The following is a 56,394-nucleotide window of genomic DNA, read 5'->3' on the forward strand; positions in this document are numbered from 1 at the left end:
GTGCGCGCGCTGGTCCTGTGGTGGTGGCGAGTTGACCGAAAGTGCCATGGAAGTGCATCAATCAATTCGCACAATGGTGTGGTTGATACGCATTAGTGCGCAGGGGCCTTGCGTGTTGCAACCTGAGGGGAGATCCGGTGCCGAGAGGGGACGAGGCAAGGCGGGGCAAGCCTCGGCTGGGGCGGCCGGAGCGGCCGGTGGATCCCGAGGCGGGGCCGGTGCAGCGGCTGGCATGGGAGCTGCGGCAGCTGCGTGAGCGGGCGGGCGTGACGAGCTACCGCGCTCTGGCGAAGGCAGCCAACTACTCCCCCAGCACATTGTCGGAGGCCGCGAAGGGCGAACGACTGCCGCAGCTGGGGGTCGTGCTCGCTTACGCGCAGGCGTGCGGCGGGGACCGCGGCGAGTGGGAAGCGCGCTGGCGGGCGGCGGCCAAGGCCTGCGCGCAACGCCGGAGGCGGCCGCGCCGTGTCCGTACCCCGGGCTGGCCGCCTTTGACGAGACGGAAGCCGGATGGTTCTTCGGGCGCGGCGACCTGGTCAAAACGCTGTCGCGGTGCGTGGAGTGCGAGCCGTTGACCGTAGTGGTCGGGGCATCGGGCAGTGGCAAGTCCTCGCTGTTGCGGGCCGGGCTTCTGCCAAAGCTCGGGCAGCGGTGGCGGGCGGTGCTGCTGACACCAGGCGCCAGGCCCCTGTCGGAGCTGGCCGCCGCCGTATCCGCTCTGGGCGACACCGGTACCGGCGCCCAGGGCCTGCGGCAGCAGCTGGCCGGTGACCCGGCAGCGTTGGAGCTTGCCCTGAGTGCCTGGCTGGCCGGGCAGTACGAGGATACCCGGGTACTGCTCGCAATCGACCAGTTCGAGGAGGCCTTCACCCTGTGTTCGGACGCTGCCGAACGCTCTGCGTTTCTCGATGCGGTGGCCGAGGCGGCGCGGACGGCCCGACCGGGCGTAAGAGTGGCAATCGGTGTCCGGGCCGATTTCACCGCGCGGTGCTTCGCGCACAGCGGGCTGCTCGCCGCCTTTCAGGCCGGTGTGCAAGTCCCGGTAGGGCCGCCGACCAGAGATGAGTTACGGGAGATCATTGCCGAGCCCGCGGCCCGCGTGGGGGTGGCCGTGGACGCGGATCTGATCGAGGCAGTGCTGGGCGAGGCGGCCGATCAGCCCGGCGCGCTGCCGCTGGTCGCCCATGCCATGAGGGAGACCTGGGGCCGGCGCCCGGGGGCCGCCTTGAGGCTGGAGGACTATCGCGCCACCGGCGGTATGCGGAGCGCTGTTGCGCAGACCGCCGAGCGCGTGTACGGCGCGGCAGACCGCGCCCAACAGGACGTCATCCGAGCGGTGTTCCTGCGACTGACCGCGCTCGGCGAAGGCACCGAAGACACCCGCCGCCGCCTCGCCCGTGCGGAACTGGACGGGCTCGCGGAACCACAAGCCGTCGACGTAGTGCTGCGGCGACTCACTGCGGCCCGGCTGGTCGTGCTCTCCCACGGCACTGTCGAGGTGGCTCACGAGGCCGTGATCCGGGCCTGGCCGCGGCTGCAGCGCTGGCTCCACGACGACCGCGATGCGCTGCGCACCCACCACCGGCTCACCACTGCTGCCCGCACGTGGCACGAGCTGGGATGTGCTGCGGGTGCGCTGTACCGCGGTATGCAGCTGGCGGCGGCCCGGGAATGGGCTGAAGGCCACCCGGAGGCACTCAACAGCCAAGAGGCGGAGTTCCTGAGCACCAGCACCGCGGCTGCGCATCGGAGCACTCGCCACACCCATCAGCTCGTGACAGCCCTCAGCATCCTGCTGATCCTGGCCCTGGCTGCGACAGCCATAGCCGTTCAGAAGACGGCCGCTGCCGACACTCAGCGCCGCCTGGCCGTGTCCCGCGAACTCGCCGCCCGCGCCGACCGGCTGAGCGAACAGCGCCCTGAGGCGGCCATGATTCTCGCTCTCAAGGCATACCGGCACGCCGCCACCGCCGAAGCGCGCGGCAGTCTTCTGAGCGCTCACGCTCGCTTTTACGCCAACCAGTTCACCGGACACGCCAAGCCGGTGACCGACGCGGCCTTTGCACAGGACGGCCGCACCCTGGCCACGGCAAGCTTCGACCACAGCGTCAAGCTCTGGGACACGCACTCCCATCGCCTCCTGGCGACCCTGACCGGCCACACCGATATCGTCAACACGGTCGCGTTCTCCCCAGACGGCCGCACCCTGGCCACCGCTGGCAACGACCGCAGCATCAAACTGTGGGACGCCCCTTCCCATCGCCTCCTCGCCACCCTCACCGGCCACACGAACATGGCCGAAAGCGTCGCGTTCTCCCCCGATGGCCGCACCCTGGCCAGCGCCGGCAGCGATCGCACGGTGCGCCTGTGGGACGTCCGCACGCGCCGGGAACGCGCCACCATGACCGGCCACACCGATGCAGTGGTGCGCCTGTCGTTCTCGCCGGACGGCCGCACGCTGGCCAGCGCGGACAACGGACGCACAACCCGCCTGTGGGACGTCTCCACCCACAAGACCCTCGCCGTCCTGGCCGGCAGCACCGGTGCTGTCAAAACGGTGGCGTTCTCCCCCGACGGCGGCACCCTGGCCACTGCAGGTGGCGACGGGGGCGTGAAGCTGTGGGACGTAGGTTCCCGTCGCCTGCTCACCACGCTGGCCGGCCACACCCGCGACGTGCGGGACGTGGCGTTCTCGCCCGACGGCCGCACCCTGGCAAGCGCGAGCATCGACGGCACCGTTCGTCTGTGGAGCCCGCAGGAGCGCGAGGCTCTGGCCACACTGACCGTGAAGGAGCCCGTCTACGCAGTCGCGTTCTCCCCCGACGGCCGCACCCTCACCTCCACGGGCAAAGACTCCACCGCCGCCCTGTGGGACGTGGCCTCACGCCGCCCGGAAGCCGCACTGACCGGACGCACCGGCACCATTACGCCACAGGCGTCCTTCGCAGACCCGCATACCTTCTTCACAGTCGACTACGACAACCTGGTGACTCGCTGGTCCACGACGGCGCAGCGTACGCGCCCGGCACCCATCGATCCCCCGAAGCGCGTCACCGCGTCGGTGGCCAGCGGTGACGGCCAGGTACTGGCCACGACCGGTCACGACGACGCCATACGCGTATGGAACCTCGGGACGGGCGGGCCAGCCGCTGTCCTTCGAGGAACCACCGGCACCGCGCGGCAGCTGGCGATCACTCATGACGGGAGCACCGTGGCTGTCTGCAGCAACGACGGCACCATCCGTGTGTGGGACGTCGCCACCGGCCATACCACCGCCGTCCTGCGCGAAGCACACACGGTGACCGGACTGGCTCTGAGGCCCGACGGCCGCGTTCTGGCCTCCGCCAGCACCGACGGCGTTGTCCGGCTGTGGGCCATCGGCCCGGGACGGACGGGCACACCCCTGCCCGGCCCCGAAGACGCCAACATGGCCCTGTCCTTCAGTCCCGACGGCCGCACCCTGGCCATCGGCAACACCGGCAACAGCCTCCGTCTGTGGGACATCGCCACCCGCCGTACCACCGCAACGCTCACCGCCAACTCCGGCTTCGTCCGCGCGATCGCCTTCAGCCCCGACGGCCGCACTTTGGCTTCCGCCGGCACCGACGGCAGCGTCAGGCTGTGGAGCACCAGCACCACTAGCCTGCTCGCCACACTCACCGGTCCCATCATAGAGGGCATACCCACCCTCGGCTTCTCCCCTGACGGCAAGGCCCTGGCAGCCTTCGGCCCCCGCATCGCCCCCCGCGTCTGGAGCACCGACGCCAACTACGCCGGCGCCTGGAGCAGCGGCGCCGACTACGTGGCCCGCCTCTGGAGCACCAATGCCGACTACACCGCGACGCATGTCTGCCGGCTCAGCACGGACCATCAATGGGCGCAGCTCCTCCCGGATCAGCCGGTGAAGGAGCTGTGCCGGTGATGAGCGGCCGCCGGGTCCGACGATTGCCGGCCCCGGCTCTGGTGAGGCCGTGGAGAGGCCCCTCTTCACAGGGTCCGGGCCCCGCGCCCCAGCTCCGCCACCGGATCTGCCCCGCGGATGGTGCGCCCAGATCCAGCGCCATGCCCACACACCGTTGTCCGGATTGATTGACGTCTTCGAGCTGCGCTTTCGGTCAACTCACCTCCATCGCAGAGTCGTTTGCGCCCGGCCTACGGGGGAGCCGGGCCTCAGCCGAACGACGACAAGGACGGATCACATGAAGCGCAAGCTCGCCCTCACCATTGGGGCCACGGCGATCGCCGGTGGCAGCATCCTCGGCTTCACGCCCGCCGCCGGTGCCACCTCTGCCGCCGCCCAGTCACCCAGCAGCACCGCCGTCGTCACCTCCGCCTCCACGGAAGCACCTCGGGCTGCTTGCAAGGCCCAGGCCAAGGAACAGGTCCTCATACGCGCGAAGGCCACGACGGATTCGGGGATCAACGGCACGATCCCCCAGGGCAAGACGGTCTCGTGCGGCGAGACGAAGAAGGGCGGCAGTTACGACGCATGCCACAAGAGGGACAACCACTGGCTCTACGTCACGTACAACGGGCACAAGGGCTGGTCCCCCAAGGCATGCATGGTCAAGCGGTGACCGCGTAGTCGACGCGTACACCACGCCACCGGCCACGGCTCCGGAAGAGCCGTGGCCGGTGGCGTGACTCTCGGGCATCCCGGTCGGTCAGGCCGCCGAGCGAACCGGCGACCGGCCGGGATGCGTGGTCTTCGTCGACTCGGGGGACATGGATCGACCGTCGTCGCTCCTGCTCGCCGGCATCGCAAGACCGGAACCTGTATTCCGCGCCGTCTACTCCACTGGGCCTACGTGTTCTCCTCCCCGCGGGGGAGGTGCAGATCGTACTTGCGGCCATCGAAGTGCTCAATCGACGCCCGTAAGTTACAGGTGACAACAGAACCCAGGAGAACAAGGTGTCCATGAGTACCGCTAGAAACTCGCGCAAGTCGACTGCCCTTCTCACAGCAACGTTCTGCGGAACGCTTCTTCTGGCCGGTTCCCTGCCTGCCAGCGCGGCCGACCGCGTTTCACAGACCGAATCGGCAGAGTCCACCGCGTCCAACCCCTGCAAGCGGCAGAACTACCGCAAGGTCGTCTACACCTTCTACCGCGGGCCGGAGAGGGTACTGCTCCGTTGCGGCACCGACAGTTGGGGCTACAACCACATCGTCGGCCACGGGCGCTGGAGCAAAAGCTTCAAGAACAAGATCGAGGACACTCTGTTCAAGGGGGTCCAGACGTCGACCGGGGTCTATCACCGATACCCGAAACCTACAGGATGTCACCGGCCGATCAAGAACTTCAAAGTGGTCTTCAACCAGGGGCCGTACAGTGGTGACCACGGCAGTACAAGCCCCCAGGGAATCATCACCGCCGTAGAAGAGTACACGTTCGCGGCGTCGGCGGAGACAGGCGGTACAGCGAAGTGCTGAGGTGGGCGCATGGCCACGTCCGAGCAGGTGACCCGCAAGCTGAGCCAAGGGATTCTGGGAATTCAGCGGCAGGGACCGGGCATCCCTATCGAAGTCCTGGAACTACGCGTACCCGCCGTTCATCCGAAGCTGCTCGTCGAACTTGACGTGCGCGTTTCGGGAGAACTCTGGCGAGTTTCGCTGCAATACGGCGGTCCCGACGCAGGTCTTGTCAGTGGCAATCTGCACGAAGTCTCCATGCGCACCCTGGAGCTTCTCGTGCGGACTAATCTGTTCGAGTGGTGGCACACGAAAGACAGGGAAGCGGCGTCGGCACGCATGGGGAAGCGGCTGGCATGAGACATCCGTGAGGATGCAGAAATTGCAAAACCGCCGGCCTGCGGAGCAGTTCTACGACCGGCTCCATGCAACACCTTCGGGTCCTTGCGGCGCCCGGAATTTCCCGGCGCCGCAAGGACCCGTCCGCCGTCGGTGGCACCAGACGAACCCATGGTCGAGTCGGTGGTCAACCGGTAGCCGCCTTCACCATACGGTCGGTGACCGGTGCCGACGGGACCGTGCCGCCGGGGCCGGATCCGTCCGCCCGTACCGCCACCCCCAGCAGGCGGTCGTCCGCCGTGCGCAGGAGGGCCACGGACCACGACTCCTTGTCTGTTCGGGTCGCCAGTTGCCCGGACGCCAGCGCCGAATGTAGCTGAGCCGCCGTCTCCTACTTGAGCACCTGCCGGCCTGCCGCCGCGTGGGCATTCGGCTTCTCGACGCTGCCGTCACCGTGCACTATCCGGTCCATCAGCCGCGGGCCGATCTGCTTGCCGCCGTTTCCGATGACCGCCATCACCCTCGCCATCTGCAGCGGCGTCGCCTCCGCTTCCCCGTCGCCGAAGGTGCTTTCCACGGCCCGCACCGGCACGTCCAGCTGCTTCTAGTTGAAGCCGAACGCCTCCGCCGTCGACCGCACGGCGTCCCGGCCGACCTCCGCCGCGACGGTGACCGGTCGCCCCGCCACCAGGATGCCGACCAGGCCTTCCTCCGCCTTCCGCTGCGGGGACGCTTGCGCCTTCGGCGCCTCCTCCGACGCCCCTTCACCGGACGCGCACCCTGCCGCACCCGCACCGAACAGCGTCATCAAGGCCGCCGCGGCCACGGCGACCCGGCGTCGGTTTGTCGTAGACATGATCAACATCGTACGGGGGTCGCCACTCTCCGAGTGCAGCCCGGCAGGAACGCACAGAGCACCCCCCAGCACTCCCCACCCGGCCCGGAATGCGGCTCCCGGCCCTCACGCACGCCGAAGTCTTTGACCGGCAGGCAAGGCGAGCAAGGCCGGATTTGATCGTTTATTACATGATCCGTACAGGACAGTCTCCTCTCGCAAGATCCGAATCCTCTGTCGAATAGGGAAGGCTCTCCCATGAAGCTCCTCGTACGGACCGGGCTCGCCGCAGCAGTTGCGGCCGGAGCCATCGCCACCGCCGTTGCCCCCGCTTCCGCCGCCGTCGGCGTCGTCGACGCTCATGTCGTGGCCGGCGCACATGCAGTGGCACCGAATCCGAAGACGGTCAAGGCGGCGGCGTACAACCAGGCCCGCAGCACCCTGGCCAACGCCGGCAGCCAGACGGCGGCCAAGTCGCACCCCATCCACGGAAAGGACGACGTGCCCGTCAGCTACGGCACCAGCCTGCTGGCCGCCGCCCGCGACGAATTCCGGCAGACCGACCGCAAGCTGCCGCCGAAGGACAAGAAGTCCGACATGTCGATCCCGCACTACAACGCGATTCACAGTGCGGCGAAGACCATGGGCATCGACAAGTGGTGAGGCAGTAGAAAGACGCCCCGGGCCGGTCTTCGACCGGCACGGGCGTCACGCGCAGACAGCACACCCACCTTCCCGTCGAATGCCTTGCCCGCCAAGGACCTTGGCGCGTTCGCATCGCCTGCGCGGCATTAGAGTGAGACGGTGACTTCTCTGCCGGAAGACCCACCGCCACGGTTCGGCGAAGGCGACCGCGACACTGCCGTGCAGCGCGTGCAGCCGGCGTACGCCGAAGGGCACATCTCGCACGAGGAGATGGACGAGCGCCTCCATCAGGCGCTCACCGCGAAGACGCACAGCGAGCTTGCGCCCGTTCTGGCCTCGCTTCCGGAGGAGCGTACAGGCTCATCGTCCACGATTGCCGCCGCCGGCGGACGGATCAAGCGGCGCGGCGTATGGCGGGTACCTCGGGCCCTCAAGGTCACATCCGCATTCGGAAGGGTGCACCTGGATCTGTCCCGGGCGGTCATCGAGCATCCGGTGGTTGACATCGGAATCCGCCACGCGCGGCGTTGAGGCCCCGCCCGGCATCAGGACCACCTGTCTTCCGCCGGAGAACGAGCCTGTCTTCCGCCGGAGAACGAGCTAGCCCGATTCGGGGTAGTAGCCCCGCTGGTACGGCGACAGCAGAGATATCGCGAGCTGCGCCGCGCCCCGGCAGATCAGGCAGACGCGGTCACGGTGGCATGCGGAGCAGTTCTTCCGCCCGCGGACCTCGTCGTGCACCCAGCCGCGTCCCCCGCATCCGGGGCACCACCCCAGACCGTCGCACTCGTAGCACAGCACGTATCCGGGCGTGACGGTCGCGGCTGTGCGCGCCGGCTCCGGCCATCGAAACTCCTCCGTCTCGTACAAGGCCATCGCCGGTGTCCGGCCGCCGAAGTACACGATGGATCCGTGGTCGCCCACGCGGATCTCGATGCTGCAGCCGTCACGGCGGCCGGTGACCACGGACCGGTTCCTGCCACCGGCGTCCTCCTGAGCTGTGGTGGTCTCCCAGCCCGCCGAGCCGAGGAGGGCTGCCGCGCGCGATGCGATGCCGGCGGCACTGGCATGCGCGGGACGCTCGCCGCTGAAGGAGCCGGTCCAGTACTGGTAGCGGAGCGGTTCATGCCAGTCGACGACCCCCGGCTCGTCGAGAAACAGCAGGCGCAGGTCGCTGCCGGGGGTCAGGTCGTTGATCAGCTCGACCAGTTGCGTGCGCAGGGCTCGTCCCAGCCGGTCCAGCTCCTCGCGTGCACCCGGTATGTCGCCCATACCACCGCCCCCTTCTCGCCGAGCCCGTTCACCACCCGGCCAACGGCACCCTATGCGCCGTTCGCATCGAGTCGGCCTGCTTCGTCGTGGCACAGCCTGTCAGGCTCTTCCGGATACGAGGCCCCGGCCCGGAGCGGCGCGCTATGACCTCCACGGCTCAAGGGCGTACGCCGGGGGCGCATACTGCCCCCACTACGCCAATTACCTTTCCCAGGGCGTTACTTGACCGGTCCATTACCTACAGCCGTCAGGTAATCTCTTGGCAAAGGGGTGGCCGAAAACGTCTGAGAAAGCCCAGCTGTTGGCGCGTCTGCCCTGAGGCGGCGCTACGCACACGGCAAGGAGGGGCCACCCGCCGCCGTGCTCCTGCGTCCGCCCCTCTCACGGGCTGCCCCGGCCCCGCTTTCCGTCGCGCGAGGAGCCTCATCATGCTGCCCACTCCCCAAGACCCTGTAGGCCTGAGGCGTGACGTCCTGGCTTCGCTCGTCGTGTTCCTGGTGGCCCTGCCCTTGTGCGTGGGCATAGCCGTCGCCTCGGGCGTGCCGGCCGAACTCGGGCTGATCACGGGCATCGTCGGCGGCCTTGTCGTCGGCGCCATGCCCGGCAGCAGCCTCCAAGTCAGCGGCCCCGCCGCCGGGCTGACCGTCCTGGTCTTCGAAGCCGTCCAGGAATTCGGCCTCGGCGTCCTCGGAGCGATCGTCCTGGCCACCGGCCTGGCCCAGATAGCCCTGGGCGCCGTGCGCTTCGGCCGCTGGTTCCGGGCGATCTCCGTGGCCGTCGTGCAGGGCATGCTCGCCGGCATCGGACTCGTCCTCGTCTTCGGCCAGCTCTACACCATGGCGGGCATCAAGCAACCCCGCTCCGGCGTCGACAAGATCGTCGGCATCCCTGGCCTGATCGCGGACATCGCCACGGACCGCACCGCCCTGACCGCCTTCGCGGTCGGCGCGGGCACCATGGTCGTCCTGGTTCTGTGGAAGAAGGCCCCGGCGAAGGCCCGGGTGCTCCCCGGCCCGCTGGTGGCCGTAGCCCTGGCCACGGCGGTCACGGCCCTGGGCGGCCTCGACATCGCCAACGTGGAAGTAAAGGGCCTGATCGACGCCATCCAGCCACCGGCCCTGAACGACCTCACCGCTCTCGGCGGCATCGGCGTCCTCGGCACGGTCCTGGCCTTCACCCTCATCGCCTCGGCGGAATCCCTCTTCAGCGCCGCCGCGGTCGACCGCATGCACGACGGCCCGCGCACCCACTACGACAAAGAACTCATGGCGCAAGGCGTCGGCAACACCGTCTGCGGCATCCTGGGCGCGTTGCCCATGACCGCCGTCATCGTCCGCAGCTCGGCCAACGTCCAGGCCGGCGCCAAGACCAAGCGCTCCCGCATCCTGCACGGCGCGTGGCTGCTGCTCTTCGCCGTGCTGCTGCCGGCGGCGGTCGGGATCATCCCACTGGCGGCGCTGGCGGGCGTCCTGGTCCACGCCGGCTGCAAGCTGGTGCCGTTCAAGGAACTCGTCCCGCTGTGGCGCGAGCACCGCGGCGAGGCCGTCGTTCTGGGCATCACAGCCATCGCCATCGTCACCACCAGCATGTTCGAAGGCGTGGTGCTGGGCTTGTTCCTCGCCGTCGCCAAGTCGGCCTGGGACACCTCGGCCCTCCATCTCGACATCCGGGAGCCGGCCAATGGAGGCATCGTCGTCGCCGTCGCGGGCCACGCCACCTTCCTGCGCCTGCCCCGCCTCCTGGAGACCCTGGAAGCCCTGCCCCAGGACCGACCGATCGAACTCGACCTCTCACAGGTCCGCCACCTCGACCATGCCTGCCGCACCGCCCTGGAAACCTGGGCGGCGCGCCACAACGAACAGGGAACGGAAGCGGTGCGGGTCAGGCACCCGGAGGCGGTGACCGCAGCGTGAGCAGAAAGATCCGCAATGTGTTCGCCCGCGTGCCGGTGAGGCCCAGATCCGCGTTCCCGGGTCGCCCAGTGGAGCAAAATACCGCAAACTCCTTATAAGGTCCGCGCGCGAGTGCGGGCCACCAGGGAAGTGACCAGCGTGCTTGAGGTTCCGTTCTGGCTCTGGGGGGCGTTCGCCGCGACGGTGGTCGTGTCGCTGGCGGTGGACCTCCTGGCCCACCGTTCGGCGCACGTCATCGGCTTCAAGGAAGCCGCGGCCTGGAGCGGCCTGTGGGTGGGCCTCGCCCTGGCCTTCGGCGCCGTCGTCTTCCTCGTCCTCGGCACGACAGCCGGGACGGAGTACACCACCGCGTGGCTGCTGGAGAAGAGCCTGTCGGTGGACAACCTGTTCGTCTTCGCCGTGATCTTCGCCTACTTCAAGGTGCCCCGCGCCTATCAGCACCGCGTGCTGTTCTTCGGCGTCATCGGCGCGCTGGTCTTCCGCGCGGTCTTCCTGTCCCTCGGCGTCGCCGTGGTCAGCCGCTTCACCGCGGTGCTGTACGTCTTCGCCGCCATCCTCTTCTACAGCACCTACAAACTCCTCAAGGACGAGGAGGAGAGCTTCGACCCGGGCAAGAGCTTCGCCGTGCGGCTGCTCCGCAAAATCATGCCGGTCAGGGACGAGTACGCCGGCATGAAGTTCTTCGTCAAGGAAGCCGGCAAGCACATGGCCACCCCGCTGCTCGCGGTGGTCGCCGCGATCGAGGCCGCCGACCTGATCTTCGCCGTCGACAGCGTCCCCGCCGTCCTCGCCGTCAGCGACGACGCCTTCATCGTCTACACCAGCAACGCCTTCGCCATCCTCGGCCTGCGGGCCCTGTACTTCATGCTCGCCGGCCTCCTGGACCGCTTCCACTACCTGAGCAAAGGCCTGGCGATCATCCTCGCCTTCATCGGCGTCAAGCTCATCCTCCAGGCATCCCACAAGATGATCAGCCCCGACATCCCGGAGATCCCCTCCCCCATCAGCCTGGCGGTCATCGTCGTCGTCCTGGCCGGATCCGTCGTCCTCAGCCTGCGCCGCCCCGCCACGCCCCACGCGACCACGGCGCCGGACGAGGAGGCGGCCTCCCCGCCCGATGCGACTCCCCCCGATGCTCCCTGGTCCGACGACAGCGCACGCGTACGGCAGGACCAAGGTCCGGGCGATCCACCCCGCCCGGCACCCTGACTCGGTGCCTGCCGCTCTCACGGCCTGCCCCTGCCCTGCTCCGACCACAGGATCCATGGTTGAAGAATGAGTAAAGTCCAGCACGAGACCGGCCCTCAGGGAGAAATCCTCTGCCCGGTCTGCAAACAGCCCCTGACCATGCGGATCAAAAGGCGGCACAAGACCTTCGGCATCTTCGTACCCGTGTGGACTCCCCGCCGCTGCCACAACCCCGATTGCCGCGAATCCCTGGAGGCCCCGGAACCGAAGGGCCCGGAGGACGACCAGCCCCAGTCCCCGGACCACTGACACACCCCGCCCCGGGACGGGACAGGACGGGCCCCTCCGCGACGGAGCGCGAGCCCGTCCGGTGGCGGCTGCAGCGCACCGTGCCGGACGTGGGCGGAGCCCCTGCCGTCGTCGAACAGGTGCACCCTCGGGGCCTCAGCGGACGGACACGCGGTACGTGACGGTGCGCGGCAGACCGGCCGAGTAGCAGCCGCGAGCCGGGTCCGTCCCACAATCGTTGGCCAGCACAATCGTGGCGGTCCCGGGGCCGGCCGCTTCGAAGGTGAAGTACTTGGTGTATCCGGCACCGACGGCTTCCTTCTCCTTCGCCGTCTGATGAGTGCTCGTCCCCTTGGACCGTACGACAGCCTCGTCCGGGCCCGAGCCGGAGACGTTCCAGTTCTGCCGGGCCGAGATGTTCTCACGCATCGCTATCGAGAAGCGCTCGCCGCGACGGACTTCGAGGGGGCCCTCGATGCGGTCCACCGGGTTCGGGCGCCCGGGTTCGTAGGCTGGGGGACGGTCCTGGTGAACGGTGCCCAGCGGCGACTCGTCCGTCCCGCCACCACAGCCGGCCGCCAAAGGCACGAGGACAGCCAGCCCGGCAATGCGGGCCAGGGCAAGGCCGGTTTTCTTCTTGACTCGGATCACGAGGCCATATTCTGCGATGCCGTGCCCCGGGGGTCGGACCCGGCCCCGGCCTCCAGCCCGAACCCGACTATGCGGTAATCCGTTCGGGTGGCAATAGCTCCCGACCCTTCAAGAATTGGTCGGAATATACGACTCTTGTGGTGATCGGGGGATCCGTACCAGCAGGCAACCATGGGGGAACTGTCATGCAGTCACTGAGGAACGTCGTCCGGACGGCCGTGACCATCGGCGCCGCTCTCGCACTGTTCACCGGATTGTCCACCAGCGCCCAGGCCGCCTCCGGGGACTTCACCTACGTCAATGTGAACGGGGACAGTTTCGTTCTGCACAACCCCCAGAACGGCGAGTGCTTCCTGTTGATCAGTGGGGCCAAGAGCGCCGCCAACCGCACGAACGCCAAGGCGACAGTGTTCGCCGAGCACGGCTGTGAGGGATCGCGCCTGACGATGCAGCCGAACACATCGATGACTTTCGCCGGCGCCGATCCGCACAGCGTGATGTTCGGCTGAGCGACCGGCCGTCCCGCCGGCGCGTACGGCACAAGGCTGGTGCGCGGGCGTCCGCCGCCTCCTCACCCGGGAAGAGAGCCTGGGAAGAGAGCCCCGGGGGCCGCCGCCGAGCGTGGCCGCGATCAGCCGGTGACACTGTCACGTCGGAGGTGCCGTGGGGCACGCTCAAGGGCTCGGCCGATTCAGCCGGCTCGGCCGGCTCAGCTGCTCCGGGATGGTGATCCCGGAATTGCCGCATCCCGTTTCCACCTGCACGGTGTGATCACCGGCGGTGTTCACACTGAGCCTGTACTGGCCGATGCGGGGGCGCCCGAGCGTCTGCCAGTGGGTGTATCCGGCGGTGATCTCGTCCCAGAGCAGCCTCGGGCCCGCCTGGATCACCGTGAACCGGTCGGCGCTGCGGCCGTCGTAGTCCACAGCCGCCCAGGACGGTCCTTCGTCGTCGGCGATGTGCAGGCGGGCAGGAACGTGCTCGCCGCTGGTGTCCCAGGCGAAGGACGCACCGGGGACGGCAAGGCCGAGGTGGAACTCGGCGTCGAGATCTCCGCCCGCGACCAGCCAGGGTGACAGGCTCGTCACTCCCTTGTGCTGGGCGGGTGCTGTTGCAGGGCACGCCGTGTCCTGGCAGGGGCGCCTCATGGGCATGAAGGAGGCGAAGGCGTGGAACCGGCCGTGCGCGGTGCCGTCCCGGCCGGCCGTCAGCGCAAGGGTCCCGTAGCGGCACCAAGCCGAGGTCCACGGCGTGACGATGCGTCCGCCGGGCACGGTCTGCTCCACCCAGGCCGGCGGGACCCGGTCGACGGAGAACGTCGCAACCACGCGCTCGTACGGCGCTCCGGGGGGCCACCCGGCGGCCGCGTCACCGCAGGAGACCGCCGGTGCGAAGCCTGCGGCTTCCAGGTTCCGCTCTCCCCGTGCGGCGAGCACCGGGTCCAGTTCGACCGTGCTGACCGCGTCGTCGCCCAGAATCGCGCACAGGAGGGCGGCGTTGAAACCCGTTCCGGTGCCCAGTTCCAGCACCCTCGGCGGCCGGGCTTCACTTCCGGCGTCGCCGATTCCGGCCAGCAGCAGAGTGCGCAGCACCATGGAGGGCATGGATGCCGACGACGAGGGGAGTCCGTCGGTGAACCGGGTGACCAGCGGGGTGTCGGTGTAGGCCGCGGTGAGCCACCCGTCCGGGTCCGCCGAACGGTCGCAGGGCCGGTAGCCGCCTTCGCCGTCGCGCAGCCACAGGCGATCGGGCAGGAACAGGTGCCGCGGGACCGTACGCAGCGCGCGCTCGTACTCGGGCGGCAGCTGACGTCCCAGGAGCCGGGTGACGTCGGCCAGCAGCCGGTCGACGTGAGCGGCGGGCGCAGCCGGCGAGGTCTTCACGACCAGTGGTTACTTCTTCTCCGGGGCCGGCGGAGGTGGCGGGGGCGGAGGGACGGGCCGGTTGGGCTGATGCCCGTCATCTCCGATGGGCGAGCGGTGCTTGGCCTGCACGACGTCCACGTCTGCCTCCCGGGTCTCCCGCCCACCGTAGAGGAGTACGACGGGCCCTTGCAGAGATTCCGACCCACCGCAGAGTCCGGATTCCGGCCAGGTCGGCATCGCCCAGGGGCCGGCACCCACAGACGGCCACGGCTCACCGGCCCTCTTGCAAGCCGTCACCACGATCCGGGCGAAGGGCCAGGGGCGGCCGTCCGTCCGCTACGCGACACACGTCGCGGGCGGCCAGCCCTGGCCCTTCTCTGCCTCCGGAATCAGCCGAAGAGGCCCTGATCAGTCATGGAAGCCGGGGTTGGTCCACCGGGTCGGGTTGGCCTGGATGTCGTTCCACATCTCGTTCCACCACTGCCGGCCGCCCTTGCCCGTGATCATGGTCAGCACGCGGTCGCCGTCGGCGCCGAAGCCCTGCCGCCGCACCTCGTTGTTGATCCTCTGGATGACGTTCTCGCCCGCCGGGTGCTTGTGGGCGATGTAGTTCAGCAGGAAGGCGGTGGAGTCGTAGCCGCGGCTGTAGTCCGTGCCGCGGATCCGGTCGACGCCCGGCTTCTCCTTCACGTTGAAGACGTACTTGCGGTAGTAGTCCGCCTGGCCCTCGTTCAGCCAGCTCCCGTTGGCGGCGTCCTGCACCTGGTGGGTGAGTTCATGGATGAGCGATCCGGTGTCGCCCGGGTTCTTCATCACGTAGTCGGGGCGGAGAATGATCGACTTCTCGTTGTTGTACTTGGGCTGCGCGTTCGGCTCGAAGACAGCCGCGACGCCGGGGCCCTGGAAGCTGGGGTGCCCGGCGTCGAAGACGACGTTGATGCCGGGCTTCACCTCGTACGCGCCGCCGGTCATGAATTGCTTGATCTTCCCGTACTGGTCCTGGAGGAGACCTCTGCTCCTGTCGAACCAGGAGCGCAGGGCGTTCGGGTCGTAGCCGCCGGAGTCGACCATCTGCAGCGTGACGGGGACGGCAGGCGTGGGCGGTTGGGCGGTGACCTTGTCGAGGTTCCACTGCTGGGCCTTGTCGCCGGCGTTGCAGGGGCGGGCCGCGGTGCCCAGGTCGGGGAGACGGGTCAGGCAGGTGTCGCCGCCGGTGCGGTCGCCGCTGTGCAGCAGCCAGGCGCGGCTGTCGGGGAGATTCTGCAGCCACCATCGCTGGTTGGGTCTGCCGATGTCGTTCCAGGCGGCGACGGAGTTGTTGCCCAGGTCGCGGTCGACGGCGTAGGTGGTACGGGGGATTCTGACGCTCCAGCTGCCGGTGCCGTCGTCGGTGACGGTCCAGGTCTGTTCGGTCAGGCCCTCGTTCCAGTCCTTGACGCGCACGCCCGCGCCGTTGCGGGGGCCGTCCCACTGCAGGGCCCCGCCTGCGTGGCTGGATATCCGGTAGGTGCCGCCGGATTCCGGCAGGGGTTCGGCGGCGGCGTGGGCCGCCGTGGCGGTGAGGCCACCGGTGAGACCGGCGGCGGACGCCAGCACGGCGGCCGCGATCGAGAGGTTGCGAATGCGCATGAACGGGCCTTTCGGTGAGGATGGCGAGCATGAGGAGGATGAGGAGAGAACGCCGCTGCAGACGAACGGCGTTGGCGTAAGCGGGGGTCCGGGCGCTACCGGACCCGTACGTGTGCGGCCAAGGGAGTAGCGCTCCGCTACTGGAGCTTCCACTGCTGGGAGTCGAGGCCGTCCGCGGTGGCGCAGGAGGCGACCGTCAGCGGGCCCTCGCCTGCGGGGGCGTCCAGGCACTGGTCGCCCTGCTTGCTGCGGATCGTGTACCAGCCGGGGCGGCCGGTGGTGGCGCGGAACCGCCAGAGCTGGTTGTCGGAGCCGCCGTTGCTGTTCACCCGGTGGGACCAGGCGGTGCCGTTGGAGAAGTTGTAGTCGAGGACGCGGGCTTCGGGCCCGGTGAGGCCCTGTTGCTCGGTGTAGCGGTTCTCGATGAGGAAGTAGCCGTTGCCCTTGTCCCACAGGCGCCACTGCTGGTTCTGGCCACCGGTGGCGTGGTAGGCGTGGACGGGTGCGCCGCTGTTCGTGCGGTAGGCGTAGAGATCGGCCAGGTTGTTGTTCGTGTTCGTCAAGGTCGTGACCTTGTCGTGGCCCGGCCGGCCGCCGTCCGTGCCCTGCACGGAGCGGAAGACGGCGAGGGCCGCCTCGCGCCAGACCGCGGAAGCCGCGTCGCCCCAGGAGACGCTGCCGGAGAAGTCGCCGATCTGGACGGGGCCGCTGTCGAAGGTGTCACCGTCGAGGAGGGGGCCGCCGCTCGCGCCTGCGGAGAGCTCGGTCTCACCAGTGCAGGGTCCGCCACGGCCCAGGATCTGCGGTGGGTTGTCCGGACCCCAGTACGGCTGCCTCACGCAGGTGTGAAACTGGTTGGAATTGGCGGGTATCCCCGCGATCACCACCCGGTTCGGCAGGGAGGTGATCCCGAACCGGTGGCCGGAGGCACCGACCTTGTCCTGGACGTGGGTGCCGTTCTGAGTGTTGAGCGCCAGGAACGCGGTGTCGCTGGACTGCTGGTTGGTGCTGTCGCTGACGACACCGACGGAGCGGAAGGTCCACTTGCCGTACGGGGCGTGCTCGGTGCCGTCGGCGTCCTTGGAGTAGCCCGGGGTGAACTCGTACTGCGCCTCGGAGATGATCCGGCCCTGCTTGTCGTGGGGGATGCAGTGGCGCGCCGTGGCGACGACGTCCTTGCTGTCGCTGGCGATCACGTTGCCCGTGCAGGAGCCGCTCCACCTGACCCCTTCGTCGTCGGTCCAGGCCATCCGGATGCGGCCGGTGGTGGCACGCAGCGCGGTCTCGCCCGGGGAGCCGGCCGCGAGCCGGCTCTTCCCCTTCTGCTGTGGCGCGACAGCGGGCGCCTGCACGATCCGCCCGGCGTCCGGCCCCTTCGCCCGCGGCGGCTCGGCCTTCGGCTCCCAGTCCGTCAGCTTCCCCGTGAACTGGCGTAAGGTGCCGTTCTTTTCGTGCTCGGTCCAGAAGGCACGCTGCTGGGCGTCGGTGGCGGTGGCCCGGGCGTAGGCACCGCTGTCCGCCGTGCCCGGCACGGATGCGGCGGGACTGCCGGTCGGGGTGGCGGCGGACGCCTGGGCCGTGGGGAGAGCAGCGGCCAGGCCGGCTGTGGCGAGCGCCAGCGTGACGACATGTCTGCGCAACGGATTCTCCGTCCATCTACGGGTGCGGGTGGTGGTGCCCGGACCGTAGGTGGATCGGTTCAACACTCGATGGACAGCCCGCCGGCGTAGAGGAACGACGTCCCGATGGCCCCGATCGCCCCGGCACGCCCACGCCCCCTATCCCACGAGGCGCTTGCGCCAGTCCAAGGGCGTGACGGTGAGGGCTTGCCCCGGGTCGCCGTCCCACTCCACCGGGAGTCCGGCCGCGGTCAGCGCAGCGGAGACCTCGCGGCCGATCGCCGCCGTGGTCTCCGCGGAGTCGTCGAATCCGCCGTACAGAAGCGTCAGTCCATGACCGGCGGCCGCCGCATCCGTGCACTGGGTGTGAAAATAGACGAAACCGCGGGCGTCCGGCGCTCCCTCCCCGCCGATTTCCGTGTTCCCGCAGGTGCTGCAGCAGGTGAAGTCCTCGCGGGCTGTGATGCCTGCGGCCGCCAGCGCCGTGAAGGCCCGGCTGAGGCGCTCCGGGTCGGTCTCGCCCTGCCAGGAGGACTGCTCTTCCACTCGCTCGACCCACATGCGGTCGGCGAGCTGCCGGGCCTGCGCGCGTGAGACGGGCCGGTCGTCTCCGTCGGTCAGGTAGTCCTCGGCGGTCTCGGTCAGCTCGGCCCGGGTGGTATAGCCGCCGACCAGGATTTCGCGGAGCCGTCCCTCCAGCAGGGCGCGGTCCTCGTCAGCGAGTTCCAGCGGGGGAACGGGCGGCTGTGCGTCGAAGGCCAGGGGAATCCACTCCAGGCCGGCGTCCCAACCGTCCTCTCGGCGAGCCCAGCCGGTCATGGCGGCGATGACGGTCTCCGGAGCATCGAGCGTCGCCCGGAAGTGCCGGTCGGGTGCGCCGTCACGGTGTTCCAGGGTGTAGACGCCACCGGCCTCGTGCCATACCTGGATGAACACGTCGGGCAGGTCGGGAACCCGCTGGACGACGAGGAACCTGTCGCCGTCCCCGCCGATGCGGCGTACGAGCCCGTCGAGTTCCCGGTCGGTCGCCCTCAGGTGCCGCTGCCCGGTTTCCGTATCCACTGCGATCTCAAGCATGACGGCACCTTCGCACGGCCCACTGACAACGCCCCGGAGGCCGGAAGTGTCAGTGCTCTCTGGAAAGGTCGTCACGCGCGGCACATGCCGTTCGATCGCATGGGAGGGGAACACCATGGCAGCTCAGGTGCACGATGGGGAAACCGCGGGGCAGGGTCAGGACCGGCGGCACGAGGAGAGCTGCCCGTGCCGGGACGAGGACAAGGACAAGGACAAGGACAAGGAAGCTGTCGCCGGTAGCAGGATCCGGCCCGCGATGACGACGTCCGGCACACCGCCGCTCGACGACGCAGCGATGCCCGTGTTCCTGATCGAGGAGTACGAATCAGAGGACGACTTGCCGCCCCTGTGGGAGGTCCTCATGGATGATCAGCCGGAGTTCGTGGAAGAGCTCGTAGCTGCGGGTGAGGACCCTTGGGAGCCCGTACTCGGGGGCTGGTCGCCGGGACGGCTCAGCCTGGCCGGCCCCACGCCCGGCCTGTTCGTGGCGCCCGAGGGCGAGCCTGGGCTGAGCCCCGCTGAACGCGCGCTCGTGCTCGAGGCCGAGCAGCTCCGCGCCGCCCTGGCAGACTGCCGCCACCCCATCGGCCTGGGCCTGGCCTGTGTGGCCGGCATCGACGTCCAAGAAGCCGTACGCCGCCTGAACGCCACTCCCCTGCAGGGCAGCAGACTGCACGCGCTGCAAGAGAACCATCTGGCTGGCTGCACCCTCGATCGCGACATGCGGATCGTCGGCGTCACCACCGTACCCGGCGGCTGCCTCATCACCCAGCCCTGGGGCTTCACGCCGGACACCCCCGAACTGCAGAAACGGCTATCCGCCGGCACGGCCTTCTACGGCCTGTACGCCAACGCCAAGAACGGCAACCAGGGCAGCATCGTCCGCGACGGCGTCGTCGAAGGAGGGGACCTCCACCCAGGCGGCGGTCCGAACCCCTACGACACCCTCACATCCGAAGAAGTCCTGCTCGCCTACCTCTACCGCGGCCACCCCGTCGCCCACGCCTGTGCATGGGTGGGGCTGCGCCCCACCGACGCACGCGCCTTCACCGGACAGCCGGACGTCTGGGTGGAATTGCCGGGGCGCAGCTACTGAAGGGCACGCGCGCCCCTCCGGCCGGCCACAGCCTTCCGATCGCCCGGCCGATTGCGCAGGCCCCCAGCAGGAGCACGGCGAACAGTGCAAAGCAGTACCCAGACAGGGTGCCCAGGCGGAGCTGGGCGTGAAGAAGCGCAAAACGGGGTGGCACGAGGCCCGCGGCGGGTGGTAGGCGGGGCCTGGAGCCGGCGGGGTGCCGGTGAGCCAGGGCCTCGCTCACGCCGTCGGCCCCACCGTCTTCGCGAGGGCAAGCCCGCGGGCGGCCGCGGCCGCCGTTACTGCCAGCTGCACGCGGCTGTGGCGCGGCGTCTCGATCTCGTCCAGCACGGCGATCGCGAGATCTGCGTGCGAGATCCGGCCCGGACCGTCCAGTACCGTTCCGACCGCCGTCCGGTAGCTGCCGGTGGATTCGGCGTCCGCGTTCAGGTCCAGCGGGGGCACGACCATCAGCCAGTCCAGATCCGGGCCGGCCGTGGAGAGAAGTTCGTATTCCGCCACATGTCCCTGTGCAAAGGCCCGCCATGCCTCGGGGAAATCCGGCCCGTCCATGACCCGTACGCCCGGGGCCGTCTCCAGTGTGGTTGCGATGCCCATGGTCAGGAGCCTCCGTACCCCTGCCTCCGCCAATCCCGCGATCAGTGCGCTCGCCGCCGCGGTGAAGTACTCCTCCGAACCGATGTCGAGGCGCACCGATGCGTTGAGCGCCGCGCCATGGCCTGCGGCGAGGGCCGCCACCGACCGCGGATCGGTCACGTCTCCCTGTACGACGGCGACGCGGTCGCCTCTCAGGTCCTGATACTTCGCGGGGTCACGGACCACCGCTGTCACCCGGTGACCGCGGGCCACCGACTCCGCCACGGCCGCCCGGCCGACCCGTCCGCCTGCTCCGAAAATGATGATGTCGTTGCTCATGACGGTGACCGTAGGACGGGGGTGCCTGGTTACTGCAAAGGTACTGGGCTAGCGTCGGGCCTGTGAGCACGCCATTGAACGCAGAGATGTTCGACGACCCCGATTGCTCGGACCGGGCGCAGCCGTTCCGTGTCGGCGACAAGTGGACCGGGGTGGTGTTGCGCTGTCTGGAGGGTGGCCCGCGCCGGTTCTCCGAGCTGCGTGTCCCGCTGCACTGGATCACCCCCAAGGTGCTCACCGAGACCCTCCGCTCGATGGAACGCAACGGCTTCCTGACCCGGACCGTCCACGACGAGAACCCGCCGCGCGTGGAGTACGAACTGACCGCGCTCGGCCGCTCGCTGCTGGGGCCGCTGGATGCCGCATGCGACTGGGCCCGCATGCACCTGCCTGAGATCGTCGAGGCCAGAACCGCATACGGGACGGGTTGAGGGCGGGCAGCCGCCACCGGCGTTCTCTTCCGGGGGGGGCGAGGAACCGGCGGACCGGGCCATGCTCTTGCGCTTGGCGGTCAGGAAGACTGGACCTCGTCGAAGAGGGCGAGGGCTTCGGAGGGGTCCGGGCTCACGAGGCGTTCCAGACCGGCCGTCGTGATGTTCGCCCACCTGCCGGCCCGTGCCCACATCTGTTCCTCGAAGGCGCGGACGGCCTCGTCCAGGTCTCCGGGGCCGGGGGCTGCGGCGATGGATTCGGCGAGTTCGGCGCCTTCCAGCATCGCAAGGTTCGCGCCCACCCCCAAGGGGGGCATCAGGTGCGCGGCGTCGCCCAGCAGCGTCACCCCGGAGACGTGGGCCCAGGTGTGGGACACGGGAAGGGCGTAGAGGGGGCGGTGGACGAAAGCTGTGCCGCGGCGGAGGAGGTCGAGGACGGGAGCGGCCCAGCCGTCGAACAGAGCCAGCAGGCTTGCTCGCACGGCCTCGGCGTCGGCCAGGTCCAGGCCCGCGCGCCGGTCCGGGTTCGTGTACCGGTCCGGGTTCGTGTGCCAGTCGAGCGGCACGCGGAACTGGGCGTATATCTTGACGTGGCCGCCGCTGTTGCGCTGGGCGACGAGCGCGCGGTTCACGCCGTACGCAGCCACGGAACCGTCGCCGACCAGCCGGGCGAGGTCGGGGTGGCGGGTGTCGACGTCGTCCAGGGAGGTCTCGACCATGGTGACGCCGGTGTACTGCGGCGTCGCGGACGAGACCGCCGGGCGGACCCGGGACCAGGCGCCGTCCGCGCCGATCACGAGGTCGAACGTCTCCTGCCGCCCGTCCGCGAAATGGACCAGCACGCCATCCCGGCTCTCCGGCACCACCTCCGTCACGGCCCGCCCCCACTGGACGTCCAGAGGCCCGAGCAACAGGTCACGGAGCTGCCCGCGGTCGATCTCGGGATTGGCTTGGTCACCCGGACGAGGTTGCCAATCGCGGAGGACGGTCCCGTCCGTGTCCAGGATGCGCATGGCCTGCCCCTCGGGACGGGACAGCTCCTGGAACTCCGCCATCACCCCCGCCTTCTCCAGCGCCAGCTGGCCCAGCCCCTCGTGCAGGTCCAGCGTGCCGCCCGCGGGTCGGGCGTCGCGGGCGGGATCGCGTTCGAGGACGGTGACGGGGTGACCATGACGGTGGAGGACGCGGGCGAAGGCAAGGCCGGCGGGGCCACTGCCTATGACGGCGATACGAGGTCTCATGTCGATACAACGTACGGCCCCTCACCAAGCCGGTCCCGCCCTGTCACCGAACTGAAACGACGGCATCCGTACCGCTGAGATGTGCGACCGGTGTCGTCGCGAAGGAGGAACGCTGTTCCACCGTGCGGCGGAGGGGAAGCCGTCCAAGAGATGACGCGCTTGAGGTGCGGGAGGCGGCAGCCTGGAGGTGAGCGGTCGGGAGGACCCGCCGGACGCGGGGCCGCACGGACCCGGCCGCTCCCCTTACCCACCAGGAGGACCAATGCCCCGGATACGCCGCCGTTCCCTCGCCACCGTTGCCGTCCCCCTGGGCGTGTGCGCTGCCGTCGTGGCCGGCGTCGCGACGACCAGCGGGACGGCCGCAGCGCAAACCAAGGACGAGCCCTCCGTCGTCGGCTCCGCCAAGCTGCAGCGGAAGCCCGGTGACGACGTTCACTTCGCCATCGACGCGCACGGGTTCGCGGACAAGGCCCGGGGCACCTTCGACGTCAGCCACCGGTTCGGCAAGGAATTCGACGTGCGGTTCAAGGGGCGCATCGATTGCCTGCTCACGGGCGGACCGGTCGCCGTGGCGACAGGGATCGTCACCGACGCCCAGGTCAAGGTCGCGCCGGGCATACCGATGCCCTCTGCTGCCGAGTTGAAGGGCAAGCGATTCGGCTTCACCGTCCTCGACGGCGGCAAGGGCGGGAAGAAGGACCGGCTCGGCTACAGCTGGGCCATGGACGGCCTCCCGGTCAACAGCGTCGGCAAGTGCGTGAGCAGCGCACCCTTCGAAACCCTGGAAAAGGGCGACTTCACCGCCCAGCACTGGATGCCGCCCCGCACCGGCGCATAGGACACCCCATGAGGGCAGGGTGCCGCACGGGGGTCGGCACCTACCCGCCCCGGTCACCTGAGGAAAGCCCGCTGGGCGGCGGCGCCGAGGGGCGCCGGCAGTGCCGGGAGCGCGGGCACGCGTCATGAGCTGCGGCCCGGACGCCCGGCAGGCCCCCGGGCCGCGCGCAGCCTGCCCGTGTTACTTGCTGATGGCGAAGCGCATCAGGGCGTGCTCGTCGCCCTGCTTGATCTTCCCCGTCACGTTGATCACCTCAAGCTTCCAGCTGCCGCCGGCACGCACCGCCTTGGCCACGGCGCAGCCGTTGTCGCTGCTGAGCAGGCTCGGCCAGATGTCGGCGACCTGCTGGGAGCTGCCGCCGCTCGCGTCGTACACCTTGAAGCTGATGTTGCGCGCCTTCTGGAAGGAACTGCCCTTCTTGTACGCGGCGGCGACGAAAACGATCGACGTGATGTTCTCCGGGACGCGGGCGAACTCGACCGTCACCGTCTCGTCGTCCCCGTCACCGCGCCCGGTCTGGTTGTCGCCGCTGTGCACCACGGAGCCGTTGCCCATCGGATCGAGGGAGTCCAGGCCCGCGAGGCGCACCGGGTCCGCACCCTGCATCGCGATGGCTATCAGGTCGAGGTCGGTGCCGGTCTTGCGGCGGAGCACGCCCATCACGCCGCCGCTGCTTCCGCCGGTGGGGTCCCAGGACACCCCGATGGACAGGTGCGTCACTCCGTCCAGGTCCGCCGGGCCGTCTTCCTTCTTGAGCGTAATCATGCGTGGAACATCCTCTTGGTGTACGACACTGCAACACCAAGAGTGTGCCTGGCGCCTCCGACGCCCCTCACACCCGGTCCGCTAAAGTCCCTTTCATCCCATATTGCTTTACGTGGAGCGGCCGACGGCCGCCCTCGCAGCCGAGCCTGACGGCCCTGCGTGCCGCCTGACCGGACAGCGCCCGCCACACACGCGTGCCCCGGACGCTCACGTCCTCGGTCGTTTGCTGCCGGGGCACCGGTCCGGTCCTGTGCTTCCGTCAGTCCAGCGGCTTCATGAAGTGGAAGGCGGCGATGGCCATCCGCTCCCGCAGGTAGAAGCGGTGGGCGTCGGTGCGGTGCGTGGCCGAGTCCAGCACGAAGTGGTGGCAACCGGCTTCGCGAGCGCGCTCCTGCAGGTGGGCGAGGAGCTCGCGGCCGACGCCGGTCGAACGTTCGGTGGCGGCGGTCACCAGGTCGTCGACATACAGCGAGCGCAGCGTGCTCGTATTGACCACGGTGCGCCAGCCGGCCGCGCCGACGCACCTGCCCTCGTCGGTGTACGCGGCCGAGAAGCGCAGGCCCTGGCCGTACCCCTCCCCGTACACCTCCCGGAAGGTCTCCTCAGTGAGGTGTGGACGCAGTTCCTGGAGGACGGGGAGCAGATCGGATATGAGTCGCGGGTCGCCCGGCTCCAGCTCGATGATCTTCATACGGGGCACTTTAAGCCAGCGTCGGCCGGAGAGGGGTGTGACGTTCACACCAGGTTCTGCGGCACGCAGGGCAGGGCGGGCCGTGCGGCGTCGGCCGCACGGCGCCTGCGTCACGCGGGCGGTCAGCTCTGCCAGTTGGTCCAGCTGCCGCTGTTCAGGCGGTGGCGGTACCAGCGGTTGCCGTCCTCACCGACGGCCGAGATGGTCGGAGTCCAGGTGTTGTTCCCCTCGACACGGACAGCGCTGCGGAGCTTGCCGCCGAAGGAGGTCCACTCGCTCCAGCTGCCGCCCGCGTACTGCCAGCGGGTCCAGACCGCGAAGTCGGTGCCAATGATGAACACCTGCCGGTTGCCCGCCGGGTAGGTCAGCCAGGCCTCGCCGTACTCACAAATGTAGTCACCGCCGAGGCCCGACACGTGGCAGTAGCTCGCCGCTGCCTTGGGCGCCGCGGCATGCGCGGGGGTGGCCGACGCAACGCCGCTGAAAGTGGCACCGGCCAGGACGAGGGTCGTGGCCGCGAGGGCCGATCTACGGAGGAGCGGGACGGTCATGGAGAGACTCCTGATTCCGACTCGATGTCAGGGCGAGCATCGGCTGGCCATTGGCCTGCTGCTTCGCCCGTCCTGTGAAGTGGGGGACGGACGCTGCCGCGCACACCGCTTGGCACGGAAGAGACTCGCAGCGACCGCAAACGGAGCCCTAACGGACGGCTAACGGTGCTCCGGCGACCGGGGGCCGGCCGGTCGTCCGAGCAATCGGTTACGGAGGAAGGCGATACGGAGACAGTACGGTCCGAGGCCCGGCGACGTCGCAGGTGAGCCAGGGGCCGAATGGCCGGGTAATGCGGCCGTCACCGTCGAGCGGCTGACCGAGGCGTTGTGGAACGACGATCCGCCCCGCCACTCCCGTACGGTGCTACAGGGCCACGTGTCCCGGCTGCGAGCGCTGCTTGCCGATCACGGGGCACCGGACCACGGTGTCGAACTCGTCACGCAGGGGCAGGCGTACGCGCTGCGGCTCCCCGAGACGCTGGTGGACGCGCACCGTTTCGAGGAGTTGCTCCGGCTCTCCCGCGAACAGTGCGAACCGGCCGCGGCCGTGTCCGTGCTCCGTGAGGCGCTCGCACTGTGGGAGGGGCCCGCGCTCACCGGGACCGTACGCAGTCCGCTGCTGGAAGCGGCCGCGCACACGCTGGACGAGCTGCGCCTGACCGCCGTGGAGGAACTGGCCGCCGCCCACGGACGCCTCGGTGAGCACGGAACGGCGGCGGCCGTCCTGCGTGCCGAAGCCGTCACGAATCCGCTGAGGGAGCCGCTGATAGCGGCACTGATACTGGCTCTGGGCAAGGCGGGCCTGCAGTCGGACGCACTGGGGTGGTTCCACCGCACCCGGCAGCTGCTCGCCGATCAGCTCGGCGTCGACCCCGGAGCGGTACTCGCCGATGCGTACGCCACTGTCCTGAGGTCCGGCGCTCGCCGGCCCGCACCGGCCCCGGTGGCCGCCGGCCCGGTGCCGGCACCGGCACCGGCACCGGCACCGGTCACACCTGCCAGGCCCAAGGGGCCGGAGCAAGGAATCGCGCCCTCCACGCAGCCCCACCCCGCCGCTCCACACCTCACCATCCCTCAGACCGCCATCCCTCACCCCGGCGCAGTCGAGCCGCAGCTCCTGCCCCGCAGACCCCGGGGCTTTACAGGACGCGACAACGAGCTGAAGTCCCTCGACACGGCCGTGCACGGCACCCCCGATGCCCTAGTCGTGATCACGGGCAGCGCCGGAGTGGGGAAGACGGCCCTCGCCGTGCACTGGGCGCACCTGCAGCCCACCGACTTCCCCGACTGCCGGCTGTTCGCCGACCTCCACGGATACAGCCCCACGCCGGCCCCCGACACCACCGCCGTACTCCGGGAGTTCCTGCTCGCCCTCGGTGTCCGAACCGATCGGATGCCGGGGTCGCCCGAGGCACTGGGCGCCTGCTACCGCGAGCTGACCTCCGGGCGCAGACTGCTGATCGTGCTGGACAACGCCCGCGACTCCCAGCAGGTCCGCCCCCTGCTGCCGGGCGGAGAGAGCTGTGTCACCCTCGTCACCAGCCGCGACCGGCTCGGCGGTCTTGTGGCCTCGGACGCCGCTCGTCCCGTGGCGATCGGCCAACTCCCCGCCGCGCAGTCCACCGCGCTGCTCGCCGCCGTCCTGGGCCCGGACCCGGTCGCGGCCGAGCCGGAGGCGGCCGTGCGGCTCGCCGACCTGTGCGACGGTCTGCCCCTGGCCCTGCGCGTCGCGGCCGCCCGTCTCGCCACCCGCCCCCACCACGGCCTGGCCGCCTTCGCCGACGAACTCGCCGACGAGCAGAACAGGCTGGACCTGCTGAACGCCGGGGACACCGGCGTCGCCGCCGCCCTGGGACTGAGTGTGCAGCACCTGCCCGAAGCAGCCCGGCAGATGTTCCACGGCCTGGCGCCGCACACCGGAGCCACCCTCGACATCTGCACGGCCGCCGCGCTGGCCGGCTGCCTGCCCAGCCAGGCGGCCGACGCCCTGGACCAGCTGGCCGCCGCCCAACTGGTCGTCGAGGTGAGCCCGCGCTCCTACGTGCTGCACGACCTGGTGCGGCTCTACGCCCGCAGCCTGTCCCCGGGGTACGACCCCGAGGCGCTGCTGCGGCTGCTCGACCACTGGCTGCACACGCTCCACGCGGCGTGCGCCGCCGCAGAACCCGGCAACGAACCGTGCTGCGCCCTGCCCACCGGAGCCCGGCGACCGGTCGCGATCCGTACGTTCGCCGACCGCGGGAATGCACTCGCCTGGTACTCCGCCGAACGGGAGACGATGCGCGGCGCCGTCGAGGCCGCCGTCTCGGCGGGGATGCACGACCGCGCCTGGTGCCTGGTCCTCCTGCAGTGGCCCCTGATCCTGTGGCAGGTCCGCGACGGCTGGATACCGCTGCTCGAACAGGGTCTGGCCTCCGCCGAACTCGACGACGACCCCGGCGCCCAGTCGCGGACCCGGGCACTGCTGGGCTGGGTGCTGGCCGAAGAGAACAGACCCGAAGAAGCCCTCGTACAGCTGGAGCGCGCCCCCGAACTCGCCTCTCGCGCCGGAGACACGGCCGGAGAGGCGATCGCCCGGATCAACCTCGCCGTCGCACTCATGCGCCACGGCGACCGGGAACGCCCCCGGGGCCTTCTCGTCCAGGCCCTCACCCTGGCCGAACAGGCCAGCCGCACCGACACGGCCGCCCTCGCCCATCAGCACCTCACGCAGCACCTCCTCGCCGTCGGCATCCCCGACGCGGCCGTCGACCACGCAGCCCGGGGCCTGGCCCTCGCCGCACCACCTCTCGCGGCCCCCCGGCGCGTGCTGCTGCGCACGCTGTACGGCGAGGCCCTTGCGGCGACGGGCCGTACCCGCGAGGCCGAACGCCAGCTCGGCGATGCCCTTCACGAGGCGCAGGCCCACGCGTACGAGGAGGGCGAAGCCGCGGCGCGCGCCGCGCTGGCAGCGCTGACGGAGCGCTGGAGGGCAGGGTGAGCAGGTGCACACCGAGCGCCCGTTCGCATGCGGAGACGGAGAGGCGCCTCCGGGACGGTCACGCGTCGCGGTCACGCGTCGCAGCCATACATCGCAGCCATACATCGCGGCCATACGTCGCGGTGCGAGACCATACGAGCGGGCCTAGGCTGACCAAGGACTTGTCCTCGTCCGCCAGGAGGCCTGACATGAGGTGCCTGCACACGCGGTGGCGCAGAACGTGCGCGGGTCTGACCGCCGCCGGGGTGCTGGCGGTACTCGGCCTGCCGGTGACCGCGCCGGACGCGATCGCCGCCGATTCCTCCTTCCCGCCCGTCTCCGCCGCCGCCTCCGCGTCCCTCACTTCCCTCGCTTCCCCATCGGACACCCCCACCCGGTTCCCGAAGCTCGGCCCCGCTGTCGCCGCACGTCTGGACACGGCGATCCGGCAGGTGATGCGCGAGACCTCCGTGCCCGGGGTCATCGTGGGCCTTTCTGCCCCCGGCAAAGGGAATTACGTACGGGCCTTCGGCGTCGCCGACAAGGCGGACAGAACCCCTATGAGCCCCGGTCTGCACATGCGGATCGGCAGCGAGACCAAGACCTTCACCGTGACCGCCCTGCTCGAACTCGTCGACGACGGCAAGGTGAGGCTGGACGACCCGATCGGCCGGTACATCAAGGGTGTTCCCAATGGCCACCGCATCACCTTGCGCGACCTCGCCGACATGCGCAGCGGCCTGTTCAACTACTCGGAGGACGCAGGCTTCTTCAAGGCCCTCACCTCCGACCCGTACCGGCCCTTCTCTCCTCAGGAGTTGCTCGGCTACTCCTTCAAGCATCCGGTGCGATTCCAGCCCGGTGAGAAGTTCGAGTACTCCAACACCAATCTGATCCTGCTGGGTCTCGTCGTGGAGAAGGCCGACGGCCGTCCGCTCGGCAAATTCATCCATGAGAGGGTCCTGAAGCCCGCGGGCCTGCGCCACACCCTGTTCCCGAAGGGCGCCGAGTTCCCCAGGCCCCACGCCCACGGATACACCGACCAGACGGCCTCGGGCGCGGTCGAGGACGCCACGGACTGGAATCCGTCCTGGGGCTGGGCCGCCGGAGCGATGAGCTCCAACCTGCGGGACCTCCGGACCTGGGCGCGTGTCGTCGCAACCGGCTCCCTGCTGCGTCCCAAGACGCAGGCAGAGCGCCTGAAGACCCTTCCGACACCCATTTCCGGCGTCGGGTACGGCCTGGGAATCTTCAATGTCCAGGGCTGGATCGGTCACAACGGCTCGCTTCCCGGATACGAGTCGCTGACGATCTACCTGCCCGAGGAGCGGGCGACGCTGGTCGTCCTCCTCAACACGGACATCCTGCACGGCGGGACGGAGCCCAGCACCCTCTTCGGCCAGGCGATCACCAAGATCGTCACCCCGGGGCATGTGTTCAACCTGCCCGTCCCCCAGGGAGTACGGCCGGCGTCCGGCGGCAGCTCCTCCGGCTGATCGATCGGCCCCGGCATCAGGTGACTGGCGGGGGGCCGGACGGCCCGGCCTCCGGTGGCGAACGCGTCCGCACCGGAAGCCGGGCCGAGGCCGCGGCCGGAGCCGGGATACGGGGGTACGGGGGTACGGGGATACGGGGATCGTGGCCGCATCCCGGAACACTGCCGGCCGTCCGAAACTCCTAGAACGCGACCCAGGTGGCGGTGACGGCCACTGTGGTGACCCCGGGGCCGAAGGCGATGACCAGCCCCGCTCCCCCGTCGCGCGGTGGGGCGTCGAAGGTCTGCTCCAGGACGTCGAAGACGACGGCGCTCGCGGTGTTGCCGCGCAGGGCCAAGGAGTTCTCGCTGAGCTTGAACATGGCCGGCGGTATGCCCAGCCCCTTGCTGACCTCGTACATGATGCGCGGCCCGCCCGTGTGGCTGATGAGGAAGTCCGGCTGCGGCGCGAGCACGGGCGTCTCCTCCTCGAGCCAGCGCCTGAGTCCCGGCATCGCGTCCGCGACCACGCGGGATATCCGGGGGTTGGTGTCGAAGTGGAAGCCGAGCTCGTCGACGTCGTAGGAGATGTGCCCGAGGGTGTCCGGTGCGAGGTCCTCGTACGCGGCGTCGAGGCGCAGACCGGGCCGGTCGTCCCGGACGACGCAGGCGGCGGCCGCGTCGCCGAAAAGCGCGGTCGAGACGAACGAGGCGATCCTGTCGTCGCCGGGCTGGTACGACAGTGAGCACAGTTCGACCGCGACGATCAGGGTGACGGCCCCGGGGCGGACGGCGGACAGCTCGCGGGCGCGTGCCAGCGCGTAGGCGCCGCCGGCGCAGCCCACCTGGCCGAATGACAGCCTGCGCACGTCCCTGCGCAGGCCCAGGCGGCCCCCGATGTGCGCGTCGAGCCCCGGCAGCAGGTACCCGGTGCACGAGACCAGCACCAGGTGGTCCACCTCCTGCACGGTGGTGTCGGCGGCCGCCAGAGCGCCCTCCGCGGCGCGTGCCCCTAAAGCGGTACCGGCTTCGGCGTAGCGGCGCATGCGCTCGCCGAAGGTCCGGAACCGCGTGACCTCCGCGAAGGGGTCGACGAGCGATCTGGTGCCCACCGAGGTGTTGCGCATCAAGCGCAGGGCCGTGCCGATCCTCGGATGGCTTGCGTGCAGCTCCCCCATGTGGGAGACGGCTTCGTCGAGGGTCACGGTGTGATCAGGCAGGCAGAGCACGGGACGGCATGCTGTGGACACGGCGCTCCTTGAGGAAAGCATGACAGAACGGCGAGATGATCTTTAGACATCTCCGTGGCTCGTGTCGAGGCCCGAAGCGCTCGAACCCGGGCCTCGGTGCCGAGGCCCGGGGCGCCGCCCGCCGACGGTGGGACAGAGCGGCGAAGGGCGGTGGCACCCCGGTGCGGGGTGCCACCGCCCTTCGCGGTGTCAACGGTGCCGACTGCGACGGTCGTCAGCCGATCAGTAGGCGGAGTTGACGTTGTCCATCGAGCCGTACTTGTCAGCGGCGTAGTTGCAGGCAGCGGTGATGTTGGCGACCGGGTCGTAGATGTCCCAGGACGTGCCCTCGACGTGATACGCCTTGAACGTCGGGTCGATCATCTGCAGCAGACCCTTCGACGGAACACCGTTCACCGCGTTGATGTCCCAGTCGTTGATCGCACGCGGGTTACCGGTCGACTCACGCAGCACATTCCGCTTGATGCCGTCATACGAAGCCGGAATACCCTTCGCCCGCAGAATCTCCAGGGACTCATTGATCCAGCCCTCAAGATTGTCGGCGTACGCCTTCTTCGCCGGAGCAGCCGGGGCAGCAGGCTTCGCCGGGGCAGCGGGCTTGGCGGCAATCGCCTTGCGCTCAGTGGAACGGTTGGCAGCCTGCTCGGCAGCACGCTCCTCGGCGACCTTCACCTTCGCAGCAGCGTCCGCGCCGGCCTTGGCAGCAGCCTTGGCAGCAGCGTCGGCCTGCTTCTCCAGCTCACCCTGCTGCGTCTCACCGAAAGCCTCAGCACTCCACGCCACCGGCTTCACCACAGCAGCAGCCGGAGCGGCATCAGCGGCGAAAGCATGCGGCGCGACAGCCACCGCAACGACAGCAGCACCGGTCGCGGCAATACCGGCGACGGAGAACTTGTGAACCTTCGGCAGACGGGCATAAGCGGAGACGGTGGAGCGCATAACTGAGCTGAACCTTCCAATCGCGGATGTCGCCCGGCCCTGAAGCGGCGCAGAAATCAAGCGCCGTTTCTCGGTCGACGGCGCCCAGCGACCCCGTAATTGTTAGCGGCGGCGAAAACGCCTGACAAGGACTGTGACCTACTACGCTCCTTCATTGCCGGCGCGCGATTATCCGCTCTGTCCCCGTATTCATTCGCGGCTGTTCACTACCGGGATTCGTAAGTGATCCGGGCCTCATGGGCGGCCTCACACGCGCAGCCCCGGAATGTCACCCACCGCAAGCATGCGGATACGCATATGAGGTGCCGGCCGGTTTCGCGGGCCAAGGTGCCGTTCAGTCCGCCGCGGGCGGCCAGGCGGCCGGAGAGAGCAGGCCGAGCACATAGGCGCGGGCCACCAGAGCGGTGCGGTTCGAGGCGTCCAGGCGGCGGCACAGACGGGCGAGGTGGTAATTGACTCCGTCGCCGCTGAGCCCGACGGTGCGGGCGACCACGGCCGTGGTGCGGCCCTCGGCGACCAGGGCGAGGATGCGGGACTCCAGTGCGGTGAGCGCGACCGGGCCGGCGGCGTCTTCCCGGCCGTCCGCGGCGGGGCGCGGCTCGTCCGCACGGAGGATGGCCAGCAGGGGCGGGGGCTCGCCCGCCGGGTCGCTCACGGGCTCGACGGTCAGCTCCCCCTCGTAGGACGATCCGGCGGCGGTCCAGCGGACGCGGAAGGGGTAGCGCGAGCGCCGTCCCCCGCGCATGGCGCTGTCGAACTTGCTCAGCCTGCGGGGGTCGGCGGGGGTGAACAGGTCGAGCAGGTGACGGCCCGCCAGGCGGCCCGGGGTGAGGTTCCACAGTGCCGCCAGCGCCGGGTTCGCACCGGTGATCACGCCTTCGGCGGTGCTGACCGCCGTCGGGACCGGCGTGCGGTCGAGCAGGTTGAGGAAACGGGTGCGCCACACCGCCGGGTCCGACTCCGGGTCGTACACGGTCACGGTCACGCGCTCCTCTGCTGTCGGTTCCCTGCCCGTCCGGCCTCCGCCTTGTCCGGCCTCCGGACCCCGAACCACGGACCACAAACCACAAACCACGGACCACGGACCACGGACCACGAGCAGGCGTGCCGAGTAGCACAGTCGTGCCACAGCGCGCACGCCGCGGCACGACCAAGACGCTACAAGAAATCGTAGTTCCGGCGACCGGCAGGCCCGCGCGCGGCGGAATCGTGGACGCACCGGTCGGGACCATCGCCCACCGGAGGCCGGACTATCGCCGCCAGAGGAGAGAGCCCATGGAGCCCCTGCGTGACCTGCCCGTCGTCGACGTGTCGGATACGGGTCTGACCGACAGGCCCGTCCAACAAGCCATGGCCTTCGCCCGTGAGTTCGGGCCCGCCTTCCGGCGCCGTTTCCACAGCCGCGAGACGGTGCTGATCTCCTCGTACGAACTCGTGGACGAGCTCTCGGACGAGACGCGGTTCGCCAAGGTGATCGGCCCCGCGCTGGAGAACGTCCGCGAGGTCGCCGCCGACGGCCTGTTCACCGCTTACAACGACGAGCCCAACTGGGCCAAGGCCCACGACATCCTGCTGCCCGCCTTCGCCATGGGCTCGATGCGCACCTACCACCCGGTCATGCTGAAGGTGGCGCGGCGGATGATCACCGCCTGGGACGCGCACCTCGCCCGGAACGCACCTGTGGACGTGTCGGCGGACATGACCCGGATGACGCTCGACACCATCGGCCTCGCGGGCTTCGGCTACGACTTCCAGTCCTTCGCCCGCGCCGAGCCCCACCCCTTCGTCCAGGCGCTCGTACGGGCACTGAGCCACAGCCAGGCCGCTCTGGGGAGGACTCCGGGCCAGGACACCACGGAGGAGGACCGGGCCTTCCGTGCGGACACCGCCTATCTCGCACAGGTCGTCGACGAAGTGATAGCCGAACGGCGGACCGCCGGGGAGGCCGGCGGCGCCGACGACCTGCTGGGGCTGATGCTGAACTCACGTCACCCCGGCGACGGCGAACCCCTCGACGAGGCCAACGTCCGCAACCAGGTCATCACCTTCCTGATCGCGGGCCACGAGACCACGTCGGGCACCCTCTCGTTCGCCCTCTACCACTTGATGAAGAACCCGGTCGCCCTGCGTCTGGCGCAGGCCGAGGTCGACGCCCTGTGGGGCGACGACGCGGATCCGCAGCCCGCGTTCGAGGACATCGGCCGGCTGCGCTACGTACGGCAGGTCCTCAGCGAGACCCTGCGGCTGTGGCCGACCGCCGCGGCCTTCGAGCGCGCGCCCGTGGCCGACACCGTCATCGGCGGCAGGTACCCGGTCCCGGCCGGCCGGCGGCTGACCGTGCTCACCCCGATGCTGCACCGCGATCCGGTGTGGGGCGACAACGTCGAGGAGTTCGACCCGGACCGCTTCGCGCCCGCCGCCGAGGCCGCCCGCCCCGCGAACGCGTTCAAGCCCTTCGGCACCGGCGAGCGTGCCTGCATCGGGCGGCAGTTCGCCATGCACGAGGCCACCATGCTGCTGGCCCTGCTCGTCCACCGCTACCGCTTCCTCGACCACGCCGGCTACACCCTCGACGTCAAGGAGACCCTCACCCTCAAGCCCGACGGCTTCACCCTGGCCCTGGCGCACCGCACCGCCGAAGACCGGGACCGGGTCCGCGACGCCCTCGGCGGGCTCGCAGGCGGCGCCGCGCGCACGGACCGGGCCGAGGAGCGGCCGGATGACGGCGCCCTGCCCGCCAGGGCCGCGGCGGGCACCGCGCTGACCGTCGCGTACGGCTCCAACTTCGGCACCTGCCGCGAGTTCGCCGAAGACCTCGCCGGCACATTCGGCGACCTCGGCTTCGCGGCCGAGGCCGTACCCCTCGACAAGATCGCGGGGGCCCTGCCCGCAGGCACCCCCCTCGTCATCGTGGCCGCCTCCTACAACGGGCAGCCGACCGACGACGCCAGAGCCTTCACCTCCTGGCTGGCCCGCGCGGAACCCGGAGCCGCGCAGGCCGTGCCCTACGCCGTTCTGGGCGTCGGCGACCGCAACTGGGCCGCCACCTACCAGCACGTGCCCACCGCCATCGACGACCGTCTGGCCGGACTGGGCGCGACCAGGCTCCTGGAGCGGCACGCAGCCGACGCCTCGGGCGACCTCGCCGGATCGTTCGCGCGTTTCACCGCCGCCTTGCGCCGCGCCCTGCTCACGGCGTACGGAGACCCGGAAGCCGTCGCAGGACCCGGGGATTCCCACGAGGACCCGCCCGGGCACACCTACGACGTCACCGAGATCACCGGCGATCCCCTCGACGCGCTTGCCTCCCGCCACGGCCTGGTCCCGATGACCGTGACCGCGACGGGGGACCTCGCCGACCTGGCCCATCCCCTCGGTCGCTCCAAGAAATTCGTGCGCCTCGCCCTGCCCCAGGGTGTCGCCTACCGCACCGCCGACCACCTGGCCGTCATGCCCGAAAACGACCCTGCCCTGGTCGAACGCGCCATCGCCGCTCTCGGCCTCGCCTCCGACGCGGTGCTCGGCATCCGCGCCCGGCGCACCGGCCGTTCCGGCAGCGCAGGCTCCGGCCGTTCCAGTCGCTCCGGCCTGCACCTGGACCGCCCGGTCACCGTCCGCGAGCTGCTCACCCACCACGTGGAACTGCAGCACCCGCTCACCACCGAGCAGGTCGCCCGCCTCGCCGACCTCAACCCCTGCCCGCCCGAGCAGGCAGCCCTGCGGCAGCTGGCCACCGCCCCCGAGCAGCCGTCAGCCCCCAGAGGCCCCCGAGACCCCCGAGACCCCCGAGTCCTCCGCTACCGGCTGATCGACCTCGCCGAGCAATACCCGGCGCTGCGCGGCCGCATGAGCTGGCCACTGCTCCTCGACCTGCTGCCTCCGATGCGCACCCGCCACTACTCCGTCTCCTCCTCCCCCGCCACCGGCGCGGGTCACGCGGACCTGATGGTCTCGCAGCTCCGCGCCCCCGCACGCTCCGGCAGCGGCGTCTTCGAAGGCACCGGCTCGTCATACCTGCACCGGGTGCGGAGCGGCGACACGGTGTACGCACGCGTCCAGCCGTGCCGGGACGCCTTCCGCATCCGCCACGACGCGCAGACCCCCGTCATCATGGTCGCCGCCGGTACGGGCCTGGCCCCCTTCCGCGGTGCCATCGCCGACCGCCTGGCACTGGCCCGCCAGGGCACGCCGCTCGCCCCCGCCCTGTGCTACTTCGGCTGCGACCACCCGGACGTGGACTACCTCCACCGCGCCGAACTGGAGGCCGCCGAAGAGGCCGGGGCGGTCTCCATGCACCCCGTCTTCTCCAAGGCGCCCGAGGAGGGACGGCGGTTCGTCCAGCACCGGATCGCAGCGGAGAGTGCGGAGGTGTGGCGGCTGCTGCAGGCCGGCGCGGCGGTGTACGTATGCGGCGACGGCAGCCGGATGGCCCCCGGCGTGCGGGACGCCTTCCAGCAGCTCCACGTACGGCACACGGGCGGCGATGCCGCTGCTGCACAGGAGTGGTGGCGTACCGCGGTCGCCGAGGGCCGCTACGTCGAGGACGTCTACGCGAGCAGCTGAGGGGCCGGTGGGCCGACGGCACGGCTTGCCGGAGCGGGCGGGCCTTGCCGCCGACCGACTGTGCAGCGGTCCGGTCCCCGGCAATCGGTCACCGGTTGCCGGTGACCGGTGACCGGTTGCCGGTACGGGCTCAGTCGCGGTCGACGTGTTCGCGCTTGACGCTGCCGTCGGCCGCGTCCACGTCGTACGTCGTCTTGTTCCAGTCATTCATCGTCACGACGTCCACCGACCACACCAGGGTTCCGTCGTCCATGTCGTCCAGGCCGAGGGACGTGATCGTGCCCTTCGTCCGGCCCAGCGCGGTCGAGGCGGCGTCCTGCCAGGAGACCTTGGCCTTGCCCAGCCGGTCGGCCGTCTCCCGCCTGTCCCCGGCATCCTGGTCCGCCTCCGGGCTGGACGAGGTCACCTCACCCGAGACCGCGTCGACGACGACGTCGCTCTCCGTACCGTCGGCGGCGGCGACCTTCACGTGCCATTCGGGGGCGCCCGCGGCCGAGCGTTTGAGGTCGCTGTCCACCAGCTTGCTGCCGGGCACCTTGCCGGTCGCCGACCTGGCCGCCTGGTCGTACCCGACCTTCGCCGCGGGTACGAGCGCCTTGCGCTCGGCCTGGTCGTCCGTCATCCCCGCGGTACCACCCGGGGAAGGCGAAGTCGGCGGGGAGGGGGAGGCCGTCGGCGAAGACGGAGGCGCCGCCGACACGGTGGTCGCCGCACCGTCGCCCCCTCCCCCACCACCGTCGTCACCACACGCACTCACCATCGCCGCCGTGACCGCCACCGCACACACCACGCGCACCGTCCGACCGCGGCGAAGCGCCTGCGTTCCGTTCCTTTTCTTCATGACCGCACCTCATGCCCGTAAAATCCCCAGGCATACGCGCCGACGCCGGGATCACCCCTCCCGCCCGCGCCACTGACCCATCCGGAGCAGATCCCGAACCGGACGACGTTCTCCCTTGCGATCGTCGTCCGCCGCGCAATGACGCGGCGCCACATACCGACCGGCCGCAGACATTGCTCGATTCCCGGCGCCCTGATCCCCGAGAGCGCGTTTACCGGCGCCCGTACGAGGAAGGCGCGAGAGTGTCCGAATGCCGAGCACATCTTGGAGGCATCGATGAGTGCCGAGAAGAAGGCGAAGCACGCAGCCGAGAAGATCAAGGGCAAGGCCGAGGAGACCGCCGGCTCCGCCACAGGCAACGACGCCAAGCGGGCCCGGGGCAAGGCGGAGCAGGCCAAGGCGGACGCGAAGCTGGCTGGTGAGCACGCGAGGAACGCTCTGCGGCACTGACCAGGGCGCAGGGCGGCAGTGCGGGGGTTCGTAAAGAGCCGAAAAGCCATCCTCCCCGAAGCGGCCCGGCTGCCGCCCTCCCTTCTCCTCCCCTCCCGCACGCTCACGGCGGCGGCACGGACCCCCTCGTGGAAATCGGACGTCGGGAGGTCTTGTGAAGCGAGCGCAGGGCCAGGAGCAGGACGCCGATGTCGTCCAGATAGACGGGGTCGGGGATGAGGTCGAGGGGAGAGATGAGATAGAGCAGGGCTCCCCAGAAGACCACCTTGCTGCCCTCGGGCACCCCGGCCTGCTGCAGCAGCCGGCGAGCCCGGAAGAGCCGGACCGCCAGGAACACGGCGGCCCCGGCCAGCGCCGCCAGCAAGAGGGCCGCCCCGCAGATCAGGACCCAGAATTCAAGACTCACACCCGACCGTGTACCCGGTCGTCGCCTTTCCGGCACCCGGGGTGCTTGACCTACCCTCCCGACGCCGTCGTCAGCGCCCGGCCCCGGCCCCGGCCCCGGTGGCCCGGAGAGGTGGTGCGACACGCGGCTCGGGCACCCGCGCCACCGAGCCCCTCACCGTCCTGGAACTCAACGCGGCGAAGGCACGGTCCTCGGCGCACCGCCCTGACTGCCGCCGGCACCGGAGTCAGCCCCCGGGGGGAGCCGGCGCAGGGTTTTGGAGCACGGGCCGGGACCAAGGCGCATCGACGCCCTCGGCTCCCGGCCGTAGCCCGAGCTCGCGAAGCTGGTTGACCGCCATCATGGCGGTGAACATCGCGTTCGGGTTCGCTCCGCCGACCCCCAGTTCAGCGGCCGTCTCCCCATAGCGGGTGGTGAACACGTTCGGCCGAACCTGCCCGCTCTCCCTGGTCAGCCCGAGTGCCGCCTCCTGCAGGGCGACGGCATGATCCAGCAGCCCGTCCAGGTAGGGCACCACCTCAGCGCCATCGCGCACGGCGAAGGTGTGCCCGTCGGTGAGGAGCGCGGCTTCTCCCTCCTCGAAGAGGAGAGCGACGGCGCCGAGCACGGTCTGGATCTTGAGTTGGTCGGCGTCGGCCATCGCGCCGCAGGGGCCGTTGCCCTCGTCGGAGAGGTGAAGGACGCCGCAGTCACTCAAGTGCACGACCACATGCCCGGCGCAGTGGCCCTGGCTGCGCAGCACGCGGACCGCGCCGTCGGCGAAGGTCCAGCCGGTGAATCGCAGCGAGCCGATCCGGATCCGTTCCAGCGGCCGTTCCTCGTAGGTCCGGGTCGTGGCGCCGAAGGGCCGCATCGGCCGGAAGAGCGACACCAATTCGCCGGCCAGGGCGGGCGGCGCGGGCAGCGGCGCCAACCCGGTGATGCGCTCGAAGGACCGCACCCAGTACGCCACCGGGTCCCGCATCTGGTCGAGGTCAAGGGCGGGGACGTAGTGCTCGACCGGCACACCGAGTTCGTCGGCCAGGTCGTTGTTGCCGACGTGGTCAAGGTGGCCGTGCGTGGTCAGCACCAGGGCCCGGGACCAGGGCCCGACCCGCTCGGCGGCCTCCCGCAATGCCGCGCGGAAGGCCGCCGTGACGCCGGTGTCGACAAGCACCAGGGTGTCGCGTACCCGGTGTACGAGGGCGTTGGCGACGTCCGGCCGACCGTGCTCGACATCCAGCCCCTGCCCGAGGACCAGCACGGTTCTGTCATCGATCTCGATCAGGTCACCGAGCGCGGTCACGGATCCTCCCGCGGTCTCGTCCAGGCAGGCTCGCGGTTCGCCGCGGAACCATCGGAAGCAGGCGCTGAGCCTGAAGCGCCCGATGAAGTAGATGGACCCGGTGAAGTAGATGGATGACGGTGGATGCGACGAACCGGACCGTCCCCGGCGTGCGTTGCCGCCCATCTCGAAGATGTCGACCACGAGTCGCCTGCCGACGAGCGTACGCCGCGCCGGGCGCGGTGTCGCCGAGGAAGCCTCCGACCGGGACGGCCGCGCCCTCGCTTGAGCTTGGGATCCATCCGGTCGGGCTCGGGATCCGGCCGGTCGGGCCTGGGATCCAGCCGGTTGGTCTCGGGATCCACCCGGTCGGGCCGGGGATCCAGCGGCGTCGGCTGTCCGTATGCGCCCGTTCAGCCTGCCCGGTATCGTCCATAACGCCATGATCCACCCAAACCGCTGCGGCGTTGTCCGGCTGGACAGCCGTGGACGTCGGCAGAGGAACGGGATCGCATGCCCAAGCACGGCATCAACGTGGTGGCTGCCACGGCCGCCCTGGCTTTGGCAACGTTCGGCTCTATACCGAGCGGTGCCGCGTCAGCTCACGGCCACACCTCCGGGCCCGGTGGCCCGACCGCCCCGTCGCGGTTCGTGCCCGGTCCCTGCCCCAGGACACCCGAGCCGATCGCCGCACTGAGCACCGCACGGTGCGGTTTCCTGGAGGTCCCCGAGAACCGCGCCCGCCCCGGCAGCCGGACGATCCGGCTGGCCACGGCGGTCATTCCCGCCGCGTCGGCGAAGCCCGCCGAGGACCCGGTGGTGTTCATGGCGGGCGGCCCCGGCGGCGAGACGTTCGACGACCTTCCCTTCCTCATCGACTCCGGCCTGAACCGGGATCGCCCGCTGATCATCATGGCCCAGCGGGGAAATCTCTACGATCAGCCGAACCTCGCCTGCCCCGAGCTGGACCGGTTCTACGCGCGGTACGTGGGGCTCGGCTACGACTCGCCGCAGGCGAAACGGCTCCTGCTGGACTCGGTGAAGAAGTGCCGGAACCGCCTGGCAGCCGACGGAGTCGACCTGAGCGCCTACAACACCACGGAGAACGCCGCCGACTTCGCCGACCTGCGTACGGCGCTCGGCATCCCCCGGTGGAACGTCTACGGCTACTCCTACGGCAGCAACCTGGCCCTCACCTACTTGCGCAAGCACCCCCAGGGGATTCGCGCGGTGGCCATCGACTCGGTCACACCACCGCAGACGGTAACCCTGCCGTGGACCTGGAGCAGCGCCCGGGAGGGCATCGACAACCTCTTCAAGGCATGCGCGGCCGAGCCCCGCTGCAAGAGCCGCTATCCCGGCCTCCGCCGGACCCTCACCCAGCAGGTGCGCAGGCTGGAAGCGCACCCGTTGACGCTGAACGCCCGGCCGCCACGCGGAGGAGACCCGGTGAAGGTCGTCCTCGACGGGGGCGCACTGCTGAATCTGCTGGTCGCCAACGCCGTCAAGCCGCCCGACATCCCCGCGGCGATCGAGGAGCTCGCCCACGGGCGTCCGGAGCGCTTCGCGCAGGCCCGCGCGGCCGACTCGGTCCAGGTCGTCGGCCAGACCGCCCACGGCCTGACGGAGTCGGTGGCGTGCAGCGAGTGGGTGCCGGGCTCTACGCCGTCCGACGTGCTGAAGGCGGGGCGCCGGGCCTTCCCCGGGTGGCCGGACACGGTCCTGGCCCAGGCACCGCAGCTTCCGTTCCAGCACCAGGTGTGCCGCATCTGGGACGTACCGGACCGCACTTCCGTCCAGCGGGTGGCCACCGTCAGCGCGGTGCCGACGCTCCTCATCTCCGGGACGTTCGATACGAAGACCGGGGCGAGCTGGGCGCGTGACACGGCCCGTACGCTGTCCCGCTCGACCTCCGTGCAGATCCCCGGGATCGGGCACTGGGTGGTCCCGCAGTCGCCCTGCGCGCAGCGGGTGCTGGCCTCGTTCCTCGCCCGTCCGACCGGGCCCGACACCGCTTGCGTGGCCGGTCTCGCCCCGAAACCTTTCACGATCATCCCAAAGTGACCGGGAGAGCAGATGAGAGTCAGCCGCATACCCCGCCGTCGCCGTACCACGCGCCGTCTCCACGCCGCGTCGGCCGCGGTGGCGACGACCGCCATGCTCGTCACCGGCCTGCTCGCGACACCGGCCGGCGCGGAACACGGCACCGGAACCGGCCCCTTCGCCGGAGCAGCGATCGGCACGGTCGCCCGGACGGTGGGCGATGCCCGCTTCGAGCCGGGCCCCTGCCCGCAGACGCCGGAGCCGGTCGACGCGCTCGATGCGGCTCGCTGCGGAACGCTCACCGTACCCGAGAACCGCGCCGAGCCCGGCGGCCGGCAGATCACCCTCGGTGTCGCGATCGTGCCGGCGGCGGCCGCCGCACCGAAACCCGACCCGATCGTGTGGCTCGCCGGCGGACCCGGCGACGACGCCGTCGGGGAGGCGAAGATGGCGATCGACGGTGGCCTGAACCGCGACCGGGACGTGATCTTCATGTCCCAGCGGGGCACCTACTCGGCCGATCCGGTGCTCACCTGCCGCAACATCGACGAGTTCAACGCACGCGCGGTCGGCCTCGTCTACGGCGCGCCGTCCACCGAGCGCCTGCACGTCAAGGCGACGCGCGCCTGCCGCGACCAGCTGGCGAGCCGCGGCGTCGACCTCAGCGCCTACAACGACACCGAGAGTGCCGCCGACTACGCGGACCTGCGCGTCGCGCTGGGCATCGACCAGTGGAACGTGTTCGGCATTTCCTACGGCACCCACCTGGCGCTCGTCTACATGCGCCGGCACCCCCAGGGAATCCGGTCGGTCGGCATCGACGGCATCCTGCCGCCGTCCAAGGCGGGGTCGGCACTGACATGGAGCAGCGCCCGGCAGGGCTTCGACGGCCTGTTCAGGGCCTGTGCGGAGGATCCCGCGTGCAACCGGCGCTATCCGAACCCGTCCGCCACCTTCGAGCGCCTCGTCCGTAAGCTCGAAGCCCACCCGGTCACCACCACCGTCACGGTCCCCGGCCATCCGAAGCCGGTGAAAGTCGTACTGGACGGCGGAGCCCTGGTGAACTGGATGACCTCCGCCACCCATGTGGCGGAAGGCGTACCCAGCTCCCTCGACGAGCTGGCCCACGGCAAACCGCAGCGGATCGCCGAGCAGTGGGCGGGCGGCAAGCTCAGCCCCCAGGCCTTCGGCAGGGTCGCCCACGGGCTCGCCTACGGCGTCTTCTGCAGTGAGTGGGTGCCGTACGAGAGCCGGGCCGAGGCGATCCGGGGCGGGCGGGACGCGTTCCCGTCGTTCCCCCGCTCAGTACTGGCCCAGGCTCCGCAGCTCACCTTCCTCCGTCCCGACTGCGCCGTCTGGAACGTCCCCGCGGCGCCGCCCTCGATCCGGGACGTCACGCGGAGCGACATCCCCACCCTCGCCCTGTCGGGCGGCTTCGACTCCCAGACCGGGGCGGACAACGGCCCGTACGTCGCCCGTACGCTGAGCCGCGCCACCGTCGTCACGGTGCCCTACGAGCCCCATGTCGTGTTCGCCACGTCACGGTGCGCCCAAGAGATCACCGGCTCCTTCTTCGACCATCCGACCGCCCCGGACACCGGATGCCTCGCCGGCCTCAAGCCGCCCCGGTTCGAGATCGGCCCGTGATCCGGCATTTGCCGCCCTCCGGAGAGCGCGAGGCAGCCGGACAGGGGAAAGTGGAAGTAGGCCATCGCCGCGGAACCGTGCGGGAGGAGGCTGGCTCACTATGTCCGATGACGTGATGGGTGACGAGGTCTACCAGCCTGCCCGGTCCGACCGCCGGGACAACCCTGGTGATCTGGACCTGGAGAACGCACTCGACGGCGACCTCTACGACCAGGTGCTCGACGAGGGCTACTCGCCCCCCGAGAAGCCCCTTGGCGTGGGGCACCACGGCACGACGGCGCGCGAGCAACGCGAGCGGGAAAGTCTCGACCAGAGGCTCGCCGAGGAGGTCCCCGACATCACGATGACGGGCGGGGACGACATCGGCGATCTGCCCGGTGGCGAGGGCGAGCCCATCGACGAGGAGGTCGGCGGCGAGCGCGCCGGGCGCCTCGCCGCCACCATCGACGCCATGCCCCCTCGGCGTAACGACGTCTACGCCCGGGACGTGGGAGTCGACGGCGGGGCGGCCTCCGCGGAGGAGGCGGCGATGCACATCGTGCCTGATGAGCCCGTGGTCGAGCTCGACGACGACCTCAAAACGTGACGACTGCTCACGCAGGGTGGCGAGGTCGGGATCTGTGCAACGCAGGCCGACGACGGCCGGCAAACACGGACGGCCGGCGGGGCAGCCGTTCGACGCCCCGCCGGAACTGCCATCGGGGCGCTCAGCCGGCCAGAGGCAGGACCGCTGCCATGGCGTCGCGCTCCTTGCGGCCGAGCAGCGGAAACGTGATCTTCAAGCCCTGGTCTTCGGCCGACGAGGACACGACAAAGGACGAGTTGAGCACACGCTCCTTGATCTCCGACCGGACGAGACCGGCACGCGGAATCGTCATCAGATGCTCCTCCGGGTGAGGGAATATCGGATCCGCCCGGAAGATGAAGATGCGCCGGTCCGTCATGGCCAGGTACATGGGGATCCGCGCCGGGATCACCGACATGGCGCCACCGCTCATGATCGCCGATGCTGCCGCGAAAGCCGCGGTCCGGCGCACGGAGACGGAACTCAGGTTCACGATGGTCGTCACCTCAACCTGCTCGCCGGGCTCCAGCATGGGATCGACGGCAGCCAGCAGCAGTCGGCGACGCTTTCTGTTCACGGGTGGCGCTCCTGAAGGGAAGGGTCGGGTAAGAGCCGGACGGCACAGGCCGCCCGGCACGCAGTAAGCAGTCCGCCCCCCTCAGACGCCGCCGCAAGATTTCGGCGCCTGAAAACACGCATGCGGCCGGTCTTCCTCCGAAGCCCGGCCGACGCGAGTCGTCGGCATACCCTGCCACACCCGATCACCAACCCCGCCCCGAGCCCGCGAAGAGAGCGGGCGATGCCCCGCCAAACCGACCCAAAAGACTGCGACGCACGACAACTCCCGCACGACAGGCAGACACTCACTGCCCATCGGGCGGCCAACGCCGCCCCCGTCGTCACCCCGCTCCCCCACCACCCGCAACGGCGGGTCGAAACCGTCCCAGCCGAGACCTATTCGTCCTTGACCGGCACTTCGAACCCCCTATTACGGATCACCACTCGCTCCACCTCATCGGTGATATCGAAGGTGCCTTCCACGTCTGTTGGTGTGATAACTGGGGTCACGATTCCGTCAGGCTTTTTCTCACCCAGGTTCAGATGCAGCTCATAGGGGGTTGCGACGGTTCCGGGAGAGGCGATTTCCAAAGTCAGCGTGTAGCCCGGGGTCCGGCACGAACACGTACCCTTCACGGTGACCCGGCGCCTCCCGTTGGCGTCTCGATGCGCTGTGGCGGTGAAGCCCTGAGGGCCTGCTTCGCAGCCGAATTTGTCATTCTCCGCGGGCTTGGACATGTCCTCTCCTTATCTCCGGTCTTACACGTCACCAGCCTTAACGCTGTTGGCAGTGCTTGCAATCGGGAATCGAGCGTTCACCTGTTCGCACGTGCCCATCTTGCGATCAAGAAGCCGAGGGATACGGAGTGGGGGCGGTCGCCGTCCGCGGAGGGGCGCCGATGTCGGCTCGAACTCCAGGTCACAGAACCTTCACGAGACGCTCCACGCCGTACACGCATGTCGCATGCTGTTCCTCCACCAACAACGACATCGGGGGGATCATGCGCAAGCGCACCACCACCATCATCACGACCCTCGCCACGGCCGGCCTGTTAGCCATCACTGGGTGCGACTCGAACACGAACAGCAGCAACACCGACCAGGACGGCAAGCCTCCAGCCGTCCGGAACACCGCCAAGGCCGGCGGCGCCGGCACCAAGACCGCAAACCTGCCCGACATGAAGGACAAAGGCCTCCAGTCGGCACAGGACCAGGCGCAGGCCGCCGGCTTCTACAACCTGACCTCGCACGACGCCCTCGGCCGCGGTCGCATGCAAGCGTTCGACCGCAACTGGAAGGTGTGTGGCCAGGCTCCGAAGGCGGGCCAGTACCCGGCGGACACGAAGGTCGACTTCAGTGTGGTCAAGCTCGACGAGTCCTGTGTGGACAAGGACCGGAGCGAGCCCCGGACAGCCGGGTCCAAGATGCCCGACTTCACCAGCACGTCGGTAAAGGCTGCGCGCACGGCTCTGAACAGCGGCACGAGCATCACCGTCAAAGATGCGTCCGGGCGGGACCGCATGGTTCTGATGGAATCGAACTGGCAAGTGTGTTCGCAGCAGCCCGCTGCGGGGGCCGAGCTCGACGGCCGGCCCGTGACCCTCACTGCAGTGAAGTTCGGGGAGTCTTGCTGATCGACACCTGCTAATCGCCACGCTGCAGGCCGCTCTCCTCCGGCCCGCCGGCCTCTCCGGGACGTGGGCCGGTGGCAAGCCAGAGGCGCGGCACCGCGGGTGCCGCGCCCTGGGCTCTCACCGCGTACGGATCCAGCGGCCTCGCCGCCGCCGAGTGGCAGCCCTACCGCTCAGGCCGGATGTGGGTGATAGAGCGCGTGAGCGCGGGGAAGGTCGACGGGGTCACCTTCGGACAGCTGGAGGAAGTGTTCCACCTGCCAAGTCTGTGTGCTGCGGGCCTGGCGGTTGGTGGTGGTCACCCACGGCGGATAGACGCGGAAAGCCCGTTTCCCGCCGGAACCGTTCGTCGACAAGATGCCTCGTTCCCGGAGCACGTCCCGCGAGAACACGAACTGACCGAACCGCTCACCCTCACGGGTGCTGATGACGAAAAGATCAACGGGATCTTCGGCATCGAAGGGCTGGATGGGTCCGCTCGCAGACCGCTTCCAGACCGTGACGAACTGGCCGACCTTCGTCGGGGTCGTCTTGGCCACCCGGAACCTCACCGAGAAGCCGTCCAGCGCGAACCCGCACGCCCCGTACTCGGCGCTCTCCGCTTCGGGCACCGGCCGTGAGCACGTGAACCCACCGGGGCCGTACACCAGTGCCTTCGCCCTCAGTAGATCGCCGGGGAGCCCGGGCCCCCACAGCTCGTCATCACGGCCGCCGAACCCCGAAGGGACCTCACGTTCCATTGCCATCCCTCCATCCTGCCAGATTTCGAACATGCGAACGAATCTGTCTTGGTTGCCGGTCCGTCACCCGGCTGAAGGTATGCGGTCGCGCGGGGCGCACCCCGGTGTTCGGCTGAGAGGACCGCGGCTGCCCGAGCGGCCCCCGCGCGTACGAACAGGGTGACCGTACAAGGAAATACCTCCAGGCCGCGTCACACTGGCCTCATGCGTTTGTTCGCCGCCGTGATCCCTCCTCAGGCCGCCGTCGACGAGCTGGCGGCCGAAGTGGCACAGCTGCGCGCCGCCCTCCCCGAGCGGCACGGTCGGCTGCGCTGGACCCATCCCTCCATGTGGCACTTCACCCTCGCCTTCCTCGGTGAGGTCGACGAAGCCCTGCTCCCCGAGCTGAGCGAGTGCCTCGCCCGGGCCGCCCACCGGCATCCGGCGCACGAGCTGCGATTCGCGGGCGGCGGCCGGTTCGGCGGCCGGATCCTGTGGGTCGGGGCGACCGGGGCGCTGGAGACCCTGGCCGGTCTGGCCCGTTCCACCGCCACCGCGGCCCGGCAGGCCGGGGTGCACATGGACGACGCCCGGCCCTTCCACCCCCACCTCACCCTCGCCCGCGTCACCGGGCATGTGAACCTCAGGCCGTATGCGGAGGAACTGGCCGAGTTCCGGGGCCGCCGGTGGCGCGTCGAGCGCCTGGAGCTGATGTGCAGCCACCTGCCCGGGGCCGGAGACGCCGGCGAACGCCCCCGGTACGAGACCGTGGCGGTCTGCCCCTTGGGCACCCGCCGGGCCCCCTGATCAGGCCGGATGCAGCTGCAGCGATGCAGCCACCCGCACCGTCAGTAGTAGCCCTTACGGCCGTCGAGCAGCTCCCGGACGGCGTCCATGTGGCCGGCGTGCCGGGCGGTCTCCTCGACCATATGGATCAGCATCCACCGTAGGCTCGCGCCGGCCGAGCGGTAGTCCGGGTGCCGGCCGGTCTCGTCGAGCGAATGAGCCGCCACGATCTCGTTCGACACCGCGCACTGCTGCTCGTACTCGTCCAGGAGCTGGGCGAGCGGGACCCCGTCCACCATCATGTCGGCGTCGCCGGGCCCCTCGAACTGCGGCCCCTCGGCGGGGCGGCCGAGGAAGAGCACCTCGAACCACAGGTGCTCGACCCAGCGCAGGTGCGAGACGATCCCCGCCATCGTCATCAGGGGCGAGGCAGGCAGTACGGACCGGTGGGCGTCGGCCTCGGACAGCCCCTCGCACTTCCACGGCACGATCGCGCGCTGTGTGTCGAGCCAGCCGAGCAGTTGGGTCCGCTCGTCCGCGGCGAAGGGAGGGCGGATGCGGGGAAGCGTCATGCTCGCGGAGGATACTCCGGGCAAGGTGCCGGTGCATCGGAGTTTCCCTTCACAGCGCCACAGATGACGAGCCGTCAGGTGATGCGAGGCGGCGCGTTCTCGTTCAGCAGTGGGTCCGGGACGGCGCCCGCTTGCGGGCCCTGCGGCCCACCGGCGGAATTCATGACTCTGCCAGTGGGCCGCGTCGCGGAGACCTCGGCGGAGACGGGGCCGCCGCCCGGACCGGCGGCGACTGCCCTCCGGACGTCTGGTCAGGCGCTCCCGCACGACGGCGGGCGGGTGGCCAGCCTCCGGTGCTTGCCGACGAGGACCACGTCCCAGTACCGGTCCTCGTAACCCATGCCGATCGCCACCGTGTCCGGGCTCATCAGCGACTTGTAGAACTCGTTGCCCGGTTCCGGGTCCGTGGCCATGTCCGCGAAGTAGCCGTCGTGGTCGTAGCCCTGGAACAGGTACTCGAGGATGTGGGACGAGTACACGTTCGCGTCGCTCAGCCGGGCGCGCAGGTCCCGTCCGTCGCTCCCGACCTGGGTGAGCCGGCCCATCCGGGCCATGTCGCGGGCGTGACGGCGCGCCGCGTCGGAGACGGGGTTCGAGATCAGCAGGGCGGCCTGCCGCCGCTTCGCCCGTTCCTTGTTCACCTCGCACACGATCCGGTCCACGTTCGGGTAGTACACGTGTCGCGCGGCCCCGGACACTCCCCTGTGCGCGGCCGCCGGTCCGGGCGGCAGCGGCGCGGACGGGGCCGCATGGACAAGCGGCACGGCGCCGAACAGGATGGCGGCGGACAGGGCGGCGGCCAGAGCGGGTGCGGTGACACCGACGCGTCGCGCGCCGTGCCTGTTGCTCGATGTGGTCATGCCTGTCACAACGCGTGCCCTGGTGCAGGGTTTCGCCCGGCGGAGAGGCTTTGACGCGGCGGCGACCCTGGGCAGTCGGTCGCTCGCCCGACCGGGGCGGACGCTGCTGCCGGTCCTCAGTCCCCGGCGTCCGCGCTTGCCACGCCAATGGCCGCGCCGCGCTCGCCCTTCCCCTCGTGCTCCTCGTGCCCCTTGCTGCCCTCGCTTCCGCCGCCGCGCAGGAAGTCCTCGGCGACCGCGCAGTGCAGGGCGACTCCGGCGGCCAGCGCCTCCTCGTCGTAGAGCACGCGGTCGGAGTGGTTGTCCGGAACCTTCCCCGGCACGCCGCCGGGCGGGCAGGCGCCCAGAAACACCATGGCGCCGGGGACACGCTGCAGGACGTACGAGAAGTCCTCGCCGCCCATCGTGGAGTGGGGGAGCTCGTGCACGCGGGAGGGGCCGAGGGCGGCGGCCGCAGCACGGCGCACCAGAGCGGTGAAGGCCGGGTCGTTCTGCACCGTCGGGTAGCCCTCGGGGAGTTCCACGTCGACGGACATGCCATGGGCGGCGGCCACCCCTTTGGCCACGCGCGTGATGCCCTCGCGCACCGTACGGCGGCTCGCCTCGGAGAGCGTGCGGTACGTGCCGGAGAGCTCCGCGGTCTCCGGGATGATGTTGAAGGCGCTTCCCGCTCGGATCGTGGTGATCGTGAGGACCGCGGGCTCGAAGATGCCGACCGTCCGGGTGATCATGGTCTGGAGGGCCTGGACGATCTCGCAGGCGACCGGGACCGGGTCGAGCACCCGGTGCGGGCCGGCCGCATGCCCGCTCCGGCCCCTGACGGTGATCCGCACCAGGTCGGCGGCGGCGTACTGCGTGCCCGGCCGGACGTGGACCGTGCACGTCTCGTTGCGGGCGTTGATATGCAGGGCGAACGCCGCGTCGACCGCCGTGCCGTCGGCCAGGGTGAGCAGCCCCTCCTCGATCATGGGCAGGGCCCCGCCGCCGGTCTCCTCGGCGGGCTGGAACATGAAGACCACCCGCCCCGCCAGCCGGTCCCTGCGAGCGCTGAGCAGCCGTGCGGCACCTACGAGCATGGCGGTATGCGCGTCGTGCCCGCACGCGTGCATGACACCGGGCACCTGGGAGGCGAAGGCGAGACCGGTGTTCTCCTGCTGCGGCAGGGCGTCCATGTCCGCGCGCAACAGCAGAGCCCGCCCGGGCCGCCCGCCGTCGAGCACGGCCACCACCGAGCTCAGATTCCTGCCGAGCGTCACCGTCAGGCCCAGGCCGTCGAGGGCCTCCAGGACCGCCTGCTGGGTACGGGGCAGGTAAGCGCCCACTTCCGGGATGCGGTGGATCCGGCGCCGCAACGCCACGACATCGGGCAGCAGCTTCCGCGCCTCGGCCAGAAGGCCGGACTCCGGACGGACAGGACCGGTTCCGTCGATCAGCACGCGCGCCTCCACAACAAACGGGTCGTCCTCCGGCAGGGGATGATGCGGCAGCGGTCGCCGACGCCATGAGACCACACCTGGTCGATCGCGGACAGAGCGACTCCGCGGCACGGGTTACGGGTTACGGGTTCGGGGTACGGGGGCGGGGCGAACCGGTGAACGGGCATCCACGGCGGGGCCGGCGGCCGCCGTCGGCGGCGAGGTGGCTGTTCGCGGTCGGACCGCCGCGGGACCGGCCGAGCGCACGGCCGGCCGGTTCGCCGAGCGCCTAGCGGTTCTCGCACAGGGCCGTCGTCACGACCTTGTCCATCTGCGCTGCGGGGATGTTGGACGCGAGGTGGGCGTTGGTCACCACGGACACGTGGCGGCCGTCCGCGGTGACCATCGTCTGGGTGTAGTAGCCGGGCACCATGCCGTTGTGGCCCCAGGCCGCGCCGCCGCAGGGCAGGTCGCGCCTGATCAGCCCGAGCCCGTACCCGCCTCCCTCGCCCTCGGCTCCCGTGGTCTTCTCCATCTCGGCAAGAGCGGCCGGAGAGACGACCTTGCCGCCGATCAGCGCCTGGTAGAACTTCGTGAGGTCCTCCTCCGTCGAGATCACCGCTCCGGCGCTGCTGAAGACGGACGGGTCGTAGTCGAGGACCCGGGACCAGAAGTAGAACCCGCCGATCCGCACGCCGTGGTACCCGCGTACGGCCGGGGTGGGCAGGGAGTGGTCGCCGGGGGCCGGGAAAACGGTCCGGGACAGGCCGAGCGGCGTGATGATCCGGTTCGTGACGGCCTCGTGCACCGCCGTCCCCGTGGTCTTCTCCACGAGCATGCCGAGGATCAGGTAGTTGGTGTTGGAGTACAGGAACGCGGTGCCGGGCGCGGAGGCCGGTGCACGCTTCAGCCCTTCGCGGACCAGCGCTTCAAGGGAGTACGAGCCGTCCGGATTCGGGGCGGGCGGCGTGGAGAACGGCTCGTAGACCGCGACCCCGCTGGTCTGGTGGAGCAGGTGACGTACCGTGATGGCGTTGCCGTCGTAGCCGTTGCCGTCGACGACGCCGGGCAGGTACTTCTCGATCGGCGCGTCCAGCGAGACCTTGCCCTCGTCGACGAGTTGCAGGACCGTGGCCGCGGTGAAGGTCTTGGTCTGGCTGCCGATCCGGTAGTGCTCGTTCGGCTGGATCGGGGCGTTGGTGTTGATCGTGCCGGTGCCGACGGAGAGGCTCCAGGAGTTCGTGGCGTCACCCGCGTAGACGCCTGCGCCCGGGCCCGCGGCCGACTGGAACGTCTTCAGGGCCGCCAGCGTGCCGGCATGGGGATCGGCGACCGCGGGCGCGGCCTGCGCCGCCGAAGGGAGCAAGACCAGCACCGCGCACGCCGCGCCGAGTGCGGCCGCCAGTCTTGCCCGGCCAAACTTCCCTGCCATGACTCCTCCTTGAGACGATCAAGCCGGCGGAATGATCCGCAAGGTAGTCATGGCACGCAGGGCCGGGCACCCGGAACGTTCGAGATTGACGGCGGGCGTGAAGTGTCAGCCTTCTTCGGCTGCGGCAGGTGCCGCAGACGCTCGGCGACCGCCTTGCTCACTGCGTTCGCCGTCGCCGGGGGCAGCAGCCGACGGCACGGGGCTGTTCGCCGCCTGGCGCGGACACCGGCGGTAGAGCCCGGCCGGCCCCGGGCCCACCTCGCTCCTCAACTCTCTGGAGCAGGGCGGGCGGGGCAGCCTCGGCGGGCTGCCTCGGCGGGCTGCCCCTCTGGGCTCAGCAGCTGTAGTGCTGCACGACTCCGGCGATCTCGTTGAAGATGGACGAGTCGTAGATGAACTCCCGCGACCAGTGGTACAGCGGCGGCGGGTTCCCGTCGTCCATCTCCGGGCTGTCGAACGTGGGCGTCTCGAACAGGGTCAGTCCTCCGGCGTTGCGGACCGTGAACCGGGCGTGCCAGATGTCACCGGTGCTCGTCGAGAACGTCCGGGTCGTACAGCTCCACGTCCCCGAGTCGTCCGTCCGGAACTCGATGCGCCCGTTGCTCTGTTCGCAGTCGCCGGCCCGCAGGACTCCCCAGACGAATGCCCTCGACGCGAAGTCCCCCGGAGGAACCTCGACAGGCTCCCCCGTAGCACTCGACCCGATGCACTCCCCCATGCCATCCCCCTCTCCCGCCCCACGCCGCTGGCAACGGGACGTGACGACGTCCCTCCAAAGGCTACTCCGGGCAACGGAAAAGAGAAGATACATCGGGAGAAAATCGCATTCACGAGATACATCCGCTTATGCGACCGGCCGCGAATCGAAGGCGAGGCGGCAGTGTGCGCCGTGCGTCTCGGGAGTTGAGGGCCCGCCGCCGGTGTCCGGGGCCGTGACGCCGGCGGCGGGCCTGGGCCCAGGCCTGCGACCGCTATCAGGCTTCGTGAACGATCCGGCCGTCGAAGACCGTCATGGCCACGGGCAAACCTGTGATCTCGTCCGGCGGCGTGGTGCGCAGGTCGCCGCCGAGCACGCACAGGTCGGCCACCTTGCCCACGCTCACCGAGCCCTTCCAGCTCTCGGCGAAGTCCTGCCAGGCGCCGGCCGTGGTGTAGGCGGCAAGTGCCTGTTCCAGGGTCAGGCGCTGCTCCGGCCCGTGCACGTCGCCGCAGGTGCCGCGCCGGGTCATCAGGGCCTGTACGCCTGCGCGCCAGTTCGGCGCGTTCACCGGGGCGTCCGAACTGCCGAGGAGCGGCACACCGGCGTCCACCGCCGAGCGCCACGGCAGGAAGGCGTCGCCGGCCGGTCCCTGCGCCGCCCGGTGGATCGCGTTGGCCCAGCTTTGCGCCTGCGGCCCGAGGCCGATGCGATACCTGGCCATCGTGGGCAGGAGGCTCTCGGGGACGAACGCGCCGTGCATCGCGATGTGGCGGGCGTCGGCCCGCGGGTGGCGGCGCAGGGCGGCGGTGAACGCGTCCACGACGGTGGGCACCCACCGGTAGCAGTGCACCCCTACCTGGTAGCCGGCGGCGTGGGCGATACGGACCATCTCGGCGAGTTCGGCCGCCCGCTCCTCGTTCGTGTTCCCGGCGACCAGCAGGTCGCCGCCGCTGTCGGAGAACAGCTTGACGCCGCGCACCGCGAACCGGCGGGGGTCGACGCCGGTCGGCGGCGTGAACTCGCGCAGCGCCTTGTCGACCGCGGCGGCGGATCCGCCGGACTGGGAGCAGGGCAGGAACAACGCGCTCACCCGCGCGTCGAGGGTGCCGGCCCGGGCCAGGTCCACGTAGGCGTTGAGGGTCTCGATGCCCTGGGTGCCGCCACCGAGTCCGTCACCGCCGGGTCCGAGGCCCGGGTCGGTGAAGCTGGTGATGCCCTCCGCCCGCAGGCGGGTGAGCGCGTCCTGGATCGCCTGCTTGCGCTGTTCCCGGGTGCGGGGCGGGAGCAGCAGCTGGACCAGCGCCTGGGCTCCGTAGCGCAGTACGCCGGTGGGGCGCCCGTTGGCGTCGTAGTCGACGCCGGGCTTCCTGGTTCCGTTCGGCCCGACGTCGGTGATCCCGGCGAGTTCGAGGGCGCGGGAGTTGACCGCGCTGACGTGATAGCCGCTGTCCTGGAGGAAGACCGGGTGGTCCGGCGACACCCGGTCGAGGTCGTCGCGGTTCGGCTCCCGGTTCTCGGCCAGCCGGCCGGGGTTCCACCCTGCGCCCCGGATCCACTCCCCCGCCGGGGTGCGTCCGGCCTCGGCTGCCACGGCGGCGACGATGTCGGCGACGGACTTCGCTGCGGCCGGGCCGAGATCGAGCGCGTACGGCGGAAGGTTCAGGCGGTACACCGCCGCGTGCAGATGGGTGTCGTTGATGCCGGGGGTCAGCGTCCGGCCGCGCAAGTCCACCTTCTCGGCACCTCTGCCGGCGAACGCGCGGGCGCCGGAGTCCGAGCCCACGTAGACGATCCTGCCCGCACGGACGGCCACGGCCGTCGCTCGCGGCCGCCTCGGGTCCATCGTGATCACATCGCCGTTGTGGAACACCAGGTCCGCCACGCCCGATTCGGACGCGGCAGCCCGCCCTGTACCACCCAGCAGCGAAGCGGCCGCAGCGGCCCCTAACAGCCGGCCGACGCCTCGCCGGGACATCGTTGCGGGCAAACGTATACCGGGTGAAGTCATGGTCAATTCTCCTGTTTTACAGCCATTTGAACAACGAGCTGGGAACAGACGGAGGATCTTCCGGTGAGGGGAGATACGTCAAGGGCCGAGTCCTCCCCCCTCACGGCGAAGACGGCCTCCGCGCCCGCCCCCGACTGTCCGTCGGGACAGTCTCCCGCCCCGCCCGTCAGGGGACCTGGCGCGGCCGGTCGACTACCGCCCGGTCCAGGATCGCGTTGGCCCGGACCAGGGTGCCGGCCTTGCCCCGCTCACCGGTCTCGGTGAGGTAGGTGCGCTCGCCGAGGAACTTCAGGGTCTCCTTGTTGAAGATCCATTCGGTGCGCTCGCCGAGCTGACGGTCTTCGCGGGCGATGGCGACGCCGTGGCGGCCGTGGGCGTCGACGGCGTCCGGCATCTCCACCACGCCCGGGATCTTCGCAGCGGCCTTGTAGAGGGCGGCCTCGGTCCGGGACGGCATGACGCCCCTCGACAGCAGGGTGCCGAAGGTGTCGAAGACGGTCTGGTCGAAGTCCTGGCCCCGGACGGGCCTGGTCTCCTTGCGGATGCGCTCATGAAGTGCGTCGGGGTCGGTGGGCAGGGAGGCCAGCCACTTGTACGTGGGCCGGTCGATGCCCGCCGGGTCCTTGTCGGCGCTGGTGATGGGGACGAACTTCCCGTCCTCGCGGAAGACACCGGCCTCATGTGAGGCGTACGGGTCCTGCGGCACCCAGTCCTCCCGTTCCTTGAGCCCTCCCGCCTTGACCGGTTTGATGTGCACGGTGTCGGTGGTCAGGCTGCGCACATAGACGTACTGGTCGTCCCGTACCGGTTCGGTGCCGGTCTTCATGGCCACGGCGGCGATCCGGTCCAGCAGCACCACCGCTCCCCGAGGGGTGCCGGGCTTTGCCGGCGCGACCTGCGTCTCGGGGGAACGGTCCTGCGTTCCGGACAGGACGGTGACCGCCAGGGCGCCCGCCACGACCGCCGCCGCGGCGGGCAGCGCGAAGGCCGGGCGTACGAGCCGGCGGCGCGGGCGAGGCCGGTCGCCGTCAATGGTGCGCATCAGCAATTCCTTGTGATGGCGGTGCCGGTCCGGAGGCAGGTCCCGCTCGGCCGGGGCCGGCAGCTGTCGGGCAAGTTCCTGGTGCTCGGTGGTGTTCATCGGGTCTCCTCCTGGACGGCCAGGGCCATCGGAGCGGCCATGTTCTCTTTCGCCGTGCGACCGGGTCGCGTGCGGCCGGAATCCACGGTGAGTTGTTCGTCGGTCAGCCGGCGGAGCCGGGCGCGGGCACGCGAGAGGCGGGAACGCACCGTGCCCACCGGAACACCCAGCGCCTGGGCGGCCTGGGCGTAGTCCAGGCCGGACCACACGCACAGCGCGAGGACCTCGCGCTCCGGACGGCGCAGCGCCTTTACCGCTCGGCGCACCGCGTCCAGTTCACGGCTGTCGTCGATGCGCGAGGCCGACTCGTCCGCGAAGTCCCGCACCGGGTCCGCCGACAGCCGCCGAGCCAGGAATGCCAGTCGGCGCCGCACCCGGCGGTTGGCGTTGCGTGCTTTGTTGGTGGCGATGCCCAGGAGCCACGGCCGCAGCGAACCGCCCTCCGGCTCCACCTTCTCTCGGGTGCGCCATGCCTCCAGGAAGGTCTCGGACATGACCTCCTCAGCGGAGGACCAGTCGCCCGTCAGCCGGAAGGCGTGGTTGTAGACGGTTCGTGCGTGCTCGTCGTAGAGCTCGGCGAACGCCTCGCGGTCACCCGCCCGTATGCGGTCGCGCATGCACGCACCTCACTCTCTTTCCGTTCATGACCAGTACCTCTCCGCGAACCGGATGCGGTTCCGGTGACTCACGTCACACGACCGATCACCTTCGGCCTGCCTGCCGCACGTGACGTCGCCGAGGTGGCGGCGGACCTGAGGAGGCTCCGGATCCGCTCGTGCGCACGAGCCTCGCAATACCCCGCAAGAGTGAGTGGCCCCGCACGGGTGGTTCGAAAATGCCGCCGCGCCACCGAAGCCCAGGTGCATCCTGAGGCGCGGACGATCGTCGAATCTTAGTTCGCCCGTTCGCCCG

Annotated in this window: 52 protein-coding genes and 2 pseudogenes; 23 read left to right on the forward strand and 31 right to left on the reverse strand. The window is 70.1% G+C overall.

Annotated elements, in window-relative coordinates:
• Positions 1-266: 266 nt before the first annotated feature.
• The 5 genes and pseudogenes from V7793_RS00005 to V7793_RS00025 form a co-directional block, all read left to right on the forward strand.
• Positions 267-350, forward strand: a pseudogene (locus V7793_RS00005) (hypothetical protein); the annotation flags it as partial.
• Positions 351-403: 53 nt separating this feature from the next.
• Positions 404-3,922, forward strand: a complete 3,519-nt coding sequence (locus V7793_RS00010; protein ID WP_335580734.1) for an nSTAND1 domain-containing NTPase — start codon at positions 404-406, stop codon at positions 3,920-3,922.
• Between the two features lie 277 nt (positions 3,923-4,199).
• Entirely contained in the window at positions 4,200-4,577 is a 378-nt protein-coding gene (locus tag V7793_RS00015) for an SH3 domain-containing protein (protein ID WP_335580735.1), read from the forward strand.
• 341 nt (positions 4,578-4,918) lie between these two features.
• Complete coding sequence (locus V7793_RS00020; RefSeq protein WP_335580736.1) at positions 4,919-5,431, forward strand: hypothetical protein; 513 nt, start codon at positions 4,919-4,921, stop codon at positions 5,429-5,431.
• 9 nt (positions 5,432-5,440) lie between these two features.
• The gene (locus V7793_RS00025) at positions 5,441-5,770 is read left to right on the forward strand and encodes a hypothetical protein (protein WP_335580737.1); all 330 of its coding nucleotides are present in this window, start codon (positions 5,441-5,443) and stop codon (positions 5,768-5,770) included.
• Positions 5,771-5,936: 166 nt separating this feature from the next.
• On the opposite strand, the gene V7793_RS00030 is transcribed toward V7793_RS00025, so the two are convergent.
• The 3 genes from V7793_RS00030 to V7793_RS00040 form a co-directional block, all read right to left on the reverse strand.
• Positions 5,937-6,065 (reverse strand): hypothetical protein, encoded by a 129-nt coding sequence (locus V7793_RS00030; RefSeq protein WP_335580738.1) that lies wholly within the window; start codon positions 6,063-6,065, stop codon positions 5,937-5,939.
• Between the two features lie 75 nt (positions 6,066-6,140).
• Complete coding sequence (locus V7793_RS00035; RefSeq protein ID WP_335580739.1) at positions 6,141-6,341, reverse strand: penicillin-binding transpeptidase domain-containing protein; 201 nt, start codon at positions 6,339-6,341, stop codon at positions 6,141-6,143.
• 12 nt (positions 6,342-6,353) lie between these two features.
• Positions 6,354-6,605: a hypothetical protein gene (locus tag V7793_RS00040; RefSeq protein WP_335580740.1), complete on the reverse strand. Its 252-nt coding sequence runs from the start codon at positions 6,603-6,605 to the stop codon at positions 6,354-6,356.
• Positions 6,606-6,842: 237 nt separating this feature from the next.
• Here V7793_RS00040 and V7793_RS00045 point away from each other — a divergent pair, with 237 nt between their 5' ends.
• On the forward strand, positions 6,843-7,247 hold the full coding sequence (locus tag V7793_RS00045) for a hypothetical protein (RefSeq protein ID WP_335580741.1): 405 nt from the start codon (positions 6,843-6,845) through the stop codon (positions 7,245-7,247).
• A 141-nt stretch (positions 7,248-7,388) separates the two neighbouring features.
• Positions 7,389-7,745 (forward strand): annotated as a pseudogene (locus tag V7793_RS00050) (DUF1707 SHOCT-like domain-containing protein); the annotation flags it as partial.
• A gap of 84 nt (positions 7,746-7,829) precedes the next feature.
• On the opposite strand, the gene V7793_RS00055 reads toward V7793_RS00050, so the two are convergent.
• Positions 7,830-8,501, reverse strand: a complete 672-nt coding sequence (locus tag V7793_RS00055) for a hypothetical protein (protein WP_335580742.1) — start codon at positions 8,499-8,501, stop codon at positions 7,830-7,832.
• 428 nt (positions 8,502-8,929) lie between these two features.
• On the opposite strand from V7793_RS00055, the gene V7793_RS00060 reads away from it, so the two are divergent.
• From V7793_RS00060 to V7793_RS00070, 3 genes are all read left to right on the forward strand, one after another.
• The gene (locus V7793_RS00060) at positions 8,930-10,414 is read left to right on the forward strand and encodes a SulP family inorganic anion transporter (RefSeq protein ID WP_335580743.1); all 1,485 of its coding nucleotides are present in this window, start codon (positions 8,930-8,932) and stop codon (positions 10,412-10,414) included.
• A gap of 138 nt (positions 10,415-10,552) precedes the next feature.
• Entirely contained in the window at positions 10,553-11,623 is a 1,071-nt protein-coding gene (locus tag V7793_RS00065) for a TerC family protein (RefSeq protein ID WP_335580744.1), read from the forward strand.
• Between the two features lie 66 nt (positions 11,624-11,689).
• Positions 11,690-11,911 carry a hypothetical protein gene (locus tag V7793_RS00070; RefSeq protein ID WP_335580745.1) on the forward strand — a complete coding sequence of 74 codons (222 nt, stop codon included), beginning with the start codon at positions 11,690-11,692 and terminating at the stop codon, positions 11,909-11,911.
• A 135-nt stretch (positions 11,912-12,046) separates the two neighbouring features.
• Here the strand turns inward: V7793_RS00070 and V7793_RS00075 are convergent, their stop codons facing one another.
• On the reverse strand, positions 12,047-12,541 hold the full coding sequence (locus V7793_RS00075; protein ID WP_335580746.1) for a protease inhibitor I42 family protein: 495 nt from the start codon (positions 12,539-12,541) through the stop codon (positions 12,047-12,049).
• Positions 12,542-12,759: 218 nt separating this feature from the next.
• On the opposite strand from V7793_RS00075, the gene V7793_RS00080 reads away from it, so the two are divergent.
• Positions 12,760-13,050, forward strand: coding sequence for a hypothetical protein (locus V7793_RS00080; protein ID WP_335580747.1), 291 nt, complete (start codon positions 12,760-12,762; stop codon positions 13,048-13,050).
• A 165-nt stretch (positions 13,051-13,215) separates the two neighbouring features.
• Here the strand turns inward: V7793_RS00080 and V7793_RS00085 are convergent, their stop codons facing one another.
• The 4 genes from V7793_RS00085 to V7793_RS00100 all read right to left on the reverse strand — a co-directional run bounded on the left by V7793_RS00085 (position 13,216) and on the right by V7793_RS00100 (position 18,731).
• Positions 13,216-14,424: a methyltransferase gene (locus V7793_RS00085; protein WP_335580748.1), complete on the reverse strand. Its 1,209-nt coding sequence runs from the start codon at positions 14,422-14,424 to the stop codon at positions 13,216-13,218.
• A gap of 390 nt (positions 14,425-14,814) precedes the next feature.
• The gene (locus V7793_RS00090; protein ID WP_335580749.1) at positions 14,815-16,035 is read right to left on the reverse strand and encodes a basic secretory protein-like protein; all 1,221 of its coding nucleotides are present in this window, start codon (positions 16,033-16,035) and stop codon (positions 14,815-14,817) included.
• Between the two features lie 137 nt (positions 16,036-16,172).
• Positions 16,173-17,675: an RICIN domain-containing protein gene (locus V7793_RS00095; protein ID WP_335580750.1), complete on the reverse strand. Its 1,503-nt coding sequence runs from the start codon at positions 17,673-17,675 to the stop codon at positions 16,173-16,175.
• 138 nt (positions 17,676-17,813) lie between these two features.
• Positions 17,814-18,731 carry a DUF6891 domain-containing protein gene (locus tag V7793_RS00100; protein ID WP_335580751.1) on the reverse strand — a complete coding sequence of 306 codons (918 nt, stop codon included), beginning with the start codon at positions 18,729-18,731 and terminating at the stop codon, positions 17,814-17,816.
• Between the two features lie 115 nt (positions 18,732-18,846).
• On the opposite strand from V7793_RS00100, the gene V7793_RS00105 reads away from it, so the two are divergent.
• A complete protein-coding gene (locus V7793_RS00105) occupies positions 18,847-19,827 on the forward strand; it encodes an ankyrin repeat domain-containing protein (RefSeq protein ID WP_335580752.1) in 981 nt (326 codons plus the stop codon).
• 219 nt (positions 19,828-20,046) lie between these two features.
• Here V7793_RS00105 and V7793_RS00110 read toward each other — a convergent pair whose 3' ends face one another.
• Positions 20,047-20,742, reverse strand: a complete 696-nt coding sequence (locus V7793_RS00110) for an NAD(P)-dependent oxidoreductase (protein WP_335580753.1) — start codon at positions 20,740-20,742, stop codon at positions 20,047-20,049.
• Between the two features lie 62 nt (positions 20,743-20,804).
• Here V7793_RS00110 and V7793_RS00115 point away from each other — a divergent pair, with 62 nt between their 5' ends.
• Positions 20,805-21,173 (forward strand): winged helix-turn-helix transcriptional regulator, encoded by a 369-nt coding sequence (locus tag V7793_RS00115; protein ID WP_335580754.1) that lies wholly within the window; start codon positions 20,805-20,807, stop codon positions 21,171-21,173.
• Positions 21,174-21,253: 80 nt separating this feature from the next.
• On the opposite strand, the gene V7793_RS00120 is transcribed toward V7793_RS00115, so the two are convergent.
• A complete protein-coding gene (locus tag V7793_RS00120; RefSeq protein WP_335580755.1) occupies positions 21,254-22,414 on the reverse strand; it encodes an FAD-dependent oxidoreductase in 1,161 nt (386 codons plus the stop codon).
• Positions 22,415-22,676: 262 nt separating this feature from the next.
• Here V7793_RS00120 and V7793_RS00125 point away from each other — a divergent pair, with 262 nt between their 5' ends.
• Complete coding sequence (locus tag V7793_RS00125) at positions 22,677-23,252, forward strand: hypothetical protein (protein ID WP_335580756.1); 576 nt, start codon at positions 22,677-22,679, stop codon at positions 23,250-23,252.
• A 180-nt stretch (positions 23,253-23,432) separates the two neighbouring features.
• Here V7793_RS00125 and V7793_RS00130 read toward each other — a convergent pair whose 3' ends face one another.
• The 3 genes from V7793_RS00130 to V7793_RS00140 all read right to left on the reverse strand — a co-directional run bounded on the left by V7793_RS00130 (position 23,433) and on the right by V7793_RS00140 (position 25,259).
• Positions 23,433-24,017: a TerD family protein gene (locus V7793_RS00130; protein WP_058043768.1), complete on the reverse strand. Its 585-nt coding sequence runs from the start codon at positions 24,015-24,017 to the stop codon at positions 23,433-23,435.
• 259 nt (positions 24,018-24,276) lie between these two features.
• A complete protein-coding gene (locus V7793_RS00135) occupies positions 24,277-24,708 on the reverse strand; it encodes a GNAT family N-acetyltransferase (RefSeq protein ID WP_335580757.1) in 432 nt (143 codons plus the stop codon).
• A 122-nt stretch (positions 24,709-24,830) separates the two neighbouring features.
• Positions 24,831-25,259, reverse strand: coding sequence for a hypothetical protein (locus V7793_RS00140; protein ID WP_335580758.1), 429 nt, complete (start codon positions 25,257-25,259; stop codon positions 24,831-24,833).
• 376 nt (positions 25,260-25,635) lie between these two features.
• On the opposite strand from V7793_RS00140, the gene V7793_RS00145 reads away from it, so the two are divergent.
• Entirely contained in the window at positions 25,636-28,239 is a 2,604-nt protein-coding gene (locus V7793_RS00145; protein ID WP_335580759.1) for an AfsR/SARP family transcriptional regulator, read from the forward strand.
• 188 nt (positions 28,240-28,427) lie between these two features.
• Positions 28,428-29,714: a serine hydrolase domain-containing protein gene (locus tag V7793_RS00150; RefSeq protein WP_335580760.1), complete on the forward strand. Its 1,287-nt coding sequence runs from the start codon at positions 28,428-28,430 to the stop codon at positions 29,712-29,714.
• A 181-nt stretch (positions 29,715-29,895) separates the two neighbouring features.
• Here V7793_RS00150 and V7793_RS00155 read toward each other — a convergent pair whose 3' ends face one another.
• From V7793_RS00155 to V7793_RS00165, 3 genes are all read right to left on the reverse strand, one after another.
• Positions 29,896-30,897 carry a type III polyketide synthase gene (locus V7793_RS00155; protein ID WP_335580761.1) on the reverse strand — a complete coding sequence of 334 codons (1,002 nt, stop codon included), beginning with the start codon at positions 30,895-30,897 and terminating at the stop codon, positions 29,896-29,898.
• Between the two features lie 267 nt (positions 30,898-31,164).
• Positions 31,165-31,881, reverse strand: coding sequence for a transglycosylase SLT domain-containing protein (locus V7793_RS00160; protein ID WP_335580762.1), 717 nt, complete (start codon positions 31,879-31,881; stop codon positions 31,165-31,167).
• A gap of 334 nt (positions 31,882-32,215) precedes the next feature.
• The gene (locus tag V7793_RS00165; protein ID WP_335580763.1) at positions 32,216-32,866 is read right to left on the reverse strand and encodes a PAS domain-containing protein; all 651 of its coding nucleotides are present in this window, start codon (positions 32,864-32,866) and stop codon (positions 32,216-32,218) included.
• 290 nt (positions 32,867-33,156) lie between these two features.
• Between V7793_RS00165 and V7793_RS00170 the strand changes: the two genes are divergently transcribed.
• The gene (locus V7793_RS00170; RefSeq protein ID WP_335580764.1) at positions 33,157-36,444 is read left to right on the forward strand and encodes a cytochrome P450; all 3,288 of its coding nucleotides are present in this window, start codon (positions 33,157-33,159) and stop codon (positions 36,442-36,444) included.
• Between the two features lie 130 nt (positions 36,445-36,574).
• On the opposite strand, the gene V7793_RS00175 is transcribed toward V7793_RS00170, so the two are convergent.
• The gene (locus V7793_RS00175; protein WP_335580765.1) at positions 36,575-37,066 is read right to left on the reverse strand and encodes a PepSY domain-containing protein; all 492 of its coding nucleotides are present in this window, start codon (positions 37,064-37,066) and stop codon (positions 36,575-36,577) included.
• 495 nt (positions 37,067-37,561) lie between these two features.
• Between V7793_RS00175 and V7793_RS00180 the strand changes: the two genes are divergently transcribed.
• Positions 37,562-37,735 (forward strand): CsbD family protein, encoded by a 174-nt coding sequence (locus V7793_RS00180; RefSeq protein ID WP_079110373.1) that lies wholly within the window; start codon positions 37,562-37,564, stop codon positions 37,733-37,735.
• Between the two features lie 103 nt (positions 37,736-37,838).
• Here V7793_RS00180 and V7793_RS00185 read toward each other — a convergent pair whose 3' ends face one another.
• A complete protein-coding gene (locus V7793_RS00185; protein WP_335580766.1) occupies positions 37,839-38,141 on the reverse strand; it encodes a YkvA family protein in 303 nt (100 codons plus the stop codon).
• A 226-nt stretch (positions 38,142-38,367) separates the two neighbouring features.
• The gene (locus tag V7793_RS00190; RefSeq protein ID WP_335580767.1) at positions 38,368-39,426 is read right to left on the reverse strand and encodes an MBL fold metallo-hydrolase; all 1,059 of its coding nucleotides are present in this window, start codon (positions 39,424-39,426) and stop codon (positions 38,368-38,370) included.
• 492 nt (positions 39,427-39,918) lie between these two features.
• On the opposite strand from V7793_RS00190, the gene V7793_RS00195 reads away from it, so the two are divergent.
• The 3 genes from V7793_RS00195 to V7793_RS00205 all read left to right on the forward strand — a co-directional run bounded on the left by V7793_RS00195 (position 39,919) and on the right by V7793_RS00205 (position 43,681).
• Entirely contained in the window at positions 39,919-41,469 is a 1,551-nt protein-coding gene (locus V7793_RS00195) for an alpha/beta fold hydrolase (RefSeq protein ID WP_335580768.1), read from the forward strand.
• Between the two features lie 12 nt (positions 41,470-41,481).
• A complete protein-coding gene (locus V7793_RS00200; protein ID WP_443057814.1) occupies positions 41,482-43,095 on the forward strand; it encodes an alpha/beta fold hydrolase in 1,614 nt (537 codons plus the stop codon).
• A 100-nt stretch (positions 43,096-43,195) separates the two neighbouring features.
• The gene (locus V7793_RS00205) at positions 43,196-43,681 is read left to right on the forward strand and encodes a DUF5709 domain-containing protein (protein WP_335580769.1); all 486 of its coding nucleotides are present in this window, start codon (positions 43,196-43,198) and stop codon (positions 43,679-43,681) included.
• Between the two features lie 121 nt (positions 43,682-43,802).
• Here V7793_RS00205 and V7793_RS00210 read toward each other — a convergent pair whose 3' ends face one another.
• Positions 43,803-44,237: a hypothetical protein gene (locus V7793_RS00210; protein ID WP_335580770.1), complete on the reverse strand. Its 435-nt coding sequence runs from the start codon at positions 44,235-44,237 to the stop codon at positions 43,803-43,805.
• 377 nt (positions 44,238-44,614) lie between these two features.
• The gene (locus V7793_RS00215) at positions 44,615-44,956 is read right to left on the reverse strand and encodes a hypothetical protein (RefSeq protein WP_335580771.1); all 342 of its coding nucleotides are present in this window, start codon (positions 44,954-44,956) and stop codon (positions 44,615-44,617) included.
• 263 nt (positions 44,957-45,219) lie between these two features.
• On the opposite strand from V7793_RS00215, the gene V7793_RS00220 reads away from it, so the two are divergent.
• Positions 45,220-45,852: a hypothetical protein gene (locus tag V7793_RS00220; protein ID WP_335580772.1), complete on the forward strand. Its 633-nt coding sequence runs from the start codon at positions 45,220-45,222 to the stop codon at positions 45,850-45,852.
• 170 nt (positions 45,853-46,022) lie between these two features.
• On the opposite strand, the gene V7793_RS00225 is transcribed toward V7793_RS00220, so the two are convergent.
• Positions 46,023-46,589 (reverse strand): MepB family protein, encoded by a 567-nt coding sequence (locus tag V7793_RS00225; RefSeq protein WP_335580851.1) that lies wholly within the window; start codon positions 46,587-46,589, stop codon positions 46,023-46,025.
• A gap of 204 nt (positions 46,590-46,793) precedes the next feature.
• On the opposite strand from V7793_RS00225, the gene thpR reads away from it, so the two are divergent.
• Entirely contained in the window at positions 46,794-47,375 is a 582-nt protein-coding gene (gene thpR, locus V7793_RS00230) for an RNA 2',3'-cyclic phosphodiesterase (protein ID WP_335580773.1), read from the forward strand.
• A gap of 41 nt (positions 47,376-47,416) precedes the next feature.
• On the opposite strand, the gene V7793_RS00235 is transcribed toward thpR, so the two are convergent.
• The 8 genes from V7793_RS00235 to V7793_RS00270 form a co-directional block, all read right to left on the reverse strand.
• On the reverse strand, positions 47,417-47,926 hold the full coding sequence (locus V7793_RS00235) for a DinB family protein (protein ID WP_335580774.1): 510 nt from the start codon (positions 47,924-47,926) through the stop codon (positions 47,417-47,419).
• Between the two features lie 251 nt (positions 47,927-48,177).
• Positions 48,178-48,786 carry a CAP domain-containing protein gene (locus V7793_RS00240; RefSeq protein WP_335580775.1) on the reverse strand — a complete coding sequence of 203 codons (609 nt, stop codon included), beginning with the start codon at positions 48,784-48,786 and terminating at the stop codon, positions 48,178-48,180.
• Between the two features lie 116 nt (positions 48,787-48,902).
• Positions 48,903-50,222, reverse strand: a complete 1,320-nt coding sequence (locus V7793_RS00245) for a M20 metallopeptidase family protein (protein WP_335580776.1) — start codon at positions 50,220-50,222, stop codon at positions 48,903-48,905.
• Between the two features lie 268 nt (positions 50,223-50,490).
• Entirely contained in the window at positions 50,491-51,633 is a 1,143-nt protein-coding gene (locus V7793_RS00250; RefSeq protein ID WP_335580777.1) for a serine hydrolase domain-containing protein, read from the reverse strand.
• 334 nt (positions 51,634-51,967) lie between these two features.
• Positions 51,968-52,351, reverse strand: a complete 384-nt coding sequence (locus V7793_RS00255) for a DUF6294 family protein (RefSeq protein WP_335580778.1) — start codon at positions 52,349-52,351, stop codon at positions 51,968-51,970.
• Between the two features lie 256 nt (positions 52,352-52,607).
• Positions 52,608-54,215: an amidohydrolase gene (locus V7793_RS00260; RefSeq protein WP_335580779.1), complete on the reverse strand. Its 1,608-nt coding sequence runs from the start codon at positions 54,213-54,215 to the stop codon at positions 52,608-52,610.
• 292 nt (positions 54,216-54,507) lie between these two features.
• Complete coding sequence (locus V7793_RS00265) at positions 54,508-55,482, reverse strand: CU044_5270 family protein (protein ID WP_335580780.1); 975 nt, start codon at positions 55,480-55,482, stop codon at positions 54,508-54,510.
• Positions 55,479-56,099, reverse strand: a complete 621-nt coding sequence (locus V7793_RS00270) for an RNA polymerase sigma factor (protein WP_335580781.1) — start codon at positions 56,097-56,099, stop codon at positions 55,479-55,481. Before V7793_RS00270 ends, V7793_RS00265 begins: the two co-directional genes overlap by 4 nt.
• Positions 56,100-56,394: the final 295 nt, after the last annotated feature.

Origin of the sequence: Streptomyces sp. KLMMK (genome assembly GCF_036961605.1) — a bacterium.
Taxonomy (GTDB): domain Bacteria; phylum Actinomycetota; class Actinomycetes; order Streptomycetales; family Streptomycetaceae; genus Streptomyces; species Streptomyces telluris.

What these genes read in the sequence shown, in the direction of transcription:
- V7793_RS00130 (WP_058043768.1), bottom strand. Translation starts at nt 24,017, where the DNA reads ATGATTACGCTCAAGAAGGAAGACGGCCCGGCGGACCTGGACGGAGTG.
- V7793_RS00180 (WP_079110373.1), top strand. Translation starts at nt 37,562, where the DNA reads ATGAGTGCCGAGAAGAAGGCGAAGCACGCAGCCGAGAAGATCAAGGGC.
- V7793_RS00265 (WP_335580780.1), bottom strand. Translation starts at nt 55,482, where the DNA reads ATGAACACCACCGAGCACCAGGAACTTGCCCGACAGCTGCCGGCCCCG.
- V7793_RS00160 (WP_335580762.1), bottom strand. Translation starts at nt 31,881, where the DNA reads ATGCGCTCCACCGTCTCCGCTTATGCCCGTCTGCCGAAGGTTCACAAG.
- V7793_RS00020 (WP_335580736.1), top strand. Translation starts at nt 4,919, where the DNA reads ATGAGTACCGCTAGAAACTCGCGCAAGTCGACTGCCCTTCTCACAGCA.
- V7793_RS00125 (WP_335580756.1), top strand. Translation starts at nt 22,677, where the DNA reads ATGCCCCGGATACGCCGCCGTTCCCTCGCCACCGTTGCCGTCCCCCTG.
- V7793_RS00100 (WP_335580751.1), bottom strand. Translation starts at nt 18,731, where the DNA reads ATGCTTGAGATCGCAGTGGATACGGAAACCGGGCAGCGGCACCTGAGG.
- V7793_RS00015 (WP_335580735.1), top strand. Translation starts at nt 4,200, where the DNA reads ATGAAGCGCAAGCTCGCCCTCACCATTGGGGCCACGGCGATCGCCGGT.
- V7793_RS00140 (WP_335580758.1), bottom strand. Translation starts at nt 25,259, where the DNA reads ATGACCGTCCCGCTCCTCCGTAGATCGGCCCTCGCGGCCACGACCCTC.
- V7793_RS00225 (WP_335580851.1), bottom strand. Translation starts at nt 46,589, where the DNA reads ATGGAACGTGAGGTCCCTTCGGGGTTCGGCGGCCGTGATGACGAGCTG.
- V7793_RS00090 (WP_335580749.1), bottom strand. Translation starts at nt 16,035, where the DNA reads ATGCGCATTCGCAACCTCTCGATCGCGGCCGCCGTGCTGGCGTCCGCC.
- V7793_RS00270 (WP_335580781.1), bottom strand. Translation starts at nt 56,099, where the DNA reads ATGCGCGACCGCATACGGGCGGGTGACCGCGAGGCGTTCGCCGAGCTC.
- V7793_RS00150 (WP_335580760.1), top strand. Translation starts at nt 28,428, where the DNA reads ATGAGGTGCCTGCACACGCGGTGGCGCAGAACGTGCGCGGGTCTGACC.
- V7793_RS00070 (WP_335580745.1), top strand. Translation starts at nt 11,690, where the DNA reads ATGAGTAAAGTCCAGCACGAGACCGGCCCTCAGGGAGAAATCCTCTGC.
- thpR (WP_335580773.1), top strand. Translation starts at nt 46,794, where the DNA reads ATGCGTTTGTTCGCCGCCGTGATCCCTCCTCAGGCCGCCGTCGACGAG.
- V7793_RS00250 (WP_335580777.1), bottom strand. Translation starts at nt 51,633, where the DNA reads ATGGCAGGGAAGTTTGGCCGGGCAAGACTGGCGGCCGCACTCGGCGCG.
- V7793_RS00060 (WP_335580743.1), top strand. Translation starts at nt 8,930, where the DNA reads ATGCTGCCCACTCCCCAAGACCCTGTAGGCCTGAGGCGTGACGTCCTG.
- V7793_RS00175 (WP_335580765.1), bottom strand. Translation starts at nt 37,066, where the DNA reads ATGACGGACGACCAGGCCGAGCGCAAGGCGCTCGTACCCGCGGCGAAG.
- V7793_RS00040 (WP_335580740.1), bottom strand. Translation starts at nt 6,605, where the DNA reads ATGTCTACGACAAACCGACGCCGGGTCGCCGTGGCCGCGGCGGCCTTG.
- V7793_RS00240 (WP_335580775.1), bottom strand. Translation starts at nt 48,786, where the DNA reads ATGACCACATCGAGCAACAGGCACGGCGCGCGACGCGTCGGTGTCACC.
- V7793_RS00170 (WP_335580764.1), top strand. Translation starts at nt 33,157, where the DNA reads ATGGAGCCCCTGCGTGACCTGCCCGTCGTCGACGTGTCGGATACGGGT.
- V7793_RS00215 (WP_335580771.1), bottom strand. Translation starts at nt 44,956, where the DNA reads ATGTCCAAGCCCGCGGAGAATGACAAATTCGGCTGCGAAGCAGGCCCT.
- V7793_RS00195 (WP_335580768.1), top strand. Translation starts at nt 39,919, where the DNA reads ATGCCCAAGCACGGCATCAACGTGGTGGCTGCCACGGCCGCCCTGGCT.
- V7793_RS00025 (WP_335580737.1), top strand. Translation starts at nt 5,441, where the DNA reads ATGGCCACGTCCGAGCAGGTGACCCGCAAGCTGAGCCAAGGGATTCTG.
- V7793_RS00055 (WP_335580742.1), bottom strand. Translation starts at nt 8,501, where the DNA reads ATGGGCGACATACCGGGTGCACGCGAGGAGCTGGACCGGCTGGGACGA.
- V7793_RS00045 (WP_335580741.1), top strand. Translation starts at nt 6,843, where the DNA reads ATGAAGCTCCTCGTACGGACCGGGCTCGCCGCAGCAGTTGCGGCCGGA.
- V7793_RS00200 (WP_443057814.1), top strand. Translation starts at nt 41,482, where the DNA reads ATGAGAGTCAGCCGCATACCCCGCCGTCGCCGTACCACGCGCCGTCTC.
- V7793_RS00105 (WP_335580752.1), top strand. Translation starts at nt 18,847, where the DNA reads ATGGCAGCTCAGGTGCACGATGGGGAAACCGCGGGGCAGGGTCAGGAC.
- V7793_RS00110 (WP_335580753.1), bottom strand. Translation starts at nt 20,742, where the DNA reads ATGAGCAACGACATCATCATTTTCGGAGCAGGCGGACGGGTCGGCCGG.
- V7793_RS00235 (WP_335580774.1), bottom strand. Translation starts at nt 47,926, where the DNA reads ATGACGCTTCCCCGCATCCGCCCTCCCTTCGCCGCGGACGAGCGGACC.
- V7793_RS00255 (WP_335580778.1), bottom strand. Translation starts at nt 52,351, where the DNA reads ATGGGGGAGTGCATCGGGTCGAGTGCTACGGGGGAGCCTGTCGAGGTT.
- V7793_RS00205 (WP_335580769.1), top strand. Translation starts at nt 43,196, where the DNA reads ATGTCCGATGACGTGATGGGTGACGAGGTCTACCAGCCTGCCCGGTCC.
- V7793_RS00135 (WP_335580757.1), bottom strand. Translation starts at nt 24,708, where the DNA reads ATGAAGATCATCGAGCTGGAGCCGGGCGACCCGCGACTCATATCCGAT.
- V7793_RS00120 (WP_335580755.1), bottom strand. Translation starts at nt 22,414, where the DNA reads ATGAGACCTCGTATCGCCGTCATAGGCAGTGGCCCCGCCGGCCTTGCC.
- V7793_RS00220 (WP_335580772.1), top strand. Translation starts at nt 45,220, where the DNA reads ATGCGCAAGCGCACCACCACCATCATCACGACCCTCGCCACGGCCGGC.